Below are 56098 nucleotides of genomic sequence, written 5' to 3'. Positions count from 1 at the left end.
CGCGGCCGCCACCCAGCAGGCGGCCGCGAACTACGAACTGCGCGCCGAGCGTGACGCCGCCGCCGCCAAGGCCGCCGCAGAGGCCAAGAAGGACCTCGCCGAGGCGAAGAAGAAGGCGGAGGCCAAGAAGAAGGCCGCCGAGGCCGCCCGCAAGGCCGCCGCCGAGCGCGCCAACCGCAGCTCCGAGCGCGCCACGCTCTCCGCGTCCACGTCCGCGTCCGCCTCCACCTCGGTGTCGGCGCCCTCCAGCGGCAGCGTCGCGACCGTCATCGCGTTCCTCAAGGCCCAGGTGGGCGACGCCTACGTCATGGGCGCCACCGGCCCCAACGCCTGGGACTGCTCCTCCCTCGTGCAGGCCGCGTACAAGCAGGTTGGTGTGGACCTGCCGCGCGTCTCGCAGGACCAGTCGATGTCCGGCACGGACGTCCCGCTGTCCAGCGTCCAGGTCGGCGACATCCTCTACTGGGGCGGCAAGGGCTCCGCGTACCACGTGGGTGTCTACATCGGGAACGGCCAGTACCTGGACGCGGCCAACCCCTCCAAGGGCGTCGTCATCCAGGACCTGTCGGGCTACCCGGCGTCGGGCGCGGTGCGCGTCCTCTGACGTCACGCGTACGGGTTTGAGGGCCGCTGCCCCTGGTGGGCAGCGGCCCTCCCGTCGTGTCCGCCCCCCGTCCTGCCGTCCTCGCGGCCGTCTCCCGGCCTTTCGGGGCCGACGGGTGCCCGGGGACGAGCCGATGCATGGCGTAGTGCCCAGACGGCCTTCTGGCGCCTTCCGGGGACGGCCGGTGTGGCCGGACTCCTCCTGGGACGGCCACCCGGGTTCTGTTGTGATGAGTGCCGGTCACTCACACCGGACACCGAGGAGAGCAGGATGCCCAGCGTCTTCGTGCAAGGACGGCCCGTCGACTCCTACCCCCGGCACGCGCCCGAGGCCCGGCACGGCAAGGTCCGGCGGATCACCGAGGCCGGTGAGGAGGTCCTGCACAAGCCGTGCCGGGACGTCACCGAGTTCGGCCCGGACCTCGCCGCGCTCATCGACGACATGTTCCTGACGATGTACATCGCGGACGGAGCCGGGCTCGCCGCGAACCAGGTCGGGGTCGATCTGCGGCTGTTCGTCTACGACTGCCCGGACGACGACGGGGTGCGGCACGTCGGGCACGTCGTCAACCCGGTCCTGGAACCGCTCGACGCCTCGCACAGGAGGCTTCTCGACGACTCGGAGGGCTGCCTCTCCGTCCCCGGCGCCGTGATGAACGTACCGCGCCCGGACCGGGCCGTCGTCCGCGGGTACGACAGGGACGGCGAACCGCTCGTCATCGAGGGCACCGGCTACTTCGCCCGCTGTCTGGCGCACGAGACCGACCACGTGAACGGTCAGGTGTACCTGGACCGGCTGTCCGGACGGGACCGCAAGGAGGCCCTGCGGCAGATGGCGGACCGGCGGGACGAGGTGCTCGCGCGCCGGGCCGCCACCATCGAGGCGCTCAGCGCCTGAGGGGCCCTGAGCCCGATCAGGCCTTCGGCGCCACCTTGCTCAGGCCGTTGATGATGCGGTCCATCGCGTCGCCGCCGGTCGGGTCGGTGAGGTTCGCGAGGAGCTTCAGCGTGAACTTCATCAGCAGGGGGTGCGTGAGACCGCGCTGCGTGGCGATCTGCATGACCTTGGGGTTGCCGATGAGCTTCACGAAGGCGCGGCCGAGCGTGTAGTAGCCGCCGTAGGTGTCCTTGAGCACGCGCGGGTAGCGCTGGAGGGCCATCTCGCGGCCGGCCGGCGTCGGCCGCGCGTGGGCCTGGACGATGACGTCGGCGGCGATCTGGCCGGACTCCATGGCGTAGGCGATGCCCTCGCCGTTGAAGGGGTTCACCAGGCCGCCGGCGTCGCCGACCAGCAACAGCCCCTTCGTGTAGTGCGGCTGGCGGTTGAAGGCCATGGGCAGGGCGGCGCCGCGGATGGGGCCGGTCATGTGGTCGGGGGTGTAGCCCCAGTCCTCCGGCATCGACGCGCACCAGGCCTTCAGGACCTCGCGCCAGTCCAGTTCCTTGAAGGAGTCGGAGGTGTTGAGCACGCCCAGGCCGACGTTGGAGGTGCCGTCGCCCATGCCGAAGATCCAGCCGTAGCCGGGCAGGAGACGGTCCTCGGGACCGCGGCGGTCCCACAGTTCGAGCCAGGACTCCAGGTAGTCGTCCTCGTGCCGCGGGCTGGTGAAGTACGTCCGCACCGCCACGCCCATCGGGCGGTCCTCGCGGCGGTGCAGGCCCATCGCGAGGGACAGGCGGGTGGAGTTGCCGTCGGCGGCCACGACGAGCGGCGCGTGGAAGGTGACCTCGCGCTTGTCCTCGCCGAGCTTGGCGTGCACGCCGGTGATGCGGCCCGTGCGGTCGTCGACGACCGGCGCGCCCACGTTGCAGCGCTCGTACAGCCGGGCGCCCGCCTTCTGGGCCTGCCGGGCGAGCTGCTCGTCGAAGTCGTCGCGCTTGCGGACGAGGCCGTAGTCGGGGAAGGAGGCGAGATCCGGCCAGTCGAGCTGGAGCCGCACCCCGCCGCCGATGATCCTCAGGCCCTTGTTGCGCAGCCAGCCGGCCTCTTCCGAGATGTCGATGCCCATGGCCACCAGCTGCTTGACGGCACGCGGGGTGAGGCCGTCGCCGCAGACCTTCTCGCGCGGGAACGCGGTCTTCTCCAGGAGGAGGACGTCGAGTCCCGCCTTGGCGAGGTGGTAGGCGGTGGTGGAGCCGGCCGGCCCCGCGCCCACGACGATCACGTCGGCGGTGTTCTCGGAGAGGGGCTCGGTCACGTCGGTCACGGCGGGATCTCCCCAAGGTTCGGAATCTGGTGCCGACCGGCACTGGACATGGGCAGTCTATGCAGCAGCATTCGTCACCGGCTGAAGGGCTGCCTCCGTGAACCGAGCTCTCCCCGCTGTACGGCTCCGTGTCCCCACCCACGAGGACGCGTTCGTCTGGCACCGGATCTTCGACGACCCGGACGTCATGGAGTTCCACGGCGGCAGGTCCGCCGAGCTGTCGGTCTACGAGGAGCTCACCGCCCGCCAGCGCCGGCACGACGCGGAGCTCGGCTTCTGCCTGTGGACCGTGCTCGACGGCTCCGGGCAGGTCATCGGCTTCACCGGGGCCCAGCCCTGGGAGCGGAGCTGGGGCCCGACGGGCGAGATCGAGATCGGCTGGCGGCTCGGCCGGGACCACTGGGGCAAGGGGTACGTCACCGCCGCCGCGCGGCAGACCCTGGAGCGGATGCGGGGTGCCGGAGTACCGGGCGTGGTGGCGATGGTCGACGCCCGCAACACCCGGTCCGTGGCGGTCGCACAGCGCCTGGGCATGCGCCTCGCCGAGACGTTCACGACGCCGGCCTCGGAGCGGACGGGCCACTGCTACCGCCTCGACCTCCGGCGACCGTCCGCTGACGCTGCGTAGTCGACTGTCACAGAAAGACACCTGTTGCTTCCGGCCGGTCCGGAGCCGGAGTTACCCTTCCAGTACCGCTGGGGGTGACATCTGTGCAGATATCCCGCAATACACCCGAAGTGCATGTACCGCGTCTGGTCGGTCTGATGGCCGTGGACGCGCGGGAGACGGCCCGGGCGCAGGGCCTTTTCCTCAACGCACCGGACCGGCCGGACTTCCATCTCGCCGTCGTCGACTACGTCGTGCGCCAGTACCCGCACCCCGGGGCCGCGGTGCCGCGCGACTCGATGGTCTACGTGTGGTTCGACTTCGGCCCCGGCGAGGGCGGCGGGGGCGTGCACGAGCCGCGGATCCCACGACCGCCCCGGGGCGGACTCCAGCGGGAGCTGGACGAGCCGGGCGACCCGTACATGGTCCCCAGCTCCCCGTGAGGGCCCGCGAGGGTCAGCTCTCCTTGAAGCCCCGGTGCAGGGCGACGATCCCGCCGCTCAGGTTGCGCCAGGCCACCCGCGACCAGCCGGCCTTGCCCAGCCGCTCCGCGAGCGCCGGCTGGTCGGGCCAGGCGCGGATGGACTCGGCGAGGTAGACGTAGGCGTCGGGGCTGGAGGACACGGCCCGGGCGACCGGCGGCAGGGCGCGCATCAGGTACTCGGTGTAGACGGTGCGGAAGGGCGCCCAGGTCGGGTGCGAGAACTCGCAGATCACGATCCGTCCGCCGGGCCGGGTCACCCGCTGCATCTCGCGCAGGGCGGCGTCCGTGTCCTGCACGTTGCGCAGCCCGAAGGAGATGGTGACGGCGTCGAAGGTGCCGTCCTTGAAGGGCAGCTTCGTCGCGTCGCCCGCGGTGTAGGGCAGCCATGGCTGCCGCTGCTTGCCGACCTGGAGCATGCCCTGGGAGAAGTCGCAGGGGACGACGTAGGCGCCGGTCTGCGCGAAGGGCAGCGAGGAGGTGCCCGTGCCCGCCGCCAGGTCGAGGACCTTCTGCGCGGGGCGCGCGTCGACCGCCTTGGCGACCTCCTTGCGCCAGCGCCGGTCCTGGCCGAGGGACAGCACGTCGTTGGTCAGGTCGTACCGTTCCGCCACGTCGTCGAACATCGAGGCGACTTCGTGCGGCTGCTTGTCCAGGGATGCGCGGGTCACGGGCCCATTCTTGCAGCACGTCCTCAGGGCAGGAGCCTCGGCTTCCTCCGTGCCGCCACGCCGTCCCCGAGGAGTGCGGCGCCCGGAACAGGGTGGTCGTGATGCCGGCCGCGCCCGCCCCGGCGCGAGCTGCGTCTGCTCCTCCTCGCGCCGGACGCGGGCGTCGCTCCGGTACGACAGGTCGACGTGCGTGAAGGTGTGGACGCCCACCTCCTGGCCCTGCTCGACCTTGTCCCGCACGATGCCCGGGTACCGCGACACCATCGAGCCGACCAGAAAGAACGTGGCGGGCACGTCGCACTTCTCGAGGATCGCCAGGACCTGGGGCATCCAGGTCGGGTCGGGACCGTCGTCGAAGGTGAGCGCGATGGTCTTGTCCGGGACGGAGACGGTGGTGGCCTGTCCGTCGCGGAAGGTGAGGATCGGCCCGCCGTCCAGGACATCGTCGGGTACGTCGCTGGAGCTCGCCCCGGTGCGCACCCGCTGGTCGCCGCCGACCTCGGCGCGCAGATAGCCGTCGAGCAGCATCACGCAGACCGGCGCGAGCAGGAGCAGCGGTGCGACCGGCGGTACCGTCTCCGGCGGCCTGGGGCGGGGCGGACGGGGCGCCGCTCGGCGGGGCGCCACCCGGGACGCCGGGACCCTCGCCCTGCGGCCGGCCGCCCCCGGGCCCCGCGCCCGCGAACGGAAGCAACTGCGAAGGCGTCAGCGACGCCCCCCCCCCCCCCCCCCCGTGAAGGCCGCGCCGAGCACGGCCGCGTAACCGACGCAGACGGCCCCCAGGAAGAGGCCGCACCGGCGCAGCCGCCTGGCGCGGCGTCCGGAGTTGTCAACGAACACGGGCCCTTCGGCGGATCCGTTGCCGCGTTTGCGGCGGCGACCGCGCGTGGAGCGGCTTTCGATGGCAGGAGCGGAATGCAATCTCCGGACATTAGGATGCCTTTATGTGCTCTAAACTCGGATTTTCATGTGAGAGACCCATGAGAAACGAGTCAACCTGTCCTTTCTCTGAGGGTTCTCGCGAACGCCCGCACAACGCGCCGTGATCGCCCAGCATCGTGAGACGTTTGCTGCCGGGAAACGTACTAGGGGTTTACACCCTGATGGCCTGGGCCCTTGTGACCTCACGAGAACGGGAGCGTGCTTCATGCGGAGTTACCGGAAGCCGGCGGCGGTCGGACTGGGCTGCCTGATCGCCCTGGCCACCACCGCGTGCTCCGAGCAGGGCGAGGCGGCGCGCCCGGCCCCCTCGATGTCGGCCGCGCCCGGCAGCTCGTCAGCCGCTGCGCCCGGCAGTTCCTCCCCCGCCGCGGCCGGCACGTCGTACGCCCCGTACGTCAGCGCCACGGAGGCCGCCGGCACCGACTCCGCCGGCTCCCCCACCACGTACAACCTGGCCTTCGTCATAGCCGACGGCGGCGACTGCACCCCGCGTTGGAACGGCACGCACGCCATCGGCGACTCGGCGGTGAAGTCCCGTGTCGCCGCGCTCAAGGAGGACGGCGATCAGGTCCGGGTCTCCTTCGGCGGCGCCTCCGGCGAGGAACTCGCGGCGGCCTGCGACAGCGCGCCGGACCTGGCGGCGGCCTACGGCGAGGCCCTCGACGCGGCCGGTGCCACCCGGGCGGACTTCGACGTGGAGGGCGACGACCTCGCCGACTCCGCCTCCATGGAGCTGCGTTCGGAGGCGATCGCGCTGCTCCAGAAGGAACGCACGGACCTGGAGGTCTCCTTCACGCTCCCGGTCATGCCCTCCGGCCTGGACAAGAACAGCCTGGCGCTGCTCGGCTCCGCCAACAACAACGGCGTCGAGGTCGGCACGGTCAACCTGATGACGATGAACTACGGCGAGTCGTACGACGGCGACATGGGCGGCTACGCCCTCACCGCGGCCAAGGCGGCGCACACGCAGCTGAAGAAGGTCTTCGGCACGTCGGACGCGCAGGCCTGGCGGGGCATGGCGCTCACCTCGATGATCGGCGTCAACGACGTCGCCGGCGAGACCTTCACGCTGGCCGACGCGGCCGAGGTCCGTGCCTTCGCCGAGGAGAAGGGCGTCGGGTGGGTGTCGATGTGGTCGACGGCACGGGACCGGCAGTGCGCGAAGGGCACCGCGACCGACCGGGCGGCGACCGACTGCAGTGGGGTGAAGCAGAGTTCGGGGGCGTTCGGGGAGGAGTTCGCGGGCTGACCCGCTACCCCCTACCCGCTACCCGCCACCCGCCACCCGCTACCGGAGAACGCCCGCTCAGCGGCGCCGGTGCACGAGCCGCCCCGCGCACACCGTCGCGACGCACTCCCCCGCCTCGTCGTACACGGCGAGGTCGGCGCGGCCGGTCGGGACGATCGCGGTGTTGCGCGCACGCGGCAGGACGACGACGTCGTTGCGCTCGGCGGCGGACCGGAGTTCGGCCGAGTCGACGTACTCCTCCAGGACCGCCACCGCGCCGAGCTTCAGCACCGCGTGGACGCGTTCGCGCGGGCTCGGGGCGTCCGGGAGCGGACCCTCGTGGACGCGGGCGGGGCCGAGGGTGCCGGGCCAGCGGCGCACCCGTGCCTTCGGGAACGCCTCGCGCACGTCGTCGAGTTTCCCGACGGCACCGATCCGGTCCCGTCCGACGACCACGGCACCGCCCTTGACGGGATCGGAGTCCCAGGTGATGCGGACCGCGTCGGCCGTGTGAATGGTCTCCAACTCTTCTGCGCTGCCGATCGGTTGAGGTGGATCAGTGGTGCGACTCGGTCGGTGCGGCTCAGTTGGGGGCGAGCAGCTTCAGCTCGGGGTGAGCCGTGCCGCCCTCGATGGCCGTGGACGAGAAGTGCGACACCACGCGGTCGTCGACGGGGTCGTTCGCCGGGTCGTCGTGGACGACGAGGTGCTCGTAGGTGGTCGACCGCTGCGCGGGCACCCGCCCGGCCTTCCGGATCAGGTCGATGATCTCCATCCGGTTGGACCGGTGCTTGGCGCCGGCGGAGGAGACGACGTTCTCCTCCAGCATGATCGAGCCGAGGTCGTCGGCGCCGTAGTGCAGGGAGAGCTGCCCGATCTCCTTGCCCGTGGTGAGCCACGAGCCCTGGATGTGGGCGATGTTGTCCATGAACAGGCGGGCGATCGCGATCATCCGCAGGTATTCGAAGAGGGTCGCCTGCGTCCGGCCCTTCAGGTGGTTGTTCTCGGGCTGGTAGGTGTACGGGATGAAGGCACGGAAGCCGCCCGTGCGGTCCTGGACGTCCCGGATCATCCGCAGGTGCTCGATGCGCTCGGCGTTGGTCTCGCCGGTGCCCATGAGCATGGTCGACGTGGACTCCACGCCCAGGCCGTGCGCGATCTCCATGATCTCCAGCCAGCGCTCGCCGGACTCCTTCAGCGGGGCGATGGCCTTGCGGGGCCGCTCCGGCAGCAGCTCGGCACCGGCACCGGCGAAGGAGTCGAGCCCGGCGGCGTGGATGCGCCGGATGGCCTCCTCGACCGACACCTTGGAGATCCGGGCCATGTGCTCGACCTCGGACGCCCCCAGGCTGTGGATGACCAGCTGCGGGAAGGCCTGCTTGATGGCGGAGAAGTGCTTCTCGTAGTACTCGACGCCGTAGTCCGGGTGGTGCCCGCCCTGGAACATGATCTGCGTGCCGCCCAGCTCGACCGTCTCGGCGCACCGGCGCAGGATGTCGTCCAGGTCGCGGGTCCAGCCCTTGTCGGTGTCCTTGGGGGCGGCGTAGAAGGCGCAGAAGCGGCACGCCGTGACGCAGACGTTCGTGTAGTTGATGTTGCGCTCGATGATGTACGTCGCGATGTGCTCGGTGCCCGCGTACCTGCGGCGGCGTACGGCGTCGGCGGCGGCGCCCAGCGCGTGCAACGGGGCGTCCCGGTACAGCGTGAGTGCCTCGTCGGGGGTGATCCGCCCACCGGCGGCTGCACGGTCGAGGATGGGCTGAAGGTCGGCCTTCTCGGTCACCGGGCGTCCCTTTCGTAAGGGTTGTGGACGGACCAGCCCAGCGTACGCCAGGAGATCGGAGCCCCGGACGTCAGGCCGTGCGGGCGGGGTCGGAGGCGCCCGGGTACGGGGGCTGCGGGTACGGCGGGTACGGCGGGTACGGGTACGGGGCATGGGGGTGCGCGGGATGCGGGGGCGTCACCGGGGGTGAGAGACGCTGTGGTGTGCGGCGGCGGGCGAGCCACAGCACGATCGCCGCGTAGAGCAGGTCCGTGGCCATGGCCGCGAGGGCCAGCTGCCAGGGCGCGTCGGCCGCCGTCTCGTCGGAGGACAGACCGTCGACGACCGCCGCGGAGGCACCGAAGGCCAGCAGGTTGTTCATCACATGCAGGGCTATGGCCGCTTCCAGCCCGCCCGTGCGGATCGTCAGCAGCCCCGACACGACCCCGGACACCATCAGGCCGATGAAGCCCCACCGGGTGCCCCACCCGTGGGCGGCGGCGAACAGCACGGCCTGCGGGAGCACGGCGAACCAGGGAGAGCGCACGAAGGCACCGACCGCCTGGGTCAGCCAGCCCCGGAAGACGTACTCCTCGGCCGCGGCCTGGAGCGGGACGAGGAGCGCCAGCACGGCCAGGGAGACGAGGAACGAACGCCATCCCACCCACACGTCGGACTCACCGCTGCCCGGCAGGAAGAAGGCCGTCACCGTCAGCAGGAGGATGGGAGGCGTGGCGGCCAGCAGACACCACCCCAGCCAGCCGATCCGCAACCGCCCGGTGACCGACGACACGGTGCCGACCGGCCGCCGCCCCGGCCACCACACGACCAGCAGCACCAGCGGCAGGGCCAGGGCGATGGACACCAGGTCCATGGCCGTACTGCCGAGAGGCCCCACATCGACGCCGTCGGACGTCTCCGGCAGCCCGGCCACCATCCCGAGAACCTCGGAACCGGCCAACAGCACGACCAGCAGCACGAGATAGGCGCCGAAGAACAGCAGCCCCCCGACCAGGGGCCGCCACCAGCGGTGACGGCCGGTGGTGCGGTCCAGGCGGTGGTAGGGGACGCCGGTGGGGTCGGGCTGCGGGAACGCGGTTGACATGATCAGCATCATGACAACCGGGGCAGACCTCCGACGTCCGCCCTCAGCATGAGTACGGATTCAGCCCCGGGGGTGATCCCCTGTCCTGAACCGGAGTGGCAACCAGGCCGGTGTCAGGCCGTGTACGCGCCCACGAGCAGTCCCAGGAACGCCCCCGCGATCAGGAACGGGCCGAATGCGATCGCCGTCTTGCGTGAGGCTCGCCGTGCGACGACCAGCGCGCCGCCGTACAGCGCGCCCAGCAGGAAACCGGCGAAGGTGCCGAGCATCACCGTCGGCCAGCCGTACCAGCCCAGCACCGCTCCCGTGCCCAGGGCGAGTTTGACGTCGCCGAAGCCCATCCCCGCGGGGTTGATGAGGAACAGGACGAAGTAGCCGCCGCCCAGGGCGAGGGAGCCGAGCAGCGCGGTCGTCCAGTGCCCCGCGTGTTCGGGCACGAGTGCGGTGAGGCCGAGCAGGGCGAGCGCGGCCCCGGCGAACGGCAGGGTGAGCGGGTCGGGCAGCCGCCGGACACGGAAGTCGACGACCGTGAGCAGGACCCCGACGGGCGCGAGCAGCAGCCAGACGCCGAGCTCGGGCCGGGTGCCGGTGGCGGCGGCGAGGGCGGCGCAGAGGAGGCCCGTGGCGATCACCAGCGGTGCCGTACGCGGCCCGTGTCCGCCCCCGTCGCACCCGGGACACGCGGCACGTCCCAGCCAGCCCTTGAGGGCGTGGCCGTCGGGGCAGGCCCGGTGCCACGGCTCCCCCGCGGGGGCCGAGAACCGGTAGGCCGCGCGGGGCAGGTACGCGCCCGCCGCCGCACCCCAGAGCGCGGCGGCGAGGACGAGCAGCGAGGTGTTCATCCCACCGCGGCGATCGCGTCGCGCCACGTCGGCAGCAGTTCGTCGAGCAGTGCCTCGGTGCGCGGCGGCAGACCACGGGCCCCGCTGCGGCCGATGAGGTCGGTGGCGAGCCCGGTCAGCCGGTCCGGGTCACCGGTGGCGTGGGTGGCGCGCAGCAGCTCGTGCCACAGCCGCTCGTCGGACGGGGCCGTGCGCAGGGCCGCGTTGAGGGCCTCGATGGCCTTCTCCGCCCGGTCCTTCTCCATGTGGAACTCGCACAGCGCGAGCCCGGTGTCCGCGACGAGCAGCGGCAGCTGGGCGTCGACGATCTCGTGGCCGAGCCACCGGTAGCGTCCCTCGGGCCGGTCGGCGAGCAGCGGCCCACGCACCAGCACGAGCGCGTCGGTGAGCAACCGACCGCGCACGGCCCGGCTGCCGGCCCCGCTGCCCTGCGTGGCCTCGTGGTAGAGGGAGCGCAGCACGTCCAGGTCGGAGACGACGGACTTGGCGAGGGTGAGCCGCCCGGTGCCGTCCCTGCCGAGGCGGGGCGTGCCGTCGGGGTCGGCGCCGAGCCAGTCGCGCAGCCGGTCCAGGAGCGCGTCCCGTACGTCGTCGGTGACGCCGCGCGGCCACAGCGCGGAGGACAGCACGCGCGGGTGCACACCCTCGCGGTGCAGGAGCAGCAGGGCGAGCGCCTCGTGGAGCAGCGCGCTGCGCTCCCCGTCCGGGGTGTCGAGACCGATGATCTCGTACGGCCCGACGAGCCGGGCGTAGACGGCCGGCCGGCCCTGCTCGCTGATGTCGACGAGGAACGGCGGGGTCGTCGCGGGCCCGTCGGCCTCGCGCTCGGGGTCGGCCTCGACGAACAGCTCGACCACGGCACGCTGTTGGGCGGCGGGCAGCAACTGGGCGTCGAGCTCCAGCCCGAGGAGCGGCGCGAGCAGCTTGCCCTGGCCGGTGATCTCCATCTCCCAGGCGGCGCCCGGCAGGTCGCCGGTCTCGGTGCCGACGAGGTAGCCGATGCCGAGCCGGCCGGCGTCGGCGGCGAGTTCGGCGAGCTTGACGGCGTCCTCGGCGGACGGCTGCGCGGCGAGCAGGACGAGGTGCGGGGCCCAGCGGGTGTGCTGGGCGGGCCCGGTACGGCCGGTGAGGACGGAGTCGTGCCCGGCGGCACCGAGCGCGCCCCGCCGCTGCCGCGTCTCGGCCTCCATGGTCTCGACGAGCGCCTCGATGTCCTCGAGGTGCCGGATCCGGTTCGGCGCGAGCGGGGTGAGGTCCTGCCCGAAGCCGACGAGCGTGATGGTCATGCGGTCGGACCAGCCGTTGGTCGCCAACTCGGCAGCGACGGACGCGAAGACGGCGGCCCCGGTCGGCCTCCCGGCCGGAGAGCGAGACGATGCCGGGCACCGCCTCCAGGTTGAGCAGCAGCCGCGAGTCGTCCATGGTGCCGAGGCTGACGAGCCCCGGGTAGGGCGCGGCCGTGTCGACGTCGTCCTCGTAGCGCTCGGCGTCCGCCCGGGCCAGCATCCAGAAGGTCTGGTCCTGCCCCTGCTGCCAGGGGGCGGGCGGCTTCCCGGCGGGCTGGGCGAGCTGGAGGTGCAGGTCGCCGTTGCTCAGCCAGGCGGCGTACACGACCGGCAGGGCCCGCGACTCCTCGGCGAGGGAGGCGGCGAGACCGCGCAGGCTCCGGTCGAGCAGCCGCACGCCCTCGGGGTCGGCGCCGACGAGCAGCGCGTCCTGGACGTCCTGGGCGTCCCCGGTCGGCGTGGGCGGTTCCATGCCGCGCCGTCCGCCGACCGACCCGAACGCCGACTGCCACAGCGCCTGCCGGCGCCGGCGCCCCAGGGCACCGAGGAGACCGGCGGCGAGCAGGGGGGCGGCGAGGAGGGCTTCGGGGAGGCCGAAGGAGCTGTCCGACTCGGCGTCGACGCCGGTGGCCTGTTGGTGACCGGAGTCGGGGGCGGGCCGCTGCTGGTCCGGGAGGGACACCTGGGAGGCACCGCCACCGGCGTGCTCGTGTCCGCCGCCCTGGGCACCGCCTCCCCCTTGGGCGTGATCTCCCGTCTGGGCGTAGTCGGAGATCTGCTGCTGCACGTCCGGCGAGACGTTGGGCGCCTCGTCGGGCATCTCGACGAGCTCGCCACCGCGGGCGTCGCCCGGCATCTCCATGATCCACCCGGGCCGGATGAGGCTGGCCTCGGAGAGCTTGGACCCGTCCGGCTGGACGCGGTCCTTGTTGAGCTCGAAGATCTCCTTGTAGCGACGCCCGTCACCGAGGTGCCGATCCGCTATCTCCCAGAGGGAGTCGTGGTGACGCCCCTCGGGCGGCTGGATCCGGTAGTACTTCGTGTCGCCCTGCTTGGCGGTGCTGCCGCCGGCGTCGGCGTGGGCGGCGGCGTGCGAGGCCTGCTCGGCGAGGGCGGACGCGGCACCGGCGGCCTGCTCCTGCTGCTGGGCGAAGAGACCCGGCGTCTGCTGGGCCGCCGCGACGGTGGGCTTCTGGTTGGCGTCGTAGCCGCTCTGCCCGAGCTGCGACAGCCCGGGCGTGAAGCTGGCGGCGGTGGCCCCGACGAGCAGCAGTGCCGCGACGAGCTGCCGGGCGAGCAGCTGACTGGGCCCGGCCCCCGGGACCCGCCCCGGCACACCGACACCGGACAGCGCGGCCTTCATCTCCACGAGTACGCAGGCGGTGAACTGGGCCCACGCGAGCCACACGACGACGGTGAGGATGTTCAGGAACGTGTGGACGGTGATCTCTTGCTGCAGCCAGTCGAGGCTGGGCACACCGTTCGGCAGCGGCCACCCGATCTGCGTGGCCAGCGCGCCCGGCACGCCGACGAGCAGCACGGCCAGCGCGACGAACGCGAAGAAGGCCTTGACGAAGTCCCCGAACGACCGCCGTCGCATCCGCACCGGCTGCGGCGTCCGATTCCTCGGAGCCGTCGCTCCCGGCGTACTTCCCGTTCCCGTCGTACTTCCCGTCGAGCTTGACGAGCTTGAGGTGCGGCGTCGTGGCATGGCGGGTGTCCTGGGGTCGTGTGTGGAGTGCCGTGAGGCGGGCTGTGACCGGAGAGGTGTGCTGAGCCTACAGAGATCTTATGGACTCTTAGCGAGGTCGTCGAAGGCCGGACGCAAGTGACCCCGGTGACGTCCGTTTTGCCCCCGTAGCCACGCGCACCCACTCGCGCGGCCGCCCGCCAGGGTCACTCCCTTCGCGAGCGCTACGCACACTCCTCACGCCCCCCACACAATCCACCACGTTCACTCGAGGGGCCAACACCCGCCCCTGATAGCTTCGTTCCCTGTTGCACACGCCGAACTTCGGGGGAGACGCCGTGGCCCGCCGCGCCCTGACCACCACAGCCGCCGCGTTCGCAGCGACGGCGGCCCTTCTGCTCACCGCGTGTGGCGGGGGCGGCGACGAAAAGTCGCAGGACGACATCAAGGGAGCGGGCGGGGGACCGAAGAGCCCCGCCGCGTCCGCCTCCGGCCCCGCCGCGGCCGACCGCCCGGACGTCAGCGTCCCGAAGGACCTCAAGCTGGTCTTCGACTTCGACAAGCCCTCCGACGTCAAGCAGGCGGCGGCCCTCGCCGACGCCGAGAACTACATCCGCGCCCTGAAGCACGGCATCGCCGAGCAGGATCCGGAGGATCCGGCGTACCGGTTCTATTCCGGCGCGCAGGCCTCGCAGTACGCCAAGTCGCAGATCGAGTCCTGGGTCAAGGGCGGATGGACCGTCACCGGGACGGACAAGTACTACGACGAAGACGTCACCCCGCTGAAGAACGGCAAGAGCATCGTCGTCTCCTTCTGCAGGAACCAGGCCGAGTTCTACGGCAGGGAGATCAAGTCCAAGAAGGTCCTCCACACCAAGGAGAGCCTGGACAGTTACCAGTCGTGGAAGCTGCTCATGATCCCGCCGTCCGGCCCCTCGCAGGTCTGGAAGACCGGAAACGTCGAGGTCTTCGGGAAGGCGAAGCAGTGCCGATGACGACACTCGCACTGCGGGCAGCGGGCTGGGGCGCCGCCTTGGGTGCGGCCACGGTGCTCTGTACCGGCGGCCTCGCTCATGCCGACGGGCCGGCGCAGGACACCACCTCTCCCTCCGCTCCCCCTCCTTCGGGCAACGCGAACGACCGGGAAGTGTCCGCCGCCGTCTCCAGGATCAAGGTCACCCAGGAGAGCGGCCCCACCGGCGGCAAGCAGGGCACCCTCTCGTCGACGGACGTGAACTGGGAGCCCCCGCCCTGCTGGTACGAGCCCGTCATGACACCGGAGCAGCTCAAGAAGTTCTCGGAGACGGGTGACGCCCTGGGGCATGTCAGCCCCCACGCCTCCTGGGGCGGCAAGAAGCTGTGGACGGACCACTACCGGGACGGCAAGGACGCCTACAACTACGAGGACGAATCCATGGTCACCCGCAAGGGTTACAAGGATTACAACCTCGGCAAGGACGGCTACTTCTGGCGCGGCGTGGCCCGCGACCAGGACTCGTACGACTGCGAACGCGTCATGTTCTGGCAGGACGCCGGCGAGATCCCCGACGTGCCGAACGCCCCCACCGCCGAGACCCTCGCCGACTACGCCTACAACAAGGTCAAGGTCCCGGACACGAAGGTCGAGCTCAAGCCGGAGGCCAAGTCGACGGTCAACCTGCCCACATGGGTGTGGCTGGACAAGGGCACCTTCAAGGACGTCAAGGTCCGCGCCGAACTCCCGAACACGAACCTGTGGGCGGAGACCACCGCCAAACCCGTCGCCCTCCACCTGCAACCCGGCACCGAGGACGCCGAGGTCTTCCCCGCCTCCGGCGACTGCGAGATCAACGACGACGGCTCGATCGGCACCCCGTACACCAAGGGCAGCGCCAACGAGACCCCGCCCTGCGGCATCCGCTACCTCCGCGCGACCGACGGCACCCCGTACCACCTCTCCGCCAGCATCACCTGGCAGATCACCTGGGAAGGCTCCGGCGGCACCGGCGGCGACCTCCCCGACGGCACCTTCGAAACGACGCAGGACATGAACGTCCAGGAGATCCAGTCGATCAACCGCTGAGGCACCCCCGACGATGGAACTGCTCAGCGCCCGCGCCGCGTTCGCAACCGCCACGCCACACTTCTCACGTCCCCCACACAATCCACCGCTGTCTCCCATGGGCCGGTGCGGCGCCCCTGATAGCTTCGTTCCCTGTCGCGTAAACCGAAACAACGGGGAGAACAACTGTGGCCCGCCGCGCACTGACCACTACTGCCGCAGCGTTCGCCACGACGGCGGCGCTGCTTCTGACCGCCTGTGGTGGGAGCGATGACGCGTCATCGGACGACATCAAGGGAGCGGGCAACGCGTCGAGCAGCCCGTCGGCCTCCGCCTCGGCGTCGGGCGACGTCGACCGGCCTGACGTGAGTATGCCGAACGACCTGGATCTGGTCTTCGACTTCGAGAAGCCGTCGGACCAGGACAGCGCGGCGGCCCTCGACGACGCCGCCAACTACATCCGCGCGCTGAGCCACGGCATCACCAAGCAGGACCCGGAGGACCCCGCCTTCCAGTTCTACTCGTCGGGCCAGGCTTCCCAGTACGCGCACTCGCAGATCAAGGAGTACGTGGACGGCGGCTGGACGCTCACGGGCAAGGACCGGTACTACCGGGCCGAGACCAGCAAGGGCGACGAGTCGGAGAAGGTCAAGACCGTCAGCGTCACCTTCTGTGAGGACCAGTCCAGGGTCTACGGCAAGGAAGTCAAGACCCAGAAGATCCACCGCACGAAGGAAAGCCTGGCCAGCTACCAGAAGTTCACCCTCCTCATGGCATCGGTGAAGGGCGAGCCGGTGTGGCGCGCCCAGCAGGTCACCGTCGAGGGGAAGGCCGAGGCATGCCGAGGCTGACCGCGGCCGTGCGAGCGAAGTTGGTCGTGGGACTGGCGGTCGGCTCCCTCGTCTGGACCGCCGGTACGGCCTACGCCGACAAGCCGGTCGGCGGTGAGGCGACACCCCCTCCACAAGGGGGAAGCGACGGCAAGGGCGGCCTGTCGGCCTCCGTCTCCAACATCCAGGTCACGTACCCCAGTGGTGGGGGTGGCGGCGGCGAGGAAGGCAACCTCGGCACGGTCGACCCCGACTGGAAGCCACCCGCCTGCTGGTACGAGCCCGCCTTCACTCCGGAGCGGCTGAAGGAATTCGTGGACACGGACGGCGGTGGAGACGTCGGCATCCACGAGTCCTGGTGGGGCAAGGGGCTCTGGACCGACCACTACCGCGACGGCAAGCCGGCGGACAACTTCGACCTGCACGCTGCGCGGAACAGCACCGCCGAGGGTTACAAGGACTACAACCTCGGCAAGGACGGCTACTTCTGGCGCGGTGTCGCCCCCGACCCCAACGCGTCGGACTCGTGGGACTGCGGCCGCATCATGTTCTGGGTCGACGCCGGCGAGGTCCCGGATGATCCGAACGCGCCCACCCCCAAGACGCTCGCCGAGTACGCCTACAACAAGGTCAAGGTCCCGGACACGAAGGTCGAGCTGAAGCCGGAGGCCAAGTCGACGGTCAACCTGCCCACTTGGGTATGGCTGGACAAGGGCACCTTCAAGGACGTCAAGGTACGCGCGGAGCTGCCGAACACAGGCCTGTGGGCGGAGACCACCGCCAAGCCCGTCGCCCTCCACCTGGAGCCCGGCACCAAGGACGCCGAGGTCTTCCCCGCCTCCGGCGACTGCGAGATCAACGCCGACGGCTCGATCGGCACCCCGTACACCAAGGGCAGTGGCGACAAGACCCCACCCTGCGGCATCCGCTACCTCCGCGCGACCGGCGGCACCCCGTACCAGCTGTCGGCCAGCGTCACCTGGCAGGTCTCCTGGGAGGGCTCCGACGGTTCCGGCGGCGACCTGCCGGACGGCACGTTCGAAACGACGCAGGACATGAACGTCCAGGAGATCCAGTCGATCAACCGCTGACGCGAGCAGAGAGGCGGGCCGCGACACAAGGCCCACCTCGTTCGCGATCTTCCGCATACGCCGAACACACCGAACATCGGGAGAGACGAACCGTGGCACGCCGCGCTCTGTCCATCACCGTCGCCACGCTGACCACGACAGCCGCACTACTGCTGAGCGCCTGCGGTGGGGGTGACGACAAGTCGCCGGACGACGTCAAGGCCGCGGACGCAGGCTCGAGCCCGCCGGCTTCGGCTTCGACAACCACCCCGTCCGGTTCCGAGCGCCCTGACATCACCATCCCGAGCAGCTTCCAGTTGACCTTCGAGAACTGGACGAGCAACGACCCCGACCGGCAGGCGGTGCTCGACGACGCCAAGGAAGAGGTCCGGGCCGGCTACGCGGCGATCATCGCGAACGACCCCGACAGCGAGGCAGTCGCCTTCTACGACACCGAGGGGGTGCACGGGCAGACCAAGGAGTGGATCAAGTCCTACACGGACAAGAACCTCACCGTGATCGGCAAGCTGCCCTCCTTCGACCCCGAAGTCAGCCTGGCCGCGAACCACAGGGGAGCGTCGCTCACCTACTGCACGGACGAGAGCAACGCGAAGACCAGGAACCGCAAAACCGGCAAGGTCGAAGGGAACCCGACCGGCACGAACCCCTACGTCCTCTACTCGGTCTCCCTGACCAAGAACGAGCAGGGCGTGTGGCAGAACTCGTCGGTGCGTTCCGAGCGGGGGACCTGCTCCAGGTGAACGCCTGGGCTACCCCAGCAGCCCTCCTTGTGGACGACATCCAGGACGGTATGACCACTCTCGCCAAGCTCACCAAACAGCTTGACGAGGAATGGGAGGCCGAGGCCAAGCTCATCGGCGAGATCTCCGACGCCTTCGACCTGGTCGACATCCTGCTGGCAGCGCAGGCCCGCGCCAAGAAGGGCTGAGCCGGCCGTGGTCGACCTCAACCCCTGCACTACATGAACAAGTTCAACCACATGATGGGCGACAGCGTCGCCCAAGAGCTGGAGTTCCTCGGCATCAGCGACCCGGCGGTGGAGAGGTCGACAGCTTCTCGCCTCGCTGCCGAAGGGAGTTTGACGTCACAACGGACCTTCCGCCCCAATGGAGGACTGCAGCCCATGGCCAGAGTTCCAGCTCCCCACCGCATTGGTCAGCCGGAACTTGAGATCGAGGCCTCCGTCGGCACTTTCGTGGACGACGTCGTCGCCGACAAACTCGCCAGTTTCCTGGAGGAAGCCGAGCCGCTGGTGTACTCCCCCGGAACCGTTCCGGATCCCTTCGCGGAGTCCCCGGACATGCGGGTACGCGTCGGGATCATGACCGATGGTGAGTGGGTATGGCACCTGGCATGGTCGGACTACGTCCACTACCATCGCGTGTCCCCGCCGGACGAATTCCTCGCGCATGCGGCTGCCATGAATTACACGGCTTCCGAGATCAGTGTCGAGCGTGCCATGGAAATCGTCGAGGCCGAGGGACTTCCGATGCCCGAGACCTGCCTGTTGCCACGAGTACGTTCCGTTTCGTCTGAGTCGTCCGACCGGCTGGGGGATTCCACATGAGCAAGGGCAAGAGCGACCTCGCGCTCCCACTCACGGAGTTGGAGGGGTACGGGCGCCGGCTTCGCTCCATCAAGACCCGTCTGAATCACACCAAGAAGCTCTTCGAGTCCTACAAGGACGACATCGGCGACGGCAGTGTCAATGACGCGCTCGATGATTTCGAGTCCAACTGGGAGGACGGGCGCGAGGACATCACGCAGCAGCTCGATGCGCTGGCGAGTATGTCCGATGCCGTTGTCCGTGAGTTCAAGAAGCTTGATGACGAACTCACCAAGAAGGTCAATGACGCCATGAAGACGGAGGACAAGCGGGGCGGGAAGGGCGACAAGGGGAAGGGCGGGGGCAAGTAGCCCGCTGCCCGGTGGAAATGAAAGGGCCCCGGATCCGGAGATCCGGGGCCCTTCGCACGCCTGTCGTCAGGAAGCGACGCCGGCGTTGAGGTGCAGGTCCGTCGCGACGCCCTCGGGCGAGACGGCGAGGCCCAGGCCGCCGCCGACCCCGGCGGTGACGCCGGCGGCCGTCGTCTCGACGTAGAGGCCGGCCGCGCCACCGGCACCCGCGGCGACGCCGCCCGCCTGGCCGCCGGCGATGGTGTCCAGCTCGGCGTCGGACATGTGGGCGGTCACGATCTGCGGGGTGAAGGCCATGGGAGGCGGTTCCCTTCGTTTCAATAATTCGAAGTGCTCGAGCGTGATCGATCAAAGCACGTCGGAAGAGGGGTCGGCCAGTCAGTCGTGATGAGCGGGCGGCGGGATTCGGTTACTCAATTCATGAGTGTGAGCATTCGGTCACCGAATGACCCATCGCCTTCACATTTCCCGCCGTTGCGCGGTACACCAGTGCAATGCGCGACGCGGTGAGGGAGCTGCGCCCTGCCCGTGCCCTGCTTTCTCACGGCCTCACGGTGAACGGTGTGCAGATCCGTCGAATGTTCCGGATCAGCGGTTCACCGACCGGATCGCCGCCTCGCTGTCGACCGGTTCTAGCCGTGCAACCAGTTGCCGTACGGTGCGGCGGCCACCAGTTGGTACAGCCCGAGAGCGGCAGCTCCGAGGACAAGGAGAATGGTCACAGCGACCGACGAGACTCATGATGGGCCCGGGTCAGCCCACTTCGTTCTCCGCCACCGCCTGCCCGTGGACGACCATGTCGCCGCCGTAGAACATCCCGGTGAACACCGGGGAGTACGTGAGCTGCACCTCGACCTCCACCTGCTGGGCGTCGGCCGCCACGCAGTGGGTCGCCGCGATGTCCGCGCCCGTCATGTCCATCTCGCGGGCGAAGGTCTTCACGCGGGCGTTGCAGTTCCCGAAGTTGATCGGCGCCGGGCCGCCGTCGTTCTCGTAGAGGGCGTCCAGGTCGATGTCCTGGGCGGCGTAACGGGCGGCCTGTTCCGCGATGTCGGCGGCGCGTTCGCGTTTGGAGATGGACAGGCCGCCGTCGATGACGAACGCCGACAGGGAGAGGAAGACCAGGGTGAAGATGATGACCGCGCCGGCGCCGGAGCCCCGGTCGTCCAGGTGTGCGCGACGGACCGCCCACCACGACTGCCAGTACCTCACGCCGACCTCCGGAACGGATCGAGCGGGGAACTGAAGCTCGCCGTCAGTGTCGTCGGGACATCGAGGCCGAGCATGGCAAGGCCCCGCACCTGGCAGCTCACCTCGACCGTGAAGATGGTGTCCGGCTCGAAGCCCTCGCTCGTCTGGACGACGGACACCGGGCCCGAGCAGACGTCCGCCAGGTTGGCCTCCGCAGCCTTCTCGGCCTCGGCCATGGCCGTCGCGTGGTCCTTCTGGATCGAGCCCGCACGGGCCGCGTCCCGGGCCGCGCCGTCCAGTGCGCCACGGCCGTCCACGAGTTGTCCGAAGGCCACCAGCACCAGGATGAACAGGATCATCACCGGCGCGAGGATCACCACTTCAACGGTGGACAGGCCTCGGTCGTCCGTCGGGCGGCGATTCTCCGGAGGAGACGGGTCCATCAGTTCTCCTCCTGAACGAACCGCTCCACAGGCCCGGCCGACTGCGCGTGCACCGTCAGATCAAGCCCCGGAAACACCGTGGGCACCCGCGCCGCGATCTCCACACCCACCGTGTTCGGCTCCGGCTGCACCATCGTCACGTCCGGCGCCAACACGAGTTGCGGGCCCAGCTGTCGGATGTAGCTGTCCACGACGTCCTGCGCCTCGCCCCGCCACGCGCCCGGGTGTTCGTCGGCGGTGGCGCGGGCCTTGCGGGCTCCGGCCTGGGCCGCCGCCTGGGCGACGTGGTCGGCGAAGAAGTACAGCGCGAACTGCACCGTCGCGAAGATCATGAAGAACAGGACCGGGGTGAGCAGCACGAACTCGATCGCGGTCATGCCGGAGTCACCGCGGGCGGCCGCGGCTCTCCGCGCGGCCCGCACCCTGCGGCGTATCCGTCTGCTCACGTCTGCCGGCATCCCCGTGAACCCCGTTGCTCCTGAGAAGATCAGCAGGTCTTGCCCGCGTCCGCACCCTTGATGCAGTCGCCGACCTTGTTGGCGCCCTCGCTCAGCGCGGCGTTGATGATCGCGGCGACCACACCGACGATCGCCACGACGACCGCCGAGATGATGACCCACTCGACCGCGGAGGCACCACGGTCGAGTTCGCCGGAGCGGGCCCGCTCCGTGCGGGCCTGGAGGAAGGTGACCAGGAAGTCCACGGCGGGGATGCCGGTGTGGAAGTTGCGTCCGTTCATGACGTCTTGTCCTTTCGAATTCGGTTCACGGAGGTTCTGGAGTTGTGAAGGTCGCTCACTGCACCTGGAACACCCGCATCGCCGCCGGAAAGATCAGGAACACCAGGAACCCGGCGCACAGGAGCAGCTGCGCGACGAGCATCGACTGGGACTTCTCACCCGCGCTGCCCTCGATCTCGGCGAGTTCGCGGTGCCGCATGGTCTCGGCGCGGGAGGCGAGGGACTCGCGGACCTTGGCCCCGTCGTCCGCGACCAGGGCCAGCGAGGCGGAGAGGTCCTTGAGCTCCTCGACGCCCAGTTCCTCGCCGAGCGCGCCGAGCGCCTGCCACTGGCTGACGCCGGTGATGCGGGCGTCGGACAGGGCGTTGCGGATGCGCTGGTTGGCCCAGCCGTCCGACACCTCCGCCGCCGCCATCAGGGCCTCCGGCAGACCGCGTCCACCGGCCAGGCTCATCGACACCAGGTCGAGGTACGCGCCGATCACGCGCCGGAGGTCGCGCCGCTTCTCGGCCGCGTCCCGCCGTACCTCCAGGTCCGGCAGGAAGAAGAAGATCGCCGCGAAGAGCAGCGCCAGCCACACCGGGATGATCGGGCTCCTGCCCACACCCAGCGTCCAGACGATGGCGAACAGGAACGGGCCGAAGAACAGGCCCGCGACACCCAGCAGCACCTTCGTCGCCAGGAACTTCTCCCAGCTGCGCTCCAGGACCGCCAGGTCCGCGCGCAGCGAGCGCTGCTCCCAGCCCTGCTGGAGGTAGAACTCCGAGACCCTCAGGCCGACTTCGGCCCGCAGGGCGCCGAGGCGGCCCTTCTCCCGCTCGGCCCGCGCCGACTCGTAGGCGGAGCTGCGGGCCCGCATCGCGTCGATCCGCGCGACCTGTGAGATCGCGCTCCGCTTGCTCGGCATGAGGGCGCGGACCAGGGCGTAGATGCCCAGGCCGATGATGGCGCCGACGACGAGCGGCATCGTCAGGTTCATCGCCGTACCCCCTCTTCCTGCGGCAGCTGCTGGGACGACTGCGACGGCGTCCTGGGACGGACGAACTGGACGGACGCCTCGTCACGTACGAGGAAGCGCTCCGGCGTCTCGATGGTGGACAGCTTGCGCAGCCACCAGAAACCGAGCGCGAACAGGCCGCAGACACAGGCCAGGACGGCCTGGCCGGCGGGCGTGCCGTACGGCTCCACGAAGTCGCGGTTGAAGATGGACAGGCCGAGGACGAAGGCGATCGAGACCGCCACGACGATCTGCACCGAGCGCCGGGTCGAGGCCCGCTGCGCCATCACGCGCTGGCGCATGTCGACCTCCTCACGGGCCGACTTGGCCAGGGCGCCGAGGACTTGGCGCAGACCCGGGCCGCGCAGCCGGGCGTTGAGGATCAGCGCCGCGACGATGATGTCGGCGGAGGCGTCGTCGATCTCGTCGGCGAGGTGCTGGAGCGCCTCGGGCAGCGGGGTGCGGGCGCGCAGGCGGTCGACGAGGGCGTCGAGGTGGGGGCGCAGGACCGGGGCGGCGGCGCGGGCGGAGGCCGGGATGGCCTGCTCCAGGCCCACCGCACCGGCGATGGTGTCGCGCAGGGACTCCGTCCAGGAGGCCAGGGCCTCCACGCGGCGCATGGCGGCCCGTTCCTCGCCGGCGCCGCCGAACAGGCGGTCCCAGAAGAAGACGAGGACGCCGGCCGCGAGGCCCGCGACGGCCCACCGGGTGAGGACGAGGACGACCAGGCCGACGATCGCGGCGAGGGAGCCGCGCTGCCCGGCGAAGCGGATGAGTTCACTCGCCCGCTGGGCGGCCTTCTGCTTCTCGTGGTCGGGCTTGACGGGCAGTCCCCGTACGGCGACGAGCAGCAGGGCTATGCCGCCGCCCACGGCGACGCCGCTGCCGATCGAGTACAGGACGGTGGTGGAGAACAGGCCGCCCATGGAGCCGAGCGAGCCGAGTGCTGCGAGAGTCGTGTTCACCGCCGGCTCACCCCCAGGTCCCGGTCGGCCGGTACCCGTGTGCCATCAGTTCCTCCAGGCAGGCTATGGGGGCGTGCGGCACGATACGGCCGTCGGAAGCCTCGGCGAACACCTCGCTGGACAGGACGCGTCCGTCGACGCCGTTGACCTCGCGGACGGAGGTGACCATGCGCTGGAGGCGGCCGCCGTTGCCGAAGTTGTTGCGCCGCTGGATGAAGACGACGAAGTTGACCGCGCCCGCGATCAGCATCTGGCTGGCCTCGATGGGCAGCCGTTCGGAGGCCTGCAACGCGTAGGTGGAAATACGGTTGAAGACCTCGTGGGAGCTGTTGGCGTGGATCGTGGACAGCGAGCCGTCGTTGCCCTGCGACATCGCGTTGAGCATCGTGACGATCTCGTCGCCGAGGACCTCACCGACGATGACGCGCGAGGGGTTCATACGCAGCGAGCGTCGCACCAGGTCCGCCATGGGAATGGAGCCCTGCCCCTCGGAGTTGGGCAGGCGCTCCTCGAAGGCGACGACGTTGGGGTGCAGGTCGGGGAAGGTGTCGAGGCCGAGCTCCAGGGCCCGTTCGACGGTGATGAGGCGCTCGTGCGGCGGGATCTCGTTGGCGAGGGCGCGCAGGAGCGTGGTCTTACCGGCGTTGGTGGCGCCGGCGATCATGATGTTCTTGCGGGCGCGGACCGCGCAGGCCAGGAAGTGGGCGACCTCGGGCGACAGTGTGCCGTTGCCGACGAGGTCGGAGATGAACACCTTGCCCATGCGCGCGCGGCGGATGGACAGCGCGGGGCGCCGGGCGACGTCCATGACGGCCGACAGACGCGAACCGTCGGGCAGACGCAGGTCGAGCTGCGGGTTGGCCGAGTCGAACGGACGGGAGGAGAGACCCGAATAGGCACCCAGCACCTGGATGAGCTCGATGAGCTCCTCGTCGGTCTCGGCGACCGGGTCGCCCTTCACCTCGCGCCCGTCGGCGTATCCGACGAAGACCTGGTCGCACCCGTTGATGTCGATGTTCTCGACCTCGGGGTTGTCCAGCAGCGGCTGGAGCCGGCCGACGCCGAAGAGCGCGGCGTGCACGGCGGCCGCGTACTGCTCCTCGGTCTCGGCGTCCAGCGGCGTACGGCCCGCGTTGATCTCGGCGCGGGCGTACTCCTCCAGGATCTGGGCTATGACGGCACGGGCGTACTGTCGTTCGTCCTCCGTGGACATCGGAGTGACGTTGTTGATCTGGTCCTGCCGTCGCTGCTCGGCGATGCGGTCGCCGGCGTCCTGGCGGAACCGCTTGACCAACTGGTGGTCGACAGCGGTCATGTGCCGGCCCCCGCGTGGCCCTGCATCGGACCCGGGTGCTGGTGCTGGACGTGCTGGGCCTGCTGAGCCTGGTGGGCCTGGTTCGCCTGGGCGGAGGCGGCCCAGACGGCGCCGTACTGCTGGTACAGGTCGGCGGCGACCTTGCGGGCCGAGCGGATCAGCAGCGACTTGTCGAGACGGCCGCGCCTGCGGCCGGCCAGCTGGTCGGCGCCGGCCGGGTCGTCGGCGATGGTGCCGACCACGCGGGCGCCGGTCTGGGCGTGCACGAGCATGTCGTTGACCTGCGAGGCGAGCTTGCCCGCCGTGCCCGTGTCGGCGATCAGCACGACGCCGATCACCGGGTTGGCGAGGGTCGCGGCGCCGCGCGGGCCGCCGTGCAGCTTGCCGGCCAGGGCGGCGGCACGGTCGCGGACGCGGGCGAGGGCCTCCGGCTCGGTGCGCGAGATGAGCAGCACGAGCGAGGCGTGCGGGAACAGCTCGACGGCGGGGGTGTCCCCGCTGATGCGGCCGCAGTCGGCGATGACGTCGGCGGCGGCGTGCGGGGAGTCGGCGAGGGAGGAGAAGGCGTGCCCGAGGGTCGGCCACAGCCCCGCGAGACCGGCCGCCTGCTCGGAGATGCCGAGCCCGACGAGCACCTCGAGGCCGCCGCTGAGCGGCTGTACGTGGTCCCAGAGCTGGTCCGGCGCGAGTCCGCGGCGCGCGGTCGCGGCGATGGACAGCATGCCGGTGTTGGGGTCGAGCGGCCCCCCGTGCGCGGCGGCACTGCGGTAGACGAGGTCACCGCCCGCCGGGTCCGCCTCGGCGAGCAGGACACGCCGCGGCCAGACCGCCGAGAGGGCGACGGCCGCGGTGGTGACGCCGGGGGAACCCTTGTCGGCGGCGAGAGCGATGAGCGCCATGGGTCGGGTGCCGCCTTCTAGTTGCCGGGGACGTGCACGATGGCGACCTGGTTCGCGGCCGCCGCGGAGGCGAGCGCGGCCGCGTCGGCCTCGTCGACGAGGAGGGTGAGCGAGAGGTTGCCCGTGCTCACGGTAGCGTCGTCGTCCTCGTTGACGTTGTTCACGCGCGCGTTCTCGACGATGGCACCGCTGCCGGAGGTCGAGGTGCCGCCCGAGCCGGTGTCGCTGTCGGAGTTGTTCGAGCTGGAACCGGTGGTGCTGACGCGGTAGGCGGAGACGACGTCGCCGGACTTGATGTCCGCGGGGTACGTGCCCTCCTTGAGGGCGAGGCCCACGGAGGCCTTGCCGGCGGGGAGGCTCGCCGTCTTGGCGAACATCTCACCGACGGCGAGGGTCCCCTTGTAGATCGTCGACTTGGCCTTGTAGGTCTGGATGGTCTTCAGCTGCGACCACTCGATGTAGTGGATGGCGTCGTCCTTGGCGACCATCACGGAGGTCACGTCGGAGTCCTCGAGGGACTCTCCGGCCTGGACGTCCTTCGTCACCTTGACGACCTCGATCCGTTCACCGGCCTGCAGCACGAGCATCGTCGCGCCCAGCGCGCCCACGAGGATGAGCAGCACCGCGAGCGCGGCCAGGGCCGGTTTGCGCTCGCGAGGTGGTGTGGGAAGCCGGTCGCCGACCGACGGCTGGGCCGGAGCGGCGGAACGACCGGCGCCCGCCCCCGTACGCTCTTGGATCTTCACGCAACCGCTCCCCGTACACCCAAGAAGTTATTTACCAAATAGGACACTTCACACTTCTCGGCCCTTCGAAGCAGTGCCTGAGCTGGCCGAATAGCCAGCGCCGAAGTGAGTGTCAAGCCATGGCACCGTATCAGCCGCACATAAGCCCCTCAAGGCGCGTCCAAACTCAGGGAACGCACCGCGCGCGCCGTTACCCATCTGCAACTTCCGCCGGACGCGGCCCCGTTGGGCAATGGGTCGAAACGACAGGTCAGCTGTGCTGAAGCGAATCGACCCCGTCCACCGGGGCACACCCACCCTGGGGCGTTCGTCACCTCCCGGCCATCATGCCTGCACGGTTCACTCACGAAGTCGAGGCCGCGCTGTTACGCGCTCTTGCCTCGTGGGGGTGAAGGCGTGAACGCCATGGGGGGATGGACCGTCGGAAGCGGACGGTGGGTTCAGTAAAGTGCGGCGGCGTCCTCATCCAGGTCGTCATCCCCCCACGAGGAGTCCCTCATGAAGCGAGCCGTGCTCGCCGTCTGCGCCCTTTCCCTGCTGTCCCTCACCACGCTCACCGCGTGCGGCGGGAGCACCGGCTCGGACGCGGCGGCCGACAAGCCCGAGCCCACCGCCGCCCGGGCGAAGCAGGTGACTCCGGCCGAGCGGCTCGCGAAGTTGATGATCACCAAGGCCGATGTGCCCGGCCTCGATGTGAAGGCCCCTTCGAAGAAGGACGACGAGTACGTCTTCGCCAAGTCCGCGGACGACGTGACGGTCGACAAGCCGGCCTGTGCCCAGCTGGCCCTCGCGATGAACCAACTGGCTGTCGGCGAGCCGCAGGCCGACCTGACCCGCCATGTTCCGGAGGGAAGCAAGTTCACGTACATCACGCTCACGACGTACGCCCCGGGCAAGGCGGAGTCGGCGTTTGCCGGGCTGTCCAAGGGAGTTGACGCGTGCGGCGGTGGCTTCACGGCGAAGGCGAACGGTACGAGCAGGTACGACTCCGTCGCCGCCGAGAAGCCCGTGGCCAAGGCCGGTGACGAGTCGCTCGCGTTCCGCGCCACGACGACCTTCCAGGGCATCACCCACACCATGCACGCCCAGGCCGTCCGCAGCGGTGACGTCGTCGCCGTCTACTTCTCGGTCGACGGCATGGCCATGGTCCAGGACCGGCCAGGGGACGCGAAGCTCTCGGCGAAGGTGGTGAAGGCGCAGAACGCGAAGCTGGGCTGAACCGGCGCGAACGAGGATCTGCTGCTCAGCACACCGCGGCCCGGTTCGCCTCCGGCCAGGCGGCGGCGGTGGCCGGGTGCCGCTGGTTCCGGGACCCGCGGCGGAGCGACATCCAGGGCGAACTCCCGGGCTGGCCCCCGGCCCGGTCCACACCCCGCCCCACGGCGGACCACGCGGCGCGGCGCACCCGCCGTGCGTCGGCCTTCGGAATCCCCCTCATCGCCAACCTCGTCGCCGACATCGAAGGCGCCTCCGGCAGCCCCTTCGGCAGCGGGCCCGCGATTCGGCAAGCCCGAGGACCGCGAGAACGAGGTCGACGACTTCCCCGTCCTCTGGGCCCGCCCCCGGCGCCCTCGCCCGGACCGCTCCCGAGCGGAATCGTCCTGGTCGAGGCCGCGTTCCGGTGAAGGCCGGGAACGACCTCCACGAGACCCACTCGATCCTGATGGGCCCCGCCGGGGAATCGGCCCGGCCGCGACCGGGCGATCTGTAGCACTCGCGAAGCCCCGAGTAGAGTGCGGCCCGGACAGCGATCGGACCACGGGGGAACACCGATGAGGGCAGTCACGGCAAACGGGGCGCACGCAGGGCACATTGCGCCAGGGAGCAGCGGCCAGACCCGGCTCCTCCGGCTGCTGCTGGCCCTCAGCGCGCTGACGGCCCTCTTCGCAACCGCCACCGCCCCGGCCCGGGCAGCGGACGGCACGCGGTCCCTGGCAGCGGGCACCACCCCGGCCACCCAGGCCGCCTACCTCGCCGACCGCCTCCGCGAGAACCCGGTCTACGTCACCGACCAACTCCCCCGCGAACTCCCGGTGTCCACGGCCCCCGACTTCGCCCGGCTCGCGAAACGGACCGGCGTCCCGACCTACGTCCTGGTCCTGCCCTCCCTGAGCAGCATCGACGGCAGGCAGTTGCTCGGCGCCGTACACGACCGGCTCGGCCGGGACGGGCTGTACGTGCTGGTCGACGAAGGGGAGGTCGCGGAGGCCACGGCCTACGGCGTGCGCGCACCGGCCGACGCCGCCTCGACCGTCTCGCTCTACGAACTCCCCTACGACGCGGGCCCGCTGCTCAGCTTCGAGCGTTTCGTCGACGTCATCGCCCTGGGCGGCGAGAAGGCCACGGCCCGGGCCGAGGAGGCGCGCGCGAAGCACGGGAACGACGAGCCCGCCGAGATGTACATCGGCCCGTCCGACCGCAACAACCAGTCGCTCCTGACGGGGACGTTGCTGACCTTTGTACCGCTGCTGATCATGCTGTCGGCCGGGTACGTACGGCGCCGCCGCCGGCATTCCGGGGCCGGGCGGCGTCTGCCCCGCTGGGTCGTGCCCGGCACGGCGGTCCTCACCGCCGCCGCGATCGCCCTCACCGCCCCCGCAGTCTTCGACCAGACCAGGTCCAGCGCTGCGCGCATCCCCTCCCCCGCCGACCTCTCCGCCCGTGTCGAACGGGTCGCTGCGGGCCTGAAGCAGGACCCCGTGTACGCGGACCCGGAGAGCCCGCGCGTCCTCGACGACCGGCAACGGGACCGGCTGCACGACCGGATCCGGGACTTCCGGCGTTCCGACGGCGGCGGCCCGGTGTACGTCTCCCTCGTGCCGCAGACACCCGAGAGCGAGTCGGCCGGCGACGCGGACCTGTTCGCCGCGGCCGTGCACGCCAAGGTGGACGTGGACGGGGTGTACGTGGTGGCCGATCCGGCCGACGGCACGATCGACGTCTACAACCACGGCCTGCGCCTGGACTCCAACCACCTCTTCCTGGACCTGCCGGACTCCGTCGCGTACGGCGACAGCAAGGCGGACGAGGCCGACGACCACCTCATGGGCGAGCGCCTCGACGCGCTGATGACCTTCCTCGACGAGACCCCGCGCACGGACCGGCCCGAGTCCGAATCCGCACCGGCTCCCGCTCCGAGGGCCGCCGAGGAGCACGCCCTCCCGCCCCTCTTCGCCACCGACTTCTGGCCCGGCCTGTTCGTGGGCGCCTTCCTGGCGCTCCTGCTGTCCGGGGTCGCGGCCGGGCTGGCGTGGATCGTCGGCGCCCTGCTACGGCGACGCTCCGCCGCGCCCGATTCACCGGCGTCGGCGCCGGCGTCCACATCGGCGCCGGCATCGGTATCGGCATCGACCCTTCGGCGTACCGCGCACACGGAACTCACGTCACTGGTCCGGGAGTTCAATGACCAGGACGAGCACGGGCGTGCCTGGGACTGCCTCGACGCGGCGCTGCTCCTCGTCGACGGCGACCCCGGCCGCACCCGGGAACGGGGCGCGGACCCGGCGACCCTGGTCGCCGTCATCGTGCTCGCGCGAGCGGGCCGCGCCGCGCTCGCTGGTGAGCCGACGGAGCAGTGCTGCGGCGTCAACCCCCTGCACGGGCCCGCCGTCGGCCGCCGTCACGTGCGTGTCTCCAGGCAAGGCAACAGCCGACGCATGCTGCCGGTCTGCGATCCCTGCCGCGACACGGCCGTCGCCGAGCCGGGCGGCATGCCGGACCGGCTGCTGAAGCTGCCCGGCTCCGAGTCCGGCGGCAGCCGCCCCCCGTACTACGAGGCGACCGACGGCCCGCTGTCGGCCGTACCGGACGGAATCGCCCGGGTCATCGAGAAGGTGAGGGAGACCGCAGGTGTCCACTGACGTCAAGCGCGTGATCACCGCCCTCGCGGCGCTGTTGCTGACGGCCCTCGCCGGCACGCCCGCCCGGGCGGCGGACGGCGACGGTCCGAGCGCCGGGCAGCGCATCGCGAGCGCCCTGCGCACCTCCCCCGTCTACGTCGACGAGTCCTACGCCGACGCCGTGCCGCCCGCACGGCAGCGGCAGTTGGCGGAGCGGATCCGCCGGACGGGCCTGCCCATCAAGGTCGTGCTCAGGCCCCTCACCAAGGGCGACGCGTTCGACGGCGACTCCGACGTCCTGGCGGGGACCGTCCGGGACCGGCTTCCGGAGCGGCGGGAGCTCATCCTCATCACGACGGACAGCGATTTTTCGGACTCCCTCAAGGGATACGAGTGGCCGTCCGACACCCACCAGACCCGCGACGCCGTGTCCGCCGCCGGTCTCCTCGACGAGATGCGGGACGCCGGGCTGGCCGATGTGACCGCCAAGGCGGTGGACCTGGTGGCGGAGGGCAAGGGCCGGCAGCGGTACGAGGAGGCGACGGCGGACCTGGGCGGTGGCTCCCCGCCCGCCAAGTCGGGCTCCAACTCCGGCTCCGACTCCGACTCCGGTTGGCTGCTGTGGTCCCTGATCGCAGTTCCCGTGCTGGCCCTGACCGTCCTCGCGACCCGTACCCTGCTCCGTTCCCGCGAGCCCGCTCCGGCCGTACCCCAGCTGGTGTTCGCAACGGCACGCGCGGCCGACGAGGCGGAGCTGCGGCGCCGGGCGGAGGCGGAGGTCCTGGCCCTCGGCGAGACGACCCAGGCCGCCGACGTCGCCACGACACCCGGCCTCCAGCACGCCCTCGACGCCTACGCCGCCGCCGGCACGGTCCTCGACGAGGCCCGGGGTCTGCCGGACCTGGCGGGCGTACTGGCCCTGGTCCAGGAGGGCCGCGACGCCCTGGCCGGCTCCCCCGGCCTGCCCCTCTGCTTCTTCAACCCGCTGCACGGCCGTGCCGCCCGCCGCACCGGCTGGCGTCCGCTCGGCCGGCGGGAGCGGCTCGACGTGGCGGTGTGCGAGGAGTGCGCGGACGCGCTGCGGGGGCGCCGCGCGCCCGAGGTGCTGACCGACACGGCGCAGGACGGCCGCGCGGTCCCCTACTTCGAGCTGCCGGGCGGACGAAGCGTGTGGGCCGCGACGGGGTACGGCTCACTCACGTCCCCCTTGGCGGGGTTCAACTCATCGCGCGCAAGGGCCCGTTGACACCGGACGTGCGGGGGTTCACGGTGCAGCCATGACTTCGGGCACGGCACCTCGAACCGACACGGACCTGGTCGAACGCGTGCGTGCGCTCGGGCCCTTCGTCCGCGAGCACGCCCTGCGTGCCGAGCGGGAGCGGCGGGTGACGCGGGAGGTCGTGGAGGCCCTGACAGCCACCGGGATCCAGCGGATGAACGTGCCCCGGCGGTACGGCGGTTACCAGAGCTCCCTGCGCACCCAGGTCGACGCGCTGGCCGAGGTCTCCGCCGCGTGCGGTTCGGCGGGTTTCATGTCGCTGATCCAGGCGGGGTGCGCGTACGTCGCCGCGCTCTTCCCCGATGAGGCGCAGGACGAGATCTTCACCGGCCCCGACGTCCGGGTCGGCGGCACCCTGATCCCGGGCGCGACGGCGGTCCCGACGGGCGACGGCGGCTATGTGGTGAACGGGACCTCTCCCTTCGCCACCGGATGCCGGGACGCCGACTGGCATCTGCTGACGGCCCGGGTCGAGGGACGGCCGGACGCGGTGTGGACCGCGGTGCCCGTGGTCGAGCTGGAGATCCTCGACGACTGGCGGGTGTCGGGGCTCGCGGGCAGCGGCAGCAACACCGTCGTGGCGCACGACGTCGTCGTACCATCCCACCGGGTGCTGCCGGTCGGGCCGCTGCTCGGCGGCTCGTTCGCGTCGAAGGCCAACGCCGACGACCCGTTCTACCGGGTGCCGGTCCTGCTGATGTTCTGCGCCTGGGCGACCCCGAACGCCCTCGGGCTCGCCCGTTCGGCACTGGCGGAGTTCCGGGAGCGGATCCATCGGCGGGGCATCACGTACAGCTTCTACGAGCGGCAGAGCGAGGCGCCCGTCACGCATCTGCAGGCGGCCGAGGCGGCGTTGAAGATCTCCTGCGCCGAGCATCTGACCGACGAGATCATCGCGCTGCTGCAGTCGCGGGCGGCGAGCGGGGAGCCGTACACGACCGAGGAACGGGCCGGGGTCCGGGCGCGGAGCGGCTATGTGGCGCGGCTGTGCCTGGAGGCCGCCGAGCTGATCGGGTCGGCCTCGGGCGCGTCCTCCCTGCACGAGGAGGTGCCGATCCAGCGGACCGTGCGCGATCTGCGGGCGCTGAACCTGCACGCGTTCGTCCACCCGGCGACCAACCTGGAGCTGTACGGCAGGGTGCTGGCGGGGCTGGACCCGGGAACGCCGTTCCTCTAGCCGCCCCGAGTGCTCGGCGGTGTCCGGTCCTTGCGCAGTGCGGTGAACAGGGCGCGGGCCCGCCGGTCGTCCCATTTCACCGCGCTGCCCTTGGAGGTGCGCAGGTTCGGGTCGGCCACGGGCACGTTGAGCTGCCGGCCCCCGCCTGAGGCGGCCTTGCGCAGGGCCTCGAAGAGCGACATGAGGTCGGGCAGCTCCGTGCCCTCGTCGACGATGAGTGTGTCGAGGCCGGCGCGCAGGGTCGGGAAGGACTTGGACGGGTCCGCGAGGGTCTTCGGGGTGGCGGCCTTGCGGGCGAGGGCGGCGAGGAATCTCTGCTGGTTGCGGGTCCGGCCGAGGTCCCCCTTGGCTTCCTGCTTGCGCTGCCGTACGAAGGCGAGGGCCTCGGCGCCGTCGAGGGTCTGGCAGCCGGCGGGCAGGTTCGCGCCGGAGTCCTCGTCCCGTACGGCCTTGTCCAGGCACAGGTTCACACCGCCGACGGCGTCCACCACGCCCACGAACCCGGCGAAGCCGATCTCCGCGTAGTGGTCGACGCGCACACCGGTGTTGCGTTCCACGGTCCGCACGAGCAGGTCGGGGCCGCCCAGCGAGAACGCCGCGTTGAGTTTGTTCGGCGCGGCGCGGTAGCTCCTGCCGGTGTCGGGATCGACGTACGGCGGCAGGGTCACCCAGGAGTCGCGGGGCAGGCTGAGCATGGTGGTGCCGTTCGCCCCGGTGTGCAGCAGGATCACCGAGTCGGTGCGGCGGCCCTCGGCCGACCCGGTGTTCAGCTGCTTCCGGTCCTGCTGCGACAGTCCCTCGCGGCTGTCGGAGCCCACGACCAGGTAGTTGGTGCCCTCACCGCTCGGCACCCGGGCGCCGAGCGCGCCGAGGTCGACCTCCTGGTTGAGCCGGGTGTCGGCCCAGACGTACGTACCGGCACCGCCGAGCAGGAGCACGGACGACAGGACGGCCGCCGTACGCAGGAACCGGCGGCGCCGCGTGGGCCGCCGCCGGTTCCTGCTGCCCCCGCGTCCGCCGTGCCCCTCGCCGCTGCCGTCGTAGCGGCCGGGGGCGGCGGGCGAGGGCATGCCGGGCAGGGGGGCGGTGCGGGTCGAGGGCGGGGGTACCCGGAAGGCCGGGGGGACCCGAGAGGCCGGGGGTATCCGAGAGGCCGGGGGCGGGACCCTGGCCGGGTCCTGCCCCGTGCGGTCGCCTCCCGCAGGGTCGGTCCAGTCGCTCATCGGCCCATCCCGCTGTTCACCTCGAAGATGCTGTGGTGGGGGGTGTCGTCTGGTCGTCGTGTGGTCAACGCATAGGCACACCCCTATACGGGACGGCCCCACCTATCTGTTCAGCGGCGGTCCCGGACCGCTGCATCCGCTGCCACCGCAGGCGGCTGCCGATCAGCAGCGCGACCAGCGACTGGATGACGACGAGATACATCAACTGCCGGTACACGACGATCTGGAACGGCATCGACCACAGGGCCCCGACCGGCTCGCCGTCGAGTCTCAGCGCGTAGCCGGAGCAGACGATCTGCACCCCGAGGAACGCGAACCACACCGCGGCGGACTCCCACGGGTCGCGGAACAGCACCCCGTACAGGGCGTAGACGTCGATGACGGGCGCGAGCAGCGGCAGCGCGACCTGGAAGAGCGCGAGGTACGTCAGCCCGCGCCGCCCGAACCGCCCGGCGGGGCCCCTGCCGAGGAGGGCTCCCCGGTGCTTCCACATCGCCTGCAGCGTGCCGTAGCACCACCGGTACCGCTGCCGCCACAACTGCTTGACGTTGGTGGGAACTTCCGTCCAGGCGACGGCGGACTCCTCGTACAGCACCCGCCAGCCGGACCGCCACAGGGCCATCGTCAGGTCGGTGTCCTCGGCGAGGGTGTCCTCGCTGACCCCGCCGACCCCGATCACCGCGTCCCGGCGGAACGCCCCGATGGCACCTGGCACGGTCGGCATGCACTCCAGCACCTCGAACATGCGCCGGTCGAGGTTGAAGCCGAAGACGTACTCCAGGTGCTGCCAACGGGCCAGCAGGCTACGCCGGTTGCCGACCTTGGTGTTGCCGCTGACCGCCCCGACGGCCGGGTGCGCGAGCGGCTGCACGATCCGCTCGATGGCGTCGGGTTCGAAGACGGTGTCGGCGTCGACCATCACGACGATGCCGTAACGAGCGTGAGCCAGACCGGTGTTGAGCGCGGCGGCCTTCCCGGCATTGACCTGTCGCACCACCTCCACTCTCACGTCCCCCATGTTCTCGGCGATGTCGGCGGTCCGGTCCGTGGACCCGTCGTCGATGACGACGACCTGGAGCTCACGATGGCTGGAGTCGAGCAGCGACCGCAGGGTCGACCCGATCCCGGCCTCCTCGTTGTACGCCGGCACGAGCACGGTCACCGGCCCGGACGCCTCCCGCATCCAGGGCGCCCCGGTCGAGAACCGCTCCAGCCGCCGCACATGGGCCCGGGCGAACAGCGCGAGCAGCAGCAGCCGCAGCACGCCCAGCCCACCGGCGACGCCCAGGATCCAGATCATGGCGGTGGAGAAGACCTGCCCGAGGCTCGTGACCCAGATCAGCCCCTGCCCCAGCCAGCGCTGGGTGAGGGAAGGCGACGTGTACGGGACGAGCTTGAGCCCGTCGGACACGGTGGTGAACCGGTCGACGGTCCGGTTGCTGAGGAGCCTGCGCGCCTCCTGATACGCGCTCTCCGTCTGGCTGAGCTGCCGGACGATCCCCTGCGCGGGCTTCCGCGCTCCCTTGTCGGCGGCGACGAGCACGTACCCGTACCCGGTGGCCTTGCGCGCCGCCTGCCACTCCCGCCCGCAGAGGGTGTCCGGGCTGGTGGTACGCGGCATCCGCAGCAGATTCGTACGTTGCCCGGTGGTCCCGGCGAGGGCGCTCTGGGTCAACTCGAGCTCGGCCTGGAAGCGGGGTGCGGAGGACTCCCCCAACACGGCCCCGGTGTACGTGTTGGACCCGATCTCATGCCCCTCGGCCCGGATCCGCCGCATCAGCTCCGGGTACCGGGCGGCCTGGGCCCCGTGCACGAAGAAGGTGGCCCGCGCGTTGTTTTCGCGGAGCAGATCCAGCAGCCGCGGGGTCCATACAGGATCGGGCCCGCCGTCGAAGGTGAGCGCCACGGTCCGGGCGGGCATCTCCGCGGTCCGGATCCCGTCCCGGTTGATCCCGATCACGGGCCCGCCCTTCGCAACGGCCTCCGGCACGGGCGAAGTACAGGGCGACCGCGCCTTCGCGGCGTCGACCTCGTGCTGGGTCCAGCCCTCGAAGATCAGCAGGGCGAAGACGAGGGGGAGGGTGAGGGCGAGGAGCAGCCAGTGGGCCCGGGGGTCCCGGGACTGTTTGTGACGGCCTTTGCTGCGGCGGGTGGGGGTGGGAGTGGGGAGGGGGTTGGGAGTGGGGGTGGGGGTGGCGGGGGTGTGGGGGGATTCGGCGGAGGTCAGGGGGCGTCACCGCCCCTGGCCACTTCTTCACGGCCTCCTCGGGACGCGGTGCCTCTTCTCGACTTCCGGTGCTTGGTGAAGCTGGGGGTGGGGGTGTGCATGGGGCGCGAGTGTAGTTTCGGAGGTGGGGGCGTAGGGGTGGAACTGTGAGCTTCACAGGGAGTTCGGCTGTGCGCGGGAGGCAGCGCACTAGCGAATCGGGCCCCCGGCAGGTGCGTCGTCTGGCACCGGAGGCGGCCGTACCCAGCACGGTGCCCCGTTTGGGCACGATCAGGACACAACCAGCCCCATGAGAGCCCCTTACATCCTGGATTGCCCCTGTAATCACGCAAGTTCACTCTGGTGAAACCAGAATCCTCACCGGTAGCGTCAGCGCTCCAACTGAACTTCTGTCTCACGGGGAGTCACTGTGAAGCGCCGCCCATTGCCCGTTGCTGTCGCACTGACGGCGACGGCAGCACTGTTGTTGACGGCCTGCGGTAACGGGGACGACAAGTCCAGCGGCAACGACAAGATCGCCGGCACCGACCAGGGAGCGGAGACGCCGAAGGGGTCGGCATCCCCCTCGGGGGCACCGGCGGAGGACAAGCCGGACGGCGTGGACTTGTCCCTGCCTGATGACATGGACCTGGTCTTCGACTGGGACAGGCCGAAGGACAAGAACGAGGCTGCGGCGATGGAAGACGCGGCGAACTTCATCCGGGCCATCTACCGAGGCGTCGACAAGCGCACGACCAAAGACGCCGCCTTGGTCGCCTACTCGACGGGCGATGGGATGAGGTACGGCAAAACGCAGATCGACGCCAGGCTGAAAGGCGACTGGACCTCAACCGGCACCCGGCGCCACTACCAGGCCACCACCCGGTCTGCGCCGAACGGCAACTCGGTGGAGGTTGCGTTCTGCGTGGATTCGAGCAAGTTCTACTCCAAAGAAATCAAGACCGAAAAGGTCCTGAAGGGCGCCCCCAGCATCACTGACTTCGACTACTTCAAGATCGTCATGGTCAAGCTCCCCACCGGCAACGGTCTGTGGCAGGCGTCCAAGGTGTACGTCCAGGCGAAGGCGGCGAAGTGCCAGTGAACAGATCACGGCATCCAGCCCGCAGCACCGGAGCGGCTGCTGCCCTGGCGCTGGCCTTGGGCGTCCTCGCCCTCGCGGAACCGGCCTACGCGGGAGAAGTGCCGGCCAACACCCAGGGTTCCGATACAGAACAGTCGGGCGGTGGCGACGGCAACGGCATCTACGCCGCCGCCCGCATCCAATACTCCGGATCCGTAGCCAAGAACGGCAGCACCGGAAACGTGAAGTCCTCGGACGTCAACTGGACACCCCCACCCTGCTGGTACGCCCCCTACCTCGGCGCCAAGGACTTCAAGAAGGAGATGTCCAAGCACATCGAGGGCCAGCTCAACGCACCCGGAATGGGCGGGACCGCGGCCTCGGCGATCGGCGAGACGAAGCGCCACTACGAAGACGGCTACGGCTGGACCGACACTCCCGGCTACAAGGATTACAACGTCGAGAACGACGGCAAGGGAATGTTCTGGGCCGGCGTCGAGAACCCCAACGAGCCGGACTACCTCAAGCGATCCTCCTGCACGGACCTCCCCTTCTGGGTGGAGAACGGCGAGGCTCCGCCGCCCCAACACGAAGAGGCCATCAAGCCGGCGATGCTCGCAGCTCTCGCCTACCAGCACATGCAACTCCCCGACACCGAGGTGTCCCTCGCCCCGGAGGCCACCACCAAGGTGAACCTGCCGACCTGGGCCTGGCTCGACAAGGCCGTCTTCGACGAGGTCCAGGCCACGGCGGCCATCAACGTCCCCGGTTTCAACATCCAGGCCACCACCACGGCCAAGCCGGTCTCTCTCAAGCTGGAGCCGGGCACCGAGGACGCCGAGACCTACCCGGCCTCCGGCGAGTGCGTCATCAACGCCGACGGCTCCATCGGCGAGCCCTACGCCAAGGGCAAGGCCGACGAGACACCGCCGTGCGGGCTCAAGTACCTTCGCTCCTCAGGCGACGGCACATACAAGCTCCGGGCCACCATCACCTGGGAGATCGCCTGGACCGGCACCGGCGGAGCAGGCGGGGACCTCCCGAACGGCACGTTCGGCAGCGAGCAGGACGTCACTGTCCAGGAAATCCAGTCCATCAACCGGTGACGGGGCCGATAAGGCGGCAGGGAGCCCAGAGGCCGCGGCTGACGCGACTATGTGGAGAGAGTCTCCCTTCACTCCGCTCAACATGCTCCTTGTCCCACCGCCACACACCACCTCCACGTACCCATACCTACAGCGAGCAGAGGAAGACGGTGAGGAGCGCGGCGTTCAATCCCCGGGCCCTTCAGTGGTCGGACGGGCGATGCCTTGGGAGTCGTCTAGAAGGCGCATTCTTGAGAGGGAGACCTACACCTCGAGCTAGCGCCCACACACCGGCACGACGGCGAGCCATGCGAGCACCAACGAGCCGCCCGCGCCAGAACGTTGACCATGTCCACCTGACGACGTCGACTCGCCATGCCGTGTCAGAACTGTGGGCACGGCGTGAACGCTCGCCCGAGGGGCCAGACACCGCACTAGTGAATCGAGCAACCTCAGCACCACGGCAAGGGAGGCCACACGAGCAGACATCCGGGACGATCCCTGTATGGGCACAATCAGGAGACAGTCAGCCTCCGCAGTGATCACCTGTTCCTTGGTACTCCGAGGCCGTCGGCGAGGAAGTTCATGAGGCTGGCTCCAGGTAAGTAGACACAGCTCCATCCAGCGACTCGCCATGTATGACGCAGCCTCGCCGCCAGGTCAGCAAACGGGTGACGGTTCACGCGATCGACCGTTGACCACCGCGGCACATGGCCCCGTGTACCCCGTCGCCTGGGACTGGCTCAGTCCTCGGTGAACTCCTTCTGAACACATGCCCCGCCGGGGCCGTTCCAGCACAGCTTCATCACAAGGTGCGTCATCGTGCCGATGGTGTGCCCGCTGTGCTTCAGTCGCACCTCCTGATGGTGTGTCATGAAGCTGAGATCACACCATAGATCGCCACCAGGCATCTTCTGTGCAGCAGGTACAGAGGTACCGCCAGCACACGGAGACCGCAGGCAGCCCAACTACGGCAGGCCAAGCCCGGGATCTCGGGCAGAGCCCACTCACCCTGGTTGCGGCGCCGCCGCGAACTCCTCTGCGGCCGGCAGTAGATCGGTGATCAGTTTCGTCCGGGTGAAGCCCTCACCAACATGGTGACCTGCGGGACCAGCCTGGTGTCGGCCTACTGAACGAGGGAACGAGGGTGGACCGGCCTGGCGGGACGGGGGGACCTTGCATAGCCTGAGGTAGGAAAGCCGGAGGGACAGTCGGAAATTGAGGGACGGGGAAGAAATGTCGCTTCGGGTGGCGAATCCCGAGGACCTGGAGCATTTAGCGAAGCTGCTGGAAGGGCGCGGTGGCGTGGAGGACCGCCTCGATGAGGCCTTCACCCGAGCCGCTCGCCTAGGTGTGAGCGGGCATATGTCACCCCTCAAACCGATGAGAGCCTGGACTCGCAGTCAGGCCCAGGACCTGCGAAAGCGCGCCGTCACCTTGCGCCTGGAGAATGGCGACCCGATGGCCGGGATGCTGTGGGCGGGATTCACGACAAACGACCTGGAGCAGTACAAGGGTGAAGGAATCAAGCCGGAGACACTGCTGCTGGCCAATTCGGTGGCGGCGAGCGACGATCCGGATGCGAAGGACTTGTCGCGGCAGCCGGGAGAGAAGCTCGGCGACTGGGTCGCGCGGCTAGAGGCGCATGCGCTCTCGAAGATCCCTTGTCTGGAGCCTCACGAAGAGACCCTCACCGAGATGATCAAGTTCGGCGGCGACGTGTTCAACGTGGCGGCCGCAACGCAGGTTGTGGCGGCGAGCGGTTTTTCGGGAACCAAGGTGCTGTTGGGGAATTCGGTTAAGACCGGCAAGCTGGGGCCGATGAAGGCTGCCCTCGAGGCCACTTCCGATCACACGGAAATGACCTCATCCTGCGTTGGGCGGGCAGGACACTCAAGGGGTACAACCCTCCGATACGGTCGTTGACCGCTCCCGGCAGCTGGCTTCCCGGGCAGCTTGGTAACCTTGCCACTAGAAGTCAGATGTACCAAAGGGTTGCCAACGTGCCCTTCAGTTCTGGTTGGCTGGGCGACCGTTGGGGCGGTGCGTGGGACAAGCTACGAGCACGCGGCTTCATGAATTCCAAACTGCTGGGATTCACTCCCAATCAGGCCATCAACTTCTTCGCCGGGTCGGACGACATGGCCCGCCTGTACGGCGGGCTGACCCACTCAGGGCAGCAAGTCACCCGCGCGGGGCAGGCCAGTATCTGGACTGTCGGGAAGACCGGTGGGTTCGGCGCGGCAGCGAAGACCGCCGGACTTTGGCGAGGGGCGGGCATCGTCGGGTCGGCGGGCGCGACGGCGTTCTCCGTGGCCAACATCGCCACCATGGACCACGCGAAGGAGTGGGAGAAGAGCAAAGCTGGCTATCTGGCCAACTATGCGGAGGTCGGCTTCAACGCCTCTTTGACCGCTGCGATGGTCGCACCCAATCCAGTCACGATCGGTCTCGCCGTAGGGACCGGCATCGTCTATGGGGGACTGAAGGTCGTCGAGCACTGGGATGACATCACGAAAGGCGCCGATAAGGCAGCCGACTGGGTGGGCGACAAGGCGAGCGATATCGGGAACAACATCGCCGACGGCGCCAAGAAACTGGGCAGTGCGCTCAACCCGTTTGACTAGCAGCAACGTGGGCCGCAGCACAGCGAAATCCAGAGCTCGCCAAAGCCCACCCAAGAAATGAGCGGTTTCGTCATGGAAACGAGTAGCGAGTCTTTGAAGTTCGAGCTGATGCCGTACAGCATCAGCGCCAAGAAAGAGCTGCCCAAGGTCGGAGTCAAGGGGGACGTGGGGCACTTCGGATCCGTCAACGTGGAGCGCTGCCCGCTCTACCGGCCACTCGAAAACGGAATGGAAACCGCCCGACTCAGTGGCCCAGCTTTCCCGGAGACAGTTTTCCGGGGGAAGCGCAGGTCTGGACAACCTTCGCTGTTCAAGGCTGAGCTCACCCTTGACGGTCGGCATGCGGAGCTGCGCTTCAACGCCAGGGCCCTACGAAAGGAGAGTCGGGCGCTGCGCATCACATACGAGGACCGGAAGTACGTCTACTTCTCCGAGGAGTGGGGGAGTGTGAACGTCCTGGACAGAGAGGGCGTCCGGGTCTCGATTGAGCCCGGTCGACACGTTCCGCCGACCACGACCTTCCGCACAGGCAGAGCCACCGGCCCGGTTGATGCCGTAGACCTGGCTATCGCCATCGTGCTGGAGGAAGTGGACACCGAAATCCTCACCCTCGGCGGCGCAGCTTTGTCATCCCCTTTCGCCTTGATGCAACATTTCTCGGACCGAGCGGAGTAGTGGACTCCGCTCGGTCGGCGTCGGTGGGATGTCACCACATCGGGCAGAGTCAGTAGAAGGGATCGAGGGCTCTGCCCAGTTCCTTCGCCCGTCGACCGGGTTTCCCGCACCTTCGCTGATCTTCTTCCCGGCCCAGATGGCTCGTGAGCCCTGGCCTCGAAGGGCCCGGCGTGGCTGCCACTGCTCAGCGACGGACTGTTCGCGGTGCTGGAGTGTGGGTTGGGCAAGGGGCCGGCGGCACATGACGCCGCCGACCACCCGCACCTGGTCCCGCTGCGGCCACACCTCTGTGGTCCGCGTGCAGGGCCCGGCCCGCCGCCGCTCATCGCTGGCCGCCCTGGCCTGGTACAAGACCGGCAAATCCTCACGGCTAATCTACAGCCGTGCCCTGACGCCCGGCCCGATGGGCGCAAGAGCTTCTCCTGGAAGGACCACCGCTACCTGACGCAGACCACCCACCAGCAGCATGGCGGCCCGATCGTGCTGGTCTGAGACAACCTTTGCCCCAGCAGGCCGCTACCGCCATTGAAGCTCTCGGGGCAGCGGCACCTGGGCTGTGCCTGAAGATCGAGCACATCGGCTCGACCGCTGTCCTAGGACTGCCAGCCAAGCCCGGCGTCGACCTGCTGGCACGCTGCACCCCATCAGGCGGGCTCGTCCGCAGCCATATCCTCGGCCTCGTCCCCGGCGCGTCCGAGGCCGAGGGCGTGGGAGGCACGGCCAAGCCCCCCCAGCAACTCCCCCTTCACCGCACGGCACGGTCGACGGCTTTGGGGACCACATCGCCTGGGACTGGTTCAGTCCTCGGTGAACTCCTTCTGAACACATGCCCCGCCAGGGCCGTTCCAGCACAGCTTCATCATGTACTTGGCAGCGTAAGGGACCACGTTGTAGTCGAAGTAACCGCAGCCGGCATCGCTACCGTCGCCCTTCGTCTCCTTCAACTGCCACCCAGCCATGTACATGTAGAGCTTGCCAGTGACACCGTGTCCGTCGGACCGCGTGTCGCACACCCGAAACGTGTCAGGATCGGGGTCAAGGTGCGTCATCGTGCCGATGGTGTGCCCGCTGCGCTTCAGTCGCAGCGTGGTGTCGGCGGCACTGGCGCTGCCCGTCGCGGCGACGACGAGGGTGACAGCGCCGACCACCGCAAGGGCGCCACGAGCGACTCGATACTTCCGCATTCCGTCTCCTGATGGTGTGTCATGAAGCTGAGATCACACCATAGATCGCCACCAGGACGTTGATCGCAGGTCAAGCCCTGACTAGGCACGTCGAGCCCAGGCTTTCGCGCAGGGCCCGCTCACCCCGGGTGTGGCGCCGTCGCGAACTCATCTCCGGCCGGGAGTAGATCGGTGATCAGCTGCCAGACCTCCTTGGCGTCAGCCCGGGCGAGCTTAAGTGGAGTGGTGTCATCCACTTGGCCGGGCAGGACCGGCTCGGCGGGCAGCTCACGATGCCAGTAGCCGAGAGGTCCGCAATCCCACACCGCGAATCCCCGCACCTGCAGGGCAGGTGTTCCCTCATCGTGCCCCTGCCACGCAGTGGTCATCCGCCAACTGGACCGCATCCCGGCGATCAACTTGGCAAGTGTGCTGAGCTGCGACTTCCGGGTCAGCCCGGCGCCAGCCAACGCATCGGCTATCCGGTCGATGCCCTCTTCGGCCGTCAAACCCTGGAGGCTGTCCAGGGTGGCAAGTCCCGCGTCGAGGACAGCCATGGTCGTCTCGATCTCGGGTGTGGCAACGTCCACGGGATCCCCTCCCTGGAGGTTGACCATCCGCGCCAGCGCCCAGACCAGCATGTTCGGCTCCAGCCGGACATACTCCGACTCGGCGGAGCCTGGCCAGGACTCATGGGAGTAGACGTAGCCGTCGCCGATGGTGACACCGTGGTGGAGGGTGCCGTGCTCTCCGAGCGCCTCCACGTGGATGACAACGGTAGGTTCCCTCAAGGTACTGACCAGCGGGCTCAGCTCAAGGTCGAGGGCTCCGGCCCGGTCGGTCAGGCCGGCCTCTCGCAGCTCGCGTTCGGGCTCAGCCAAATCCGAGGGCACCTCCAATCCGTCGACGTGGTGACCGAGGACGGCCAGGTGGCTCTCGGCAAGCCGGAACCGACCTCGCGTGCTGTCATACGAGGGCATTTCATGTCGCTTTCGTTGGCGGAAACGTTTGGAGGCAAGACCTCAGGGTGCTCGTGAGATTCACTGGAACACGTCCAGCAGGTTCAGTGACCTACTGAGGAAGGCTCGAACGGCCCCGCTCCGGGTGAGGTTGCGGGTGTTCACGCCGCACATCACAGCGGCCAAGGCAAGGTCAGTGGCGTCGGCCGGGCCCTGGACGATGAAAGTGGCCTTCTTCCGTGAGCCCCTGCCGTGCCGACTGGTCTGAATCTCCACGCCGTGCCGGATCAGGGCCCGGTCGCGGTGCCGGGCGCTGGTCGCGAGGTAGCGGTATTCTCGCCCGGCGACCTGCATCCGCAACGCCCGTCCGGCTCGAGTCTGAGCCCAACGGTTGCGCTTTAGTCGGATTCCTTCCCCGGCGACACTGAGTTGCGCCGAGAAGAGCGAGGGCTTTCGTCCGTAGGCCCAGCCGTCGAAGGAGGTGGCGGGCACAGTGTCTCCCGTGACCTCGGTGACGTGACGGTCTCCGTGCCGCTTCGCGGGGTAGACCACCTCGATGCTGCCGAATGGCCCTGCCGTACCCCGGTACCCGAACTTCCAGGACAGCCGATGACCTCTGCGGTCCTCCCAGTGATCGAGCGTATACGTGTGCTGCTGCATGGTTTCTTCCCCTCGCGCCGCTCGGCACCGGATGTGCCACGGTCGGCATCAGTCGAACGGGTTGAGGGCGCTGCCGAGTTTCTTAGCGCCGTCGGAAATGGCCTCGCCGGCCTTCTCTGCCTTGTCACCGACCCAGTCAGCGGCCTCTTCCGCGCCCTGGCTAATACTGTCCCAGTTGTCCCAAACAAGGGTTCCGGCATAGGCGAGTCCAGTACCGACGGCCAAGCCGACGGTGACCGGGTTGGGCGCGACCATAGCGGCGGTGAGCGAGGCGTTGAAAGCCGTACCCGTCCAATTGGAGAGGTACTTGGCCTTGTCCTCCTTCCACGCTTTGCCGTGATCCATAGTCGCCAGATTGGCGACACCCCAGGCTGTAGCAGCGGCAGAACCGACAATGCCGGCGCCGCGTATCCATCCGGCAGCCTTGGCCGCGTTGGCAAGACCGCCGCGTTGAGCGACGCGGAGCAGGTTGGCCTCGGTGGACGTCGGCAGGTAGAAGCTACCGTTGCGCATGTAACCAGCAAGCATCGCCGCCTCATCGGAGCCAGCGAGCGCACTGGTCGGCACCCGTGTCAGCCAACTTCCGGCCTTGGGGATCTTGGACAGCTTGTCCCAGTGACCGTTGATCAATCGGGCGGTGAAGGTGCCCGGCGCATTGAGCACCTTGGAGCTCTTAAAGTACGCGATGAGCGACTTGCCACCAAGCAGCGCCGTGCTTGACGAGGTGAAGAACGCCGATAGGTTGGCGGCGCCTTCTATATACGTCGCGACCGCCTTGCCCAGTTCCTCGTTGTCGGTCAGCCGGGTGACAGCATCGCCCTGCACCCTGACGAGCCAGTCGTCGAGGGTCTCGTCATCCTTCTTCTTGAGCCAACCATCGTCGGCCTTGTTATCGGAGGCGGCTGCATTGGCGACCAATAGGATATCTGGTGGCAGATCCTTGTTCTTGAGCTGCTCAGGGGTGAATCCGGCGAGCAGTAGTCCGGCCAGCGGATCGCCGTCCTCCAAGCGCGCATACGCTGCTTTCCTGCGAAGATCGGGCGCCGTGTCCGATACCCATGAATGCATCGGGCGTATCGCAGTCAGCTTGCCCGACACCCCGAGCGCGGAGGCCCGCGTGAATGCCTCGCTGAGTTTGTCCCTCACCCCTCCCCGCCCATCGAGCAACTTGGCTAGTTGCTCGAGGTCTTGCGGGTTCACCACTCTGTTCAGCTTGCCTGTCACGAAGCTCCTTCAGGTGATTAAGTCGGCTCCTTCCCAAGAAGAGGAAGCAGCACAGGCACACGAACAGCCTACCGACATCTGGATGTTGAGCCTCGGAACCGGGCGTACTGGCTCTAGCTCTGGCGGGCCCGCGTAAGTGCGTCCAGCAGCGCTTCGCGATGGTGGGTGGCGATCAGCAGCGAGTCACCCTGTGAGGTCTCCACCACGATCTGGTCCATGCCCATGGGTACGGACCAGCCCCCGCCCATTAGGCGAGGCGGCCTAGTTGCACCGCTCCTCCGTTGCAACTCCGCGAGCTCCTCACGCGAACGCGAAGCCAGGGACGCGACGAACTCCGCATCAGTGGGCTGCTCACGAGCCTCCCGAAGCGAGTCGACAGTCAGCGACTCCACCGGGATCGTCTCCCGTCCCACGGTCAACCGCCCACCGCGAATGTGAATTCGATTATAGATGCGTTTGGAAATCGGCACAGCATTAAACACGAGCGCGAGAAGTGTCGAAAATCCGAGAATTACGAACCAAACCGTGCTGTCCTCGGGAAGCAGAATGCTGGCCTGATAGGCAACCCAGACAACAAGAACCACCGCGGTGGCGATCATCCAGCGTCTCGGCAGTCTCTCCTCGTACACCACCGCCTGCCCGTTCGGCACTGCCGATGCACCCGTTCCAGAACCGTCCGCGCCGCCCACGACCACTCCATTCGCCTCTAGTTGGCCTCCGTTCCCGATCAGGCTACCCACCGCCCTCAATAGTGGGCCAGGAGGACCGCGTTGAGCTAATTTCGCTCGTTATGCCCGATGATGTGTGGCTCTCCAACACGATGCCCGGGGTGAGTCGGCATCTGTCGCCCCTGAAGCCGATGAGGTCTTGGACTCACAGCCAGGCCCAGGAACCGGGCGTAAGCGCGCCGTCATCCTGCGCCTGGAGAACGGTGACCCGATGCAGGGGCAAGCCCGATACGTCGAAGCGATACTCCATGGGCATCGGACAACCGCACCCGACGCCGAGCCGTATCCATGGAAGGCATTCTTCTCGTCCCGGTGAATCGACCCATACGCCCGCCCCTTCCCCTCTTTCTTCTGACCCCTGGCCGTCCGGAGCGGCGCACGCAAAGCCACTGTAACTGCCTGTTCTCTATCCGCTCGTGTGGCCGGCGTGGATCGAACGGGGTGCTGGTTCGGGTGAGTTGAGCGGTGTTGAGGCATGAAGGAAGGGCCTCTTGGTAGCTCGCGGTTGTCGAATCCAGCGAGTTGCAAGAGGCCCTGGTGTTGAAGTGTTGCGTGGTGGTGGCCGACGGGTCCAGTCCGGCCACTCTTGGGTGTGACTGTCTCGCTCACCGGTTCGGGAACGCTGCTGACCGACCCGGTCGGCGGCCGCGGTATGGCTCCGACATGAGCGATACGGAGTGGGCCCTGGTGCGGGATCTGCTGCCGGTGCCGTCATGGCTGGCGGGCCGGGGTGGCCGTCCGGAGGGCTATTGCCACCGGCAGATGATCGACGCGGTGCGCTATCTCGTCGACAACGGCATCAAGTGGAGGGCGATGCCGGCGGACTTTCCACCCTGGTCTCGCGTGTATGCCTTCTTCGCCCGCTGGCGGGATACCGGGCTGGTGGCCGAGTTGCACGACCGGCTGCGCGGAGCCGTCCGCCATGCAGAGGGCCGTGAGGAGGAGGCGAGTGCGGCCGTCGTGGACTCGCAGTCAGTGAAGGCGGACGCCACCGTCGCCTTCGCTTCACGGGGATACGACGCCGGGAAGAAGATCAACGGACGCAAGCGGCACCTGCTCACCGACACCCTCGGGCTTCTTCTGGCCGTGCTGGTCACGCCGGCGTCCACGACCGACCGGGACGCCGCCCGGATCCTGCTGCCCACGGCAAGGAAGCAGCGGCGGCGGCTTTCGCGGATCTGGGCCGACGGCGGTTACCGCGGCCACCTCCAGGACTGGGCTGCCCAGCGCCTCGGCCTCGTCCTCGACGTCGTCCGCCGCAGCGACGACGTCCAAGGTTTTCAGGTCCTGGCCCGCCGCTGGGTCGTGGAAAGATCCTTTGCCTGGTTCCTGCGCAGCCGACGTCTGGTCCGTGACTACGAACGGCGCACCGACACCAGCGAAGCCGTCATTCTGTGGTCGATGACCACGCTCATGAGCCGCCGTCTGGCCGCCCACCATCAGCGGCGTTCTGCTCCAGCGTCGTCAGCATGAACCTGCCCGGCTTCTCCTCGACCAGCCAGCCCCGTTCCACCAGCCGTTTCAGCCGGGCCCTGGCGCCCTCGACGCGGGAGACGGACGCGCTGTCCCAGCCCAGCACCACCGCCGCCCGCCTGGCCCCCAGCCCCTCGGCGCCCGCGTCCAGGGCGGCGGCCATCAACGCCTGGTAGTCCACCGACAGGTCCTCGACACCGACCGCGTTCTCCCGGTGCGGCACCGCGCGCCGCGGCCCGACCGACTTCCTGCGCGACACCCCAACAGCCACCACGGCGGGTGATTCCTCCTCGGCCAGCGCCTCCAGATACTGCTCCAGACCGATCACCCGACGCCTGAGCACTTCTTCCGCGTCCGCCAAGTCGGCCCGCAGCCGCACCAGTTCGGCTTCGAGCTCCTCCACGCGCACCGCCGCGGCCTTCCGCCGCGCTTCCAGAACCGCCCGCATCGAAGGCATCCGCCACCCCCACAACATCCCGACCGGCGATGAGTCGAGACTGCCGTGACGGCCGCGATCTCATGTCTGACCAGCGGAATCCGCACATGAGGTTCGGAAAGAGAACGACCTCTAAAGCAAAGGTAATCGCAACGCCTGGAGACAAGTTACCCGGCGAACATTGGCGCCATGTCGGGAGTAACGGACATAACGGATGCTCTCCGACCGTCTGTGCGCAACCACTCCCGGCTCGATCAGCAGATGAGCGCAATGAGAGAGCGCATGGATTGTGGCGACCACGTGACGGTCGGGGAGATTCCCAACGCCTCCGGTAGGCGGAACACCACCCCCGTATGCTTCCCCAGCAATGCCGTGGACCGACTCACGAGGCACGGCAGGCAGCAGCAGCAAACGGGGGAGGAATCAGACGTGGGCCCCACACCGGGCGATGAAGCAGCCGAATTGAAGAAGCGGGCCGAACGGCTGCGGGATTGCGCGCGGGAGGCGCGGGCGCTGGCCCGCAGGCTGGGGCCGTATCTCGACGACGCGGTGAAGAAGGCCGCCCCACGCGCCGCAGCCTTCCGTACCGGCGGCGACGAGGGCGCGATCTGGCAGGGCCCCTTCGCTGACGAGTGCACCGCCAAACTGCAGCAGCGACAGCGCACGCTCAACAGCATGGGCACCGCACTGCTCGGAGACGCCACCCGCTGGGAGAGCCAGGCCGACGAGCTGGACCGGCAGGCCGGGGAGAAGGCCAAGGCCAAGGCGGGGGCGGGGGGCAGCTGATGGGTTTCAGAGGATTCGACGCCGCCAAGCTGACGACTCTCGCCAGCCACCTGGACACCCTCGCCCAGAACTCCGGGAAGCTCCACTCACAGCTGGCCGCCGTGCTCACCACCGCCCAGCAGAACCTGCCGTCGGGGCAGAACGCCTCCCGCAACCCCGACCTACAGGACCTCGTCGGCGATGTGGTCCCGATGCCGTCGTTCTTCCGTCGTCCTCGCCTGCCGGGATCCCTCGGCGGGGAACTCGGCGACATGCAGTCGTCGATGAAACGCCGCATCAAGCAGCTCGAGGGGTTGCAGGAGCTGGCGAAGCAGGGATATCCCGTCACCGCCAGCAGCGTCTTCCTCGACGAGAAGGCGCCCGACTCCAAGAAGATCGACGATGCCGTGCGTCATCTTCACGAGCTGAAGGGCAAGGGCTTCGGCACCGACGGCAACCGCGACGATCTGGAGCAGATCTCCGGCGAGCTCGACGGACTCACCGCCGCCGAACTGGACTCTTTCATGACGAAAGCCTCGTCCAAGGATTTGGCCTTCTACAATCAGCTGCTCACCAACACCGATGACTCCGCCTGGAATCCGTTCGACGACAACGGCCTGCCCGAGGACAAGCGCCGGGACACGCTGAGCCTGATGCTGTCCAAGGTGAGTCCGGAGAACCTGCCCAAGTTCACCGCGGCCTTTCCAGGGGTGCAGCCTACGTTCACGAACACCGATGCGTACGAGGCGGGCGGCAACAGCCAGAACGGTCAGACCAACAACGGCATTCACTGGGCACCACCCCCGGACCCCCTGTTCCAGGACGGGGTGTCTGCCGATGACGTCAACCAACGTCAGTTCGGCGACTGCTGGTATGTCGCTTCACTGGCCGGCCTGGCGCAGAAGGACCCCGCCTTTGTCCAGGAAGGCATCAAGCAGAACCCGAACGGCACGGTCAGCGTCCGCGTCTGGGACAAAGCGGGCAACTACCACTGGGTGACGATGACAGCTGATCTACCGTCCGACCAGAACGGCGACCCCATCGGCACCTACGGCAATGGGGAGAGCTGGCCCGCGTACTACGAGAAGGCCTTCGCGATGGTCTACTCGGACGACGGTGACGACGAGCGGGGTTACGGCGGGATCGAGGGGGACGACCCGAAGAAGTCCGCTCCGTACCTGACCGGCAGGGAAGGCGAGGACCTGACCACCGGCGGCTTCCTGGGCATCGGTGAACACGAGGACAAGAGCCTGGAATCCCTCAAGGAGGCCTTCGGCTCCGGGAAGGTGGTCACCGTCTCCACCCCGGCCGACGAGGAGGTGGACAAGAACCACCCGGCCGAATGGGGCAACGCGTACCACAGCAACCACGCGTACTACGTCCGGGGATTCACCGACGACGGCAAAGTCATCCTCGGCAACCCCTGGGGCGTCTCCGGCTACCCGCCGATTACCGTGTCGCAGGAGCAGTTCAACCAGTACTTCGAGGGAGCGGAGGCCTTCGATGCCCCGTGATACCCGGGAGATGAGCAGTGTGTCCGAAGGCGAGAAGGTGAAGTACCCCTTCGCGTTCGACGGTCGCTGGGCACTCCGCCACCAGATTCCGTACACCGTCGAACACGACGGCCGGACGTACCAGGTCCTGGCGACCGTCTTCGCAGAGCCGTCCGTGCATGGACGCATTCGGATCGGCTGCGAAGGCCGTCCGCTCGCGGAGTTCGACGGGTTGGTTCCGGGCGACGAGCTGGAGATCACCGGGGATGGGTGGCGGGTGGTGGAGGTCGACTACCGCACCCGGGTCGTGCTGGAGCACGTGATCGAAGGCTACGAGGAGGAGACCGGTGTTCAGCCCGGCGAGTAAGTACGGCATCGCGGGTGCCACCCTGGCCTTGTGGGCGCTGACCGCCTGCGGATCATCGTCGGGCAGCGGCGGTGACGATCCGACGACCGCACCCGCGACCAGGCAGGCAGCAGAGGACAAGGGCCCGCAGTGCGTCGGTGTGGCCGCGGCGGACGGAGTGCACGTCCTGCGCGGAGGCGGTTTCCGGCTGCCCGGCGGTGGCGGTGTGCAGTATGCGGGCGCGGCCGCCGACGGGACGTCGCGTACTGCGACACTGCGCGACGGGGCCCGTTACGGGTCGGGGCAGCAGCAGTGGACCGTGAAGCCGGGCTCCCCGGTTACCGTCTCCGGCCACGCCTACACCGTGCGGCAGGTCTGCTCCTACCGTGTCGTCCTGGAACCGAAGGACGCCAAGGAAAAGGCCGCTCTCGCCGCCGCCCCCGAATCCATGAAATTCGCGGGCGGCAGTGCCGACAACGCCCTGTGCTTCACCACCAACCGCGCCGTCCTGGCCGCCGCGGCGAAGAGCTTCCCGGCCAAGGGGCAAACACTGTCCCTCCTCGACAACGGCGGCGTGAAGCAACTGCCCACCGGCCCGTCCCTCACCGTTTCGTACATCGACACCACGGCGGGCACGGCCGGCCTCGGCGCGAACTGCGCCGGGGTGCCGGTGGCCCTCTACAAGGACGTGAGGGTCGGCGACACGGTGGAACTCGCCGGGGTGCTGTTCAAGGTGTCGGGGCTTACTGAGCAGGCGGTACGACTGACACGGACGAGCGGGTAGGTCACAGTACGGCCCAGGCCCTCGGAGATTCCGGCAACCGGTCAGCTCCACGGGCGCGGTGACAAAAAACCGCGCGGATCCGCGCCGACGAAGCGTCGGTTCAGGGCCCTCGCGCCGGGCCCTGAGCACGCGCTGGAGCGCGCAGCTCGGCCTCCCCGCCTGGGTGCCCGGCCGGCAGCGACCTCAGCTGCTGGGGTTATGGTCGGATCCCATCCTCAAAGTGACCCGGAGAGGCACCGTGTTCGGCAAGAACAGGCACGTCGACGAACCTCCCATCCCTGTCGTCCCGTGGACGGACGCTTGGGAGTTCGCCATCACCGATGAGGAACGGCCTGCCACGGGGCAGCGCAAGCGTGCCGCCCTCGGCCTCCGTGCGTTCAGGGTTCCGTATGGCTCGGGGGTTCAACGCGTCAACGCACCTTGTGCCTTCTTTCCGTCGCAGGCGTCGGCCGCGGAGGATCGACGCCTGTACGAGGACGCCGAGGGCAGCAGGCTGCTCTGCTCTGTCGACGAGCCTCAGGACGTCGAAGGCAGGCGCCATCACGAGGTGCGCGACGTGCGGGGACAGGTCATCGGAACGATCCAGCGCATCGCACCGCTGAAGCACGCCGTGAAGCCGACGTGGCGCATCGCCCAGCCGGGGCATCCCGAGATCGTGAGCAGCGCGGAGTGGGCGAAGGGCGGCCCCAAGGAAATGGTCCAGCGGGGTGCGGGCAAGCTGCTGCTCGGCGTCGTCCAGGCCGTTGCTGACATGGGCGCGGAGGGCGGCGACCAACCGGCCAAGTCGCGGGTCCTCGAATGGAAAGCCGGCGACGAAGTCGTCCTGGCGTCTGAGGGCGACGCCAGGTTCCTGGTTCGGGCCGCGTGGCTGGACCGGCGCCTGGTCTTCGCATACGCACTCCTGCGTACCGGTTGAGCACGGCCCTGGGGCATGCGGAGTCAGCGTGGTGATCTCACTCAAGAATGCGTTTGCACATGGTAAAGAGAGGGTGATCCAACGGTCTCGCGGGACCCCTCGTCCGTAAAGTGGGTCAGCGACTCCACAGCCGTGACCGGCTGGTTCCGGAACACACGCTCTGGGGATTTGAAACGTGGGCATGCGCAATGTGAATCCGGACGACCTGGACCAGCTCGCGAAGCTGCTTGACGGGCGCGGCGGCGTCCAGGACAGGGTGGATGAAGCATTCACCAGAGCGTCCAGGCTCGGCGTGACGAGCAAGTTGACCACGCTCAAGCCTCTGCGCGGCTGGGTCAAGGACACCGCACCGGACTTGCGCAAGCGGGCCGTCTTCGCACGGCTGGAGAGCGGTGACCCGCAGGCCGGGCTCATGTGGGCCGGGTTCAGCCCCAAGGAGATCGAGAAGTACAAGAGCGAGGGCCTCGGACCGGACGACCTTGTGCTAGCCAACTCCGTTGCGGCCAGCGGCGATCCGAACTCCTACAAGTTCAAACGGCAGCCTGACGAGTCGCTGGCGGACTGGATCCAGCGGCTGGAGGCCCACGCCATATCCCAAATACCCGGGCTCCAGCCGCACGAGGAGACGATCGCTACCATGATCGGCCTCTACGGCGACTGGGGATCCGTGACCGCCGCTACGGCCGTCGTCACCATACAGGGCACGTCACTCACCAAAGTGCTGCTGGGCAACTCCCTGAAGGCGGGTGCGCTGCGCACCTGGAAGACGCGGCTCGGCGTGGTCCTGCGTGGTTCCGAGAGCGGACTCATCCGGTCCGCTGGCAACGGCCTGGTCAAGTGGGCTCCGAAAATACGGTCGCTGAGCGCTCCGGGCAGTTGGCTGCCCGGACAGCTCGGCTCCCTCTTCGGCCGGAGCAGCACCTACCAGAGCCTCTCCCGCATCCCCCTCTCGAGCGGCCTTCGCGGAGACCTGATCGGCCAGGGCTACAACTGGGTGCGCGCCACGCCCTTGATGAACACGCTCCGCGCCAACGGAGTCATCGACAGCCTGGTCGGCTCCGACCAGGCGGCCAGGATGTATGGCGGTTTCACGCACTCCGGCCAAGCGATCGCCCGCGCCGGCAACGCCAGCCTGATCAAGGTGTTCACCAAGGCCGCGAACAGCCAGCGGTTCGCCAACTCCGTCGCGGAGGCCACTAACGCCGCACGCGGGGCGGGGGCCCTGCGCACTGGCCTCGGCGCCGCCGCCAAGACCGCAGGCTTCCTGCGCGGTGCCGGCATCGTGGGCGGGGTCCTGTCAACCGGTTTCAGTGCCGCCAACGTCATATCACAGGGCAACCCCGTCGACGCCTTCAAGAAGAAGGGCGCGGCGTACGTCGCCGACGTCGCCGAGGTCGGCTTCAACGCCTCCCTCACGGCGGCTATGGTGGCCCCGAACCCGGTCACCATCGGCCTCGCGGTGGGAACGGGCCTCGTCTATGGCGGCGCGAAGGTCGTCCAGCACTGGGACGACATCAAGGAGGGCGCCGGCAAGGCGGCCGGCTGGGTCGGTGACAAGGCAAAGGACCTGGGGAAGAGCATCGCCAAGTCCAAGGCGAATCCGATGAATTGGTTCTGACTGGTCGCCCCGCGGAATGCAACCGGGCCATGCCGGCCTCCCCGGGGGCTCACTCGCCGGCAGTCAGCAGTTCTTCCTTGTCCGGCAGCAGATCCGTGATCTTCTCCCACACTTCGGCGGAGTCGGACTTCACCAGGACGAGTGCACTGTCCGGGCCGACCTGGCCGGGCATGATGGGTTCTTCGGGCTGTTCGCGGATCCAGTAGCCGAGGGGGCCGCAGTCCCAGACGGCCAAGGCGCGAACCATCGTGGAGCGCTTGCCTTCGTGTTCGCCGTCCCAGGCGGTGGTGATGCGCCAGGTGGCGTTCAGGGAAACAACCAGGTCCAGGAATTGGCCCAAGGCCGGGTCCTTGAGGGTGGTGTCCGCGTCGATGAGTGTCTTGCGCACGAGGTCGCGGGTCACGTCGTCGTCGGGGCCGGGCTCTTCCAGGGCGACGAACGCGGCGTCCAGCGCTCCCATGGTCGTCTCGACACGGATACCGGGAGCGTCTTCCTCAGTCTTTTCCGTCCGGTGCAGGTTGACCTTGCGGGCGAGCTCCCACACGAGGGTGTTCGGCTCGATGGAGACGTACTCGGACTCCTCCTCCCCCGGCCAGCCGTCGTGTGAGATCACGGCCTCCTGGCCCACGATCACACCGTGGTTGACCACGCCATGCTCGCCCGTGATCTCCACCTGGATCATGACCATCGGGTCGGCAAGGGCGCCGAGCGGCTCGCGGAGAACCGGCGCCAGTTCACCCTCCTCGCCGACCAGACCGATGCGCTGGAGCTCGACCAGTGACTCCCACAGCTCCTCAGGTGGCGTCTCGCCGTCCAAGAGGTGTGCGAACACGGCAATGTGACGGTCCGCCAGCCTGAAGCGGACCCGGGAGCTGTCATACGAGGGCACTGGTGCAGGTTCCTCTCGCCGTAGCAGGGGCAGCGCCCGCGCTACTTCTTCTCGTCCTTCAGATCCTTGGCATCTTGCGCGCACTTGTGCGCCTCGTCGCGCAGCGCCTTGGCGACCGTGCCGCATGTCGTGTGCCAACTCCTGAGCCGCCCGCGTACGTCGTCCGCGTTCGGACCCGACCAGGTCTTCATCCCAGTGGTGCTGTGCTTCTTGGCGGCATCGACAAGAGAGTCGATGTGGTCGGCCAGCGACCTCAGCTGGCTGGCCCGCTGATTGAGTTCCTGAATGTCAGGATTTGCCATAGCAGCCTCCCCCGCTGTCCCAGAAGCCCCAGCATACTGGCGCTCGGTGCAGATCTTCATCGGATGCCTGACCCAGGTGAACACCACTTGTTCACACGAACCGCTGATCTCCGAAGGCACTGGACTGCAACTACATCTGGTGCGGTAGCGTCCCTTGTTGCAAACGGATAGTCCGTTTACTCATGTGACACGGGGAGGATCGCCATGGATCGCGGTGCAGATCTCACTCAGCTTCGGGAGCTGTCCAAGCTCTTCGGCAAGAAGGCCACCGACCTCCAGGGCCTCATCAAGGCTCTGGAGACGGCCACCAGCCAGAGCTCGGGTTACTGGAAGGGCCCCAAGGCCGACCGTTTCCGGAACGACTGGCACGACGTGAAGCCGACGTTCGACAAGTGGGTCGACACGCTGAACGAGGCCAGCAAGTCGGCCAACACCAGCGCCGACAACATCGAGCGCGCCACCTGAGCCGACGCGCAACGCGCGGACGTCGCAGCCTGCCGGGGCATTCCTTCGAGGTCATCGAACCTCGAACGGGGTGCCCCCGGCGGCGTT

The 56098-nt window shown here is 69.0% G+C and carries 57 protein-coding genes and 3 pseudogenes (1 of these 60 only partly in view); 31 read left to right on the top strand and 29 right to left on the bottom strand.

Features of this window, described 5'->3' with window-relative positions; translation table 11 throughout:
• Both SSQG_RS23010 and def read left to right on the top strand, forming a co-directional pair.
• A protein-coding gene (locus SSQG_RS23010; protein WP_003992242.1) for a C40 family peptidase crosses the window boundary here: on the top strand, nucleotides 1-604 show its 3' portion. 236 nt of this gene lie to the left of the window's left edge; 604 of the gene's 840 nt are visible here — the last part of the coding sequence; the start codon falls outside the window, past its left edge; the stop codon is at nucleotides 602-604.
• A gap of 270 nt (nucleotides 605-874) precedes the next feature.
• Nucleotides 875-1501 (top strand): peptide deformylase, encoded by a 627-nt coding sequence (gene def / locus SSQG_RS23005; RefSeq protein ID WP_003992241.1) that lies wholly within the window; start codon nucleotides 875-877, stop codon nucleotides 1499-1501.
• Nucleotides 1502-1517: 16 nt separating this feature from the next.
• Here the strand turns inward: def and SSQG_RS23000 are convergent, their stop codons facing one another.
• Complete coding sequence (locus SSQG_RS23000) at nucleotides 1518-2810, bottom strand: geranylgeranyl reductase family protein (RefSeq protein WP_003992240.1); 1293 nt, start codon at nucleotides 2808-2810, stop codon at nucleotides 1518-1520.
• A gap of 97 nt (nucleotides 2811-2907) precedes the next feature.
• Here SSQG_RS23000 and SSQG_RS22995 point away from each other — a divergent pair, with 97 nt between their 5' ends.
• Both SSQG_RS22995 and SSQG_RS22990 read left to right on the top strand, forming a co-directional pair.
• Nucleotides 2908-3438 (top strand): GNAT family N-acetyltransferase, encoded by a 531-nt coding sequence (locus SSQG_RS22995; RefSeq protein ID WP_003992239.1) that lies wholly within the window; start codon nucleotides 2908-2910, stop codon nucleotides 3436-3438.
• Between the two features lie 110 nt (nucleotides 3439-3548).
• On the top strand, nucleotides 3549-3860 hold the full coding sequence (locus tag SSQG_RS22990; protein ID WP_078506901.1) for a PASTA domain-containing protein: 312 nt from the start codon (nucleotides 3549-3551) through the stop codon (nucleotides 3858-3860).
• Between the two features lie 13 nt (nucleotides 3861-3873).
• Here the strand turns inward: SSQG_RS22990 and SSQG_RS42965 are convergent, their stop codons facing one another.
• Both SSQG_RS42965 and SSQG_RS42960 read right to left on the bottom strand, forming a co-directional pair.
• Nucleotides 3874-4569, bottom strand: coding sequence for a demethylmenaquinone methyltransferase (locus SSQG_RS42965; protein ID WP_003992237.1), 696 nt, complete (start codon nucleotides 4567-4569; stop codon nucleotides 3874-3876).
• Between the two features lie 186 nt (nucleotides 4570-4755).
• A pseudogene (locus tag SSQG_RS42960) lies at nucleotides 4756-4899 on the bottom strand (polysaccharide deacetylase family protein); the annotation flags it as partial.
• Nucleotides 4900-5716: 817 nt separating this feature from the next.
• Here SSQG_RS42960 and SSQG_RS22980 point away from each other — a divergent pair.
• The gene (locus SSQG_RS22980; protein ID WP_003992236.1) at nucleotides 5717-6760 is read left to right on the top strand and encodes a chitinase; all 1044 of its coding nucleotides are present in this window, start codon (nucleotides 5717-5719) and stop codon (nucleotides 6758-6760) included.
• 57 nt (nucleotides 6761-6817) lie between these two features.
• Here SSQG_RS22980 and SSQG_RS22975 read toward each other — a convergent pair whose 3' ends face one another.
• The 5 genes and pseudogenes from SSQG_RS22975 to SSQG_RS22955 form a co-directional block, all read right to left on the bottom strand.
• Nucleotides 6818-7264 (bottom strand): hypothetical protein, encoded by a 447-nt coding sequence (locus SSQG_RS22975; protein WP_003992235.1) that lies wholly within the window; start codon nucleotides 7262-7264, stop codon nucleotides 6818-6820.
• Between the two features lie 58 nt (nucleotides 7265-7322).
• Entirely contained in the window at nucleotides 7323-8522 is a 1200-nt protein-coding gene (gene mqnC, locus SSQG_RS22970; protein WP_003992234.1) for a cyclic dehypoxanthinyl futalosine synthase, read from the bottom strand.
• Between the two features lie 70 nt (nucleotides 8523-8592).
• Complete coding sequence (locus tag SSQG_RS22965) at nucleotides 8593-9606, bottom strand: CPBP family intramembrane glutamic endopeptidase (protein ID WP_167545795.1); 1014 nt, start codon at nucleotides 9604-9606, stop codon at nucleotides 8593-8595.
• 113 nt (nucleotides 9607-9719) lie between these two features.
• Nucleotides 9720-10448 carry a prepilin peptidase gene (locus tag SSQG_RS22960; RefSeq protein WP_039933451.1) on the bottom strand — a complete coding sequence of 243 codons (729 nt, stop codon included), beginning with the start codon at nucleotides 10446-10448 and terminating at the stop codon, nucleotides 9720-9722.
• A pseudogene (locus SSQG_RS22955) lies at nucleotides 10445-13445 on the bottom strand (BTAD domain-containing putative transcriptional regulator). The gene SSQG_RS22960 and the pseudogene SSQG_RS22955 overlap by 4 nt, the downstream one beginning before the upstream one ends.
• A gap of 317 nt (nucleotides 13446-13762) precedes the next feature.
• Here SSQG_RS22955 and SSQG_RS22950 point away from each other — a divergent pair.
• From SSQG_RS22950 to SSQG_RS22915, 8 genes are all read left to right on the top strand, one after another.
• On the top strand, nucleotides 13763-14419 hold the full coding sequence (locus SSQG_RS22950; protein WP_039933450.1) for a hypothetical protein: 657 nt from the start codon (nucleotides 13763-13765) through the stop codon (nucleotides 14417-14419).
• Nucleotides 14416-15486, top strand: a complete 1071-nt coding sequence (locus tag SSQG_RS22945; protein WP_003992229.1) for a hypothetical protein — start codon at nucleotides 14416-14418, stop codon at nucleotides 15484-15486. The genes SSQG_RS22950 and SSQG_RS22945 overlap by 4 nt, the downstream gene beginning before the upstream one ends.
• A gap of 167 nt (nucleotides 15487-15653) precedes the next feature.
• Nucleotides 15654-16316 (top strand): hypothetical protein, encoded by a 663-nt coding sequence (locus tag SSQG_RS22940; protein WP_039933449.1) that lies wholly within the window; start codon nucleotides 15654-15656, stop codon nucleotides 16314-16316.
• Entirely contained in the window at nucleotides 16304-17386 is a 1083-nt protein-coding gene (locus SSQG_RS22935; RefSeq protein ID WP_003992227.1) for a hypothetical protein, read from the top strand. The genes SSQG_RS22940 and SSQG_RS22935 overlap by 13 nt, the downstream gene beginning before the upstream one ends.
• 92 nt (nucleotides 17387-17478) lie before the next feature.
• Nucleotides 17479-18126: a hypothetical protein gene (locus tag SSQG_RS22930; protein ID WP_003992226.1), complete on the top strand. Its 648-nt coding sequence runs from the start codon at nucleotides 17479-17481 to the stop codon at nucleotides 18124-18126.
• Between the two features lie 50 nt (nucleotides 18127-18176).
• A complete protein-coding gene (locus tag SSQG_RS22925) occupies nucleotides 18177-18314 on the top strand; it encodes a hypothetical protein (RefSeq protein WP_167545765.1) in 138 nt (45 codons plus the stop codon).
• A gap of 33 nt (nucleotides 18315-18347) precedes the next feature.
• Nucleotides 18348-18953 carry a hypothetical protein gene (locus SSQG_RS42955; protein ID WP_003992224.1) on the top strand — a complete coding sequence of 202 codons (606 nt, stop codon included), beginning with the start codon at nucleotides 18348-18350 and terminating at the stop codon, nucleotides 18951-18953.
• A complete protein-coding gene (locus SSQG_RS22915; protein ID WP_003992223.1) occupies nucleotides 18950-19303 on the top strand; it encodes a hypothetical protein in 354 nt (117 codons plus the stop codon). The genes SSQG_RS42955 and SSQG_RS22915 overlap by 4 nt, the downstream gene beginning before the upstream one ends.
• Nucleotides 19304-19369: 66 nt before the next feature.
• Here SSQG_RS22915 and SSQG_RS22910 read toward each other — a convergent pair whose 3' ends face one another.
• From SSQG_RS22910 to SSQG_RS22865, 10 genes are all read right to left on the bottom strand, one after another.
• Nucleotides 19370-19600, bottom strand: coding sequence for a hypothetical protein (locus SSQG_RS22910; protein WP_003992222.1), 231 nt, complete (start codon nucleotides 19598-19600; stop codon nucleotides 19370-19372).
• 456 nt (nucleotides 19601-20056) lie between these two features.
• On the bottom strand, nucleotides 20057-20515 hold the full coding sequence (locus SSQG_RS22905) for a TadE/TadG family type IV pilus assembly protein (RefSeq protein WP_003992221.1): 459 nt from the start codon (nucleotides 20513-20515) through the stop codon (nucleotides 20057-20059).
• A complete protein-coding gene (locus SSQG_RS22900) occupies nucleotides 20512-20937 on the bottom strand; it encodes a TadE/TadG family type IV pilus assembly protein (protein WP_039933443.1) in 426 nt (141 codons plus the stop codon). Before SSQG_RS22900 ends, SSQG_RS22905 begins: the two co-directional genes overlap by 4 nt.
• Complete coding sequence (locus SSQG_RS22895) at nucleotides 20937-21395, bottom strand: TadE family protein (RefSeq protein WP_039933440.1); 459 nt, start codon at nucleotides 21393-21395, stop codon at nucleotides 20937-20939. Before SSQG_RS22895 ends, SSQG_RS22900 begins: the two co-directional genes overlap by 1 nt.
• 29 nt (nucleotides 21396-21424) lie before the next feature.
• A complete protein-coding gene (locus tag SSQG_RS22890) occupies nucleotides 21425-21676 on the bottom strand; it encodes a hypothetical protein (protein WP_010041603.1) in 252 nt (83 codons plus the stop codon).
• Nucleotides 21677-21731: 55 nt separating this feature from the next.
• Entirely contained in the window at nucleotides 21732-22655 is a 924-nt protein-coding gene (locus SSQG_RS22885; RefSeq protein WP_003992218.1) for a type II secretion system F family protein, read from the bottom strand.
• Nucleotides 22652-23599 carry a type II secretion system F family protein gene (locus tag SSQG_RS22880; RefSeq protein ID WP_003992217.1) on the bottom strand — a complete coding sequence of 316 codons (948 nt, stop codon included), beginning with the start codon at nucleotides 23597-23599 and terminating at the stop codon, nucleotides 22652-22654. Before SSQG_RS22880 ends, SSQG_RS22885 begins: the two co-directional genes overlap by 4 nt.
• A gap of 46 nt (nucleotides 23600-23645) precedes the next feature.
• Nucleotides 23646-24953 (bottom strand): CpaF family protein, encoded by a 1308-nt coding sequence (locus tag SSQG_RS22875; RefSeq protein WP_039933435.1) that lies wholly within the window; start codon nucleotides 24951-24953, stop codon nucleotides 23646-23648.
• Nucleotides 24950-25852 carry a hypothetical protein gene (locus tag SSQG_RS22870; protein WP_003992215.1) on the bottom strand — a complete coding sequence of 301 codons (903 nt, stop codon included), beginning with the start codon at nucleotides 25850-25852 and terminating at the stop codon, nucleotides 24950-24952. The genes SSQG_RS22875 and SSQG_RS22870 overlap by 4 nt, the downstream gene beginning before the upstream one ends.
• Nucleotides 25853-25869: 17 nt before the next feature.
• The gene (locus tag SSQG_RS22865; protein WP_003992214.1) at nucleotides 25870-26598 is read right to left on the bottom strand and encodes a hypothetical protein; all 729 of its coding nucleotides are present in this window, start codon (nucleotides 26596-26598) and stop codon (nucleotides 25870-25872) included.
• Between the two features lie 498 nt (nucleotides 26599-27096).
• Here SSQG_RS22865 and SSQG_RS22860 point away from each other — a divergent pair, with 498 nt between their 5' ends.
• From SSQG_RS22860 to SSQG_RS22840, 4 genes are all read left to right on the top strand, one after another.
• Entirely contained in the window at nucleotides 27097-27816 is a 720-nt protein-coding gene (locus SSQG_RS22860; RefSeq protein ID WP_003992213.1) for a hypothetical protein, read from the top strand.
• A 554-nt stretch (nucleotides 27817-28370) separates the two neighbouring features.
• Entirely contained in the window at nucleotides 28371-30458 is a 2088-nt protein-coding gene (locus tag SSQG_RS22850; RefSeq protein ID WP_039933431.1) for a hypothetical protein, read from the top strand.
• Entirely contained in the window at nucleotides 30448-31683 is a 1236-nt protein-coding gene (locus SSQG_RS22845) for a hypothetical protein (protein WP_003992210.1), read from the top strand. Before SSQG_RS22850 ends, SSQG_RS22845 begins: the two co-directional genes overlap by 11 nt.
• A 31-nt stretch (nucleotides 31684-31714) precedes the next feature.
• The gene (locus tag SSQG_RS22840; RefSeq protein WP_003992209.1) at nucleotides 31715-32893 is read left to right on the top strand and encodes an acyl-CoA dehydrogenase family protein; all 1179 of its coding nucleotides are present in this window, start codon (nucleotides 31715-31717) and stop codon (nucleotides 32891-32893) included.
• On the opposite strand, the gene SSQG_RS22835 is transcribed toward SSQG_RS22840, so the two are convergent.
• Both SSQG_RS22835 and SSQG_RS22830 read right to left on the bottom strand, forming a co-directional pair.
• The gene (locus tag SSQG_RS22835; RefSeq protein ID WP_003992208.1) at nucleotides 32890-34116 is read right to left on the bottom strand and encodes an LCP family protein; all 1227 of its coding nucleotides are present in this window, start codon (nucleotides 34114-34116) and stop codon (nucleotides 32890-32892) included. The genes SSQG_RS22840 and SSQG_RS22835 overlap by 4 nt on opposite strands.
• A gap of 64 nt (nucleotides 34117-34180) precedes the next feature.
• Nucleotides 34181-36106, bottom strand: a complete 1926-nt coding sequence (locus SSQG_RS22830) for a glycosyltransferase (protein WP_003992207.1) — start codon at nucleotides 36104-36106, stop codon at nucleotides 34181-34183.
• 646 nt (nucleotides 36107-36752) lie between these two features.
• Between SSQG_RS22830 and SSQG_RS22825 the strand changes: the two genes are divergently transcribed.
• Together SSQG_RS22825 and SSQG_RS22820 are read left to right on the top strand one after the other, a co-directional pair.
• Nucleotides 36753-37424, top strand: coding sequence for a hypothetical protein (locus tag SSQG_RS22825; RefSeq protein ID WP_039933430.1), 672 nt, complete (start codon nucleotides 36753-36755; stop codon nucleotides 37422-37424).
• Nucleotides 37415-38509 (top strand): hypothetical protein, encoded by a 1095-nt coding sequence (locus tag SSQG_RS22820; RefSeq protein ID WP_167545794.1) that lies wholly within the window; start codon nucleotides 37415-37417, stop codon nucleotides 38507-38509. The genes SSQG_RS22825 and SSQG_RS22820 overlap by 10 nt, the downstream gene beginning before the upstream one ends.
• 722 nt (nucleotides 38510-39231) lie before the next feature.
• Here SSQG_RS22820 and SSQG_RS43525 read toward each other — a convergent pair.
• Nucleotides 39232-39363: a hypothetical protein gene (locus SSQG_RS43525; protein WP_276327090.1), complete on the bottom strand. Its 132-nt coding sequence runs from the start codon at nucleotides 39361-39363 to the stop codon at nucleotides 39232-39234.
• Nucleotides 39364-39736: 373 nt separating this feature from the next.
• Between SSQG_RS43525 and SSQG_RS42950 the strand changes: the two genes are divergently transcribed.
• From SSQG_RS42950 to SSQG_RS43520, 4 genes and pseudogenes are all read left to right on the top strand, one after another.
• A complete protein-coding gene (locus tag SSQG_RS42950; RefSeq protein WP_244299231.1) occupies nucleotides 39737-40414 on the top strand; it encodes a hypothetical protein in 678 nt (225 codons plus the stop codon).
• A gap of 149 nt (nucleotides 40415-40563) precedes the next feature.
• On the top strand, nucleotides 40564-41115 hold the full coding sequence (locus tag SSQG_RS42945) for a hypothetical protein (protein ID WP_244299229.1): 552 nt from the start codon (nucleotides 40564-40566) through the stop codon (nucleotides 41113-41115).
• Between the two features lie 72 nt (nucleotides 41116-41187).
• Nucleotides 41188-41790 carry a hypothetical protein gene (locus SSQG_RS22805; protein ID WP_106434205.1) on the top strand — a complete coding sequence of 201 codons (603 nt, stop codon included), beginning with the start codon at nucleotides 41188-41190 and terminating at the stop codon, nucleotides 41788-41790.
• A 500-nt stretch (nucleotides 41791-42290) separates the two neighbouring features.
• Nucleotides 42291-42413, top strand: a pseudogene (locus SSQG_RS43520) (GrpB family protein); the annotation flags it as partial.
• A gap of 174 nt (nucleotides 42414-42587) precedes the next feature.
• Here SSQG_RS43520 and SSQG_RS22800 read toward each other — a convergent pair.
• The 5 genes from SSQG_RS22800 to SSQG_RS22780 form a co-directional block, all read right to left on the bottom strand.
• Nucleotides 42588-42974 (bottom strand): hypothetical protein, encoded by a 387-nt coding sequence (locus tag SSQG_RS22800; RefSeq protein WP_003992199.1) that lies wholly within the window; start codon nucleotides 42972-42974, stop codon nucleotides 42588-42590.
• Nucleotides 42975-43093: 119 nt separating this feature from the next.
• On the bottom strand, nucleotides 43094-43933 hold the full coding sequence (locus SSQG_RS22795; RefSeq protein ID WP_003992198.1) for a hypothetical protein: 840 nt from the start codon (nucleotides 43931-43933) through the stop codon (nucleotides 43094-43096).
• A 60-nt stretch (nucleotides 43934-43993) separates the two neighbouring features.
• Entirely contained in the window at nucleotides 43994-44572 is a 579-nt protein-coding gene (locus SSQG_RS22790) for a hypothetical protein (RefSeq protein ID WP_039933428.1), read from the bottom strand.
• A gap of 48 nt (nucleotides 44573-44620) precedes the next feature.
• Nucleotides 44621-45796: a hypothetical protein gene (locus SSQG_RS22785; RefSeq protein ID WP_039933427.1), complete on the bottom strand. Its 1176-nt coding sequence runs from the start codon at nucleotides 45794-45796 to the stop codon at nucleotides 44621-44623.
• A gap of 113 nt (nucleotides 45797-45909) precedes the next feature.
• A complete protein-coding gene (locus SSQG_RS22780; RefSeq protein ID WP_003992196.1) occupies nucleotides 45910-46485 on the bottom strand; it encodes a hypothetical protein in 576 nt (191 codons plus the stop codon).
• 702 nt (nucleotides 46486-47187) lie between these two features.
• On the opposite strand from SSQG_RS22780, the gene SSQG_RS22775 reads away from it, so the two are divergent.
• Nucleotides 47188-47997: an IS5 family transposase gene (locus SSQG_RS22775; protein ID WP_086025090.1), complete on the top strand. Its 810-nt coding sequence runs from the start codon at nucleotides 47188-47190 to the stop codon at nucleotides 47995-47997.
• Here the strand turns inward: SSQG_RS22775 and SSQG_RS22770 are convergent.
• A complete protein-coding gene (locus SSQG_RS22770) occupies nucleotides 47936-48445 on the bottom strand; it encodes a hypothetical protein (RefSeq protein ID WP_052310271.1) in 510 nt (169 codons plus the stop codon). The two genes, SSQG_RS22775 and SSQG_RS22770, sit on opposite strands and share 62 nt — an antisense overlap.
• A 417-nt stretch (nucleotides 48446-48862) precedes the next feature.
• Between SSQG_RS22770 and SSQG_RS22765 the strand changes: the two genes are divergently transcribed.
• The 6 genes from SSQG_RS22765 to SSQG_RS22740 all read left to right on the top strand — a co-directional run bounded on the left by SSQG_RS22765 (nucleotide 48863) and on the right by SSQG_RS22740 (nucleotide 54355).
• Nucleotides 48863-49219 (top strand): hypothetical protein, encoded by a 357-nt coding sequence (locus tag SSQG_RS22765; RefSeq protein ID WP_039933426.1) that lies wholly within the window; start codon nucleotides 48863-48865, stop codon nucleotides 49217-49219.
• Nucleotides 49219-50712, top strand: a complete 1494-nt coding sequence (locus tag SSQG_RS22760) for a C2 family cysteine protease (RefSeq protein ID WP_039933425.1) — start codon at nucleotides 49219-49221, stop codon at nucleotides 50710-50712. The genes SSQG_RS22765 and SSQG_RS22760 overlap by 1 nt, the downstream gene beginning before the upstream one ends.
• 10 nt (nucleotides 50713-50722) lie before the next feature.
• Nucleotides 50723-51058, top strand: a complete 336-nt coding sequence (locus tag SSQG_RS22755; protein ID WP_052310332.1) for a hypothetical protein — start codon at nucleotides 50723-50725, stop codon at nucleotides 51056-51058.
• Nucleotides 51039-51821, top strand: coding sequence for a hypothetical protein (locus SSQG_RS22750; protein ID WP_003992191.1), 783 nt, complete (start codon nucleotides 51039-51041; stop codon nucleotides 51819-51821). Before SSQG_RS22755 ends, SSQG_RS22750 begins: the two co-directional genes overlap by 20 nt.
• A 238-nt stretch (nucleotides 51822-52059) precedes the next feature.
• Nucleotides 52060-52737, top strand: a complete 678-nt coding sequence (locus SSQG_RS22745) for a hypothetical protein (protein ID WP_039933424.1) — start codon at nucleotides 52060-52062, stop codon at nucleotides 52735-52737.
• Between the two features lie 181 nt (nucleotides 52738-52918).
• Nucleotides 52919-54355, top strand: coding sequence for a hypothetical protein (locus SSQG_RS22740; RefSeq protein ID WP_039935358.1), 1437 nt, complete (start codon nucleotides 52919-52921; stop codon nucleotides 54353-54355).
• A 49-nt stretch (nucleotides 54356-54404) separates the two neighbouring features.
• Here the strand turns inward: SSQG_RS22740 and SSQG_RS22735 are convergent, their stop codons facing one another.
• Nucleotides 54405-55244, bottom strand: coding sequence for a hypothetical protein (locus SSQG_RS22735; RefSeq protein ID WP_039933423.1), 840 nt, complete (start codon nucleotides 55242-55244; stop codon nucleotides 54405-54407).
• Nucleotides 55245-55285: 41 nt separating this feature from the next.
• Nucleotides 55286-55546, bottom strand: coding sequence for a hypothetical protein (locus SSQG_RS22730; RefSeq protein ID WP_003992187.1), 261 nt, complete (start codon nucleotides 55544-55546; stop codon nucleotides 55286-55288).
• 204 nt (nucleotides 55547-55750) lie between these two features.
• On the opposite strand from SSQG_RS22730, the gene SSQG_RS22725 reads away from it, so the two are divergent.
• Nucleotides 55751-56011 (top strand): WXG100 family type VII secretion target, encoded by a 261-nt coding sequence (locus SSQG_RS22725; protein WP_003992186.1) that lies wholly within the window; start codon nucleotides 55751-55753, stop codon nucleotides 56009-56011.
• The last annotated feature ends 87 nt before the right edge of the window (nucleotides 56012-56098 follow it).

This window comes from Streptomyces viridochromogenes DSM 40736 (genome assembly GCF_000158955.1).
In the GTDB taxonomy this organism is placed as follows: domain Bacteria; phylum Actinomycetota; class Actinomycetes; order Streptomycetales; family Streptomycetaceae; genus Streptomyces; species Streptomyces venetus.
The sequence above is the reverse complement of the archived record's forward strand: the minus strand, read 5'-3'. Positions and strand labels throughout refer to the sequence as shown.

What these genes read in the sequence shown, in the direction of transcription:
- SSQG_RS22875 (WP_039933435.1), bottom strand. Translation starts at nt 24,953, where the DNA reads ATGACCGCTGTCGACCACCAGTTGGTCAAGCGGTTCCGCCAGGACGCC.
- SSQG_RS22860 (WP_003992213.1), top strand. Translation starts at nt 27,097, where the DNA reads ATGAAGCGAGCCGTGCTCGCCGTCTGCGCCCTTTCCCTGCTGTCCCTC.
- SSQG_RS22775 (WP_086025090.1), top strand. Translation starts at nt 47,188, where the DNA reads ATGAGCGATACGGAGTGGGCCCTGGTGCGGGATCTGCTGCCGGTGCCG.
- SSQG_RS22870 (WP_003992215.1), bottom strand. Translation starts at nt 25,852, where the DNA reads ATGGCGCTCATCGCTCTCGCCGCCGACAAGGGTTCCCCCGGCGTCACC.
- SSQG_RS22895 (WP_039933440.1), bottom strand. Translation starts at nt 21,395, where the DNA reads ATGCCGGCAGACGTGAGCAGACGGATACGCCGCAGGGTGCGGGCCGCG.
- SSQG_RS22740 (WP_039935358.1), top strand. Translation starts at nt 52,919, where the DNA reads ATGCGCAATGTGAATCCGGACGACCTGGACCAGCTCGCGAAGCTGCTT.
- SSQG_RS22915 (WP_003992223.1), top strand. Translation starts at nt 18,950, where the DNA reads ATGAGCAAGGGCAAGAGCGACCTCGCGCTCCCACTCACGGAGTTGGAG.
- def (WP_003992241.1), top strand. Translation starts at nt 875, where the DNA reads ATGCCCAGCGTCTTCGTGCAAGGACGGCCCGTCGACTCCTACCCCCGG.
- SSQG_RS22890 (WP_010041603.1), bottom strand. Translation starts at nt 21,676, where the DNA reads ATGAACGGACGCAACTTCCACACCGGCATCCCCGCCGTGGACTTCCTG.
- SSQG_RS22900 (WP_039933443.1), bottom strand. Translation starts at nt 20,937, where the DNA reads ATGGACCCGTCTCCTCCGGAGAATCGCCGCCCGACGGACGACCGAGGC.
- SSQG_RS22935 (WP_003992227.1), top strand. Translation starts at nt 16,304, where the DNA reads ATGCCGAGGCTGACCGCGGCCGTGCGAGCGAAGTTGGTCGTGGGACTG.
- SSQG_RS42955 (WP_003992224.1), top strand. Translation starts at nt 18,348, where the DNA reads ATGAACAAGTTCAACCACATGATGGGCGACAGCGTCGCCCAAGAGCTG.
- SSQG_RS22945 (WP_003992229.1), top strand. Translation starts at nt 14,416, where the DNA reads ATGACGACACTCGCACTGCGGGCAGCGGGCTGGGGCGCCGCCTTGGGT.
- SSQG_RS22725 (WP_003992186.1), top strand. Translation starts at nt 55,751, where the DNA reads ATGGATCGCGGTGCAGATCTCACTCAGCTTCGGGAGCTGTCCAAGCTC.
- SSQG_RS22965 (WP_167545795.1), bottom strand. Translation starts at nt 9,606, where the DNA reads ATGTCAACCGCGTTCCCGCAGCCCGACCCCACCGGCGTCCCCTACCAC.
- SSQG_RS22925 (WP_167545765.1), top strand. Translation starts at nt 18,177, where the DNA reads ATGACCACTCTCGCCAAGCTCACCAAACAGCTTGACGAGGAATGGGAG.
- SSQG_RS22840 (WP_003992209.1), top strand. Translation starts at nt 31,715, where the DNA reads ATGACTTCGGGCACGGCACCTCGAACCGACACGGACCTGGTCGAACGC.
- SSQG_RS22980 (WP_003992236.1), top strand. Translation starts at nt 5,717, where the DNA reads ATGCGGAGTTACCGGAAGCCGGCGGCGGTCGGACTGGGCTGCCTGATC.
- SSQG_RS42945 (WP_244299229.1), top strand. Translation starts at nt 40,564, where the DNA reads ATGAATTCCAAACTGCTGGGATTCACTCCCAATCAGGCCATCAACTTC.
- SSQG_RS22770 (WP_052310271.1), bottom strand. Translation starts at nt 48,445, where the DNA reads ATGCGGGCGGTTCTGGAAGCGCGGCGGAAGGCCGCGGCGGTGCGCGTG.
- SSQG_RS22760 (WP_039933425.1), top strand. Translation starts at nt 49,219, where the DNA reads ATGGGTTTCAGAGGATTCGACGCCGCCAAGCTGACGACTCTCGCCAGC.
- SSQG_RS22795 (WP_003992198.1), bottom strand. Translation starts at nt 43,933, where the DNA reads ATGCCCTCGTATGACAGCACGCGAGGTCGGTTCCGGCTTGCCGAGAGC.
- SSQG_RS22960 (WP_039933451.1), bottom strand. Translation starts at nt 10,448, where the DNA reads ATGAACACCTCGCTGCTCGTCCTCGCCGCCGCGCTCTGGGGTGCGGCG.
- SSQG_RS22800 (WP_003992199.1), bottom strand. Translation starts at nt 42,974, where the DNA reads ATGCGGAAGTATCGAGTCGCTCGTGGCGCCCTTGCGGTGGTCGGCGCT.
- SSQG_RS22805 (WP_106434205.1), top strand. Translation starts at nt 41,188, where the DNA reads ATGGAAACGAGTAGCGAGTCTTTGAAGTTCGAGCTGATGCCGTACAGC.
- SSQG_RS22730 (WP_003992187.1), bottom strand. Translation starts at nt 55,546, where the DNA reads ATGGCAAATCCTGACATTCAGGAACTCAATCAGCGGGCCAGCCAGCTG.
- SSQG_RS22755 (WP_052310332.1), top strand. Translation starts at nt 50,723, where the DNA reads ATGAGCAGTGTGTCCGAAGGCGAGAAGGTGAAGTACCCCTTCGCGTTC.
- SSQG_RS22880 (WP_003992217.1), bottom strand. Translation starts at nt 23,599, where the DNA reads ATGGGCGGCCTGTTCTCCACCACCGTCCTGTACTCGATCGGCAGCGGC.
- SSQG_RS22910 (WP_003992222.1), bottom strand. Translation starts at nt 19,600, where the DNA reads ATGGCCTTCACCCCGCAGATCGTGACCGCCCACATGTCCGACGCCGAG.
- SSQG_RS22835 (WP_003992208.1), bottom strand. Translation starts at nt 34,116, where the DNA reads ATGAGCGACTGGACCGACCCTGCGGGAGGCGACCGCACGGGGCAGGAC.
- SSQG_RS43525 (WP_276327090.1), bottom strand. Translation starts at nt 39,363, where the DNA reads ATGACACACCATCAGGAGGTGCGACTGAAGCACAGCGGGCACACCATC.
- SSQG_RS22885 (WP_003992218.1), bottom strand. Translation starts at nt 22,655, where the DNA reads ATGAACCTGACGATGCCGCTCGTCGTCGGCGCCATCATCGGCCTGGGC.
- SSQG_RS22790 (WP_039933428.1), bottom strand. Translation starts at nt 44,572, where the DNA reads ATGCAGCAGCACACGTATACGCTCGATCACTGGGAGGACCGCAGAGGT.
- SSQG_RS22850 (WP_039933431.1), top strand. Translation starts at nt 28,371, where the DNA reads ATGAGGGCAGTCACGGCAAACGGGGCGCACGCAGGGCACATTGCGCCA.